General features: G+C 69.7%; 49 protein-coding genes (1 of these 49 running past the window's edge). 27 read left to right on the top strand and 22 right to left on the bottom strand.

Annotation, left to right across the window (positions count from 1 at the left end):
* Nucleotides 1–167, top strand: partial view of a hypothetical protein gene (locus tag ACWEVS_RS28045; RefSeq protein ID WP_452554022.1) — the 3' portion only. The gene continues 241 nt to the left of window position 1, outside the view; 167 of the gene's 408 nt are visible here — the last part of the coding sequence; its start codon lies beyond the left edge, outside the window; its stop codon occupies nt 165–167.
* A gap of 207 nt (nt 168–374) precedes the next feature.
* Here the strand turns inward: ACWEVS_RS28045 and ACWEVS_RS28040 are convergent, their stop codons facing one another.
* Both ACWEVS_RS28040 and ACWEVS_RS28035 read right to left on the bottom strand, forming a co-directional pair.
* Nucleotides 375–1,649, bottom strand: a complete 1,275-nt coding sequence (locus ACWEVS_RS28040) for a multicopper oxidase family protein (protein ID WP_452416040.1) — start codon at nt 1,647–1,649, stop codon at nt 375–377.
* Between the two features lie 824 nt (nt 1,650–2,473).
* Nucleotides 2,474–4,102: a protein kinase domain-containing protein gene (locus tag ACWEVS_RS28035; protein ID WP_452554021.1), complete on the bottom strand. Its 1,629-nt coding sequence runs from the start codon at nt 4,100–4,102 to the stop codon at nt 2,474–2,476.
* A 122-nt stretch (nt 4,103–4,224) separates the two neighbouring features.
* Here ACWEVS_RS28035 and ACWEVS_RS28030 point away from each other — a divergent pair, with 122 nt between their 5' ends.
* Nucleotides 4,225–4,407 carry a sigma factor-like helix-turn-helix DNA-binding protein gene (locus ACWEVS_RS28030; protein WP_452554020.1) on the top strand — a complete coding sequence of 61 codons (183 nt, stop codon included), beginning with the start codon at nt 4,225–4,227 and terminating at the stop codon, nt 4,405–4,407.
* A gap of 42 nt (nt 4,408–4,449) precedes the next feature.
* On the opposite strand, the gene ACWEVS_RS28025 is transcribed toward ACWEVS_RS28030, so the two are convergent.
* Nucleotides 4,450–4,794 (bottom strand): helix-turn-helix transcriptional regulator, encoded by a 345-nt coding sequence (locus ACWEVS_RS28025; RefSeq protein ID WP_452554019.1) that lies wholly within the window; start codon nt 4,792–4,794, stop codon nt 4,450–4,452.
* Between the two features lie 320 nt (nt 4,795–5,114).
* Here ACWEVS_RS28025 and ACWEVS_RS28020 point away from each other — a divergent pair, with 320 nt between their 5' ends.
* From ACWEVS_RS28020 to ACWEVS_RS28010, 3 genes are read left to right on the top strand one after another with little or no spacing between them, the layout of a single operon-like run.
* Nucleotides 5,115–5,750, top strand: a complete 636-nt coding sequence (locus tag ACWEVS_RS28020; RefSeq protein WP_452554018.1) for a hypothetical protein — start codon at nt 5,115–5,117, stop codon at nt 5,748–5,750.
* A gap of 55 nt (nt 5,751–5,805) precedes the next feature.
* A complete protein-coding gene (locus tag ACWEVS_RS28015; protein WP_452554017.1) occupies nt 5,806–7,182 on the top strand; it encodes a DDE-type integrase/transposase/recombinase in 1,377 nt (458 codons plus the stop codon).
* A 51-nt stretch (nt 7,183–7,233) separates the two neighbouring features.
* Nucleotides 7,234–8,247, top strand: coding sequence for an ExeA family protein (locus ACWEVS_RS28010; protein WP_452554016.1), 1,014 nt, complete (start codon nt 7,234–7,236; stop codon nt 8,245–8,247).
* 228 nt (nt 8,248–8,475) lie between these two features.
* On the opposite strand, the gene ACWEVS_RS28005 is transcribed toward ACWEVS_RS28010, so the two are convergent.
* Together ACWEVS_RS28005 and ACWEVS_RS28000 are read right to left on the bottom strand one after the other, a co-directional pair.
* Complete coding sequence (locus tag ACWEVS_RS28005) at nt 8,476–9,168, bottom strand: TetR/AcrR family transcriptional regulator (protein WP_452554015.1); 693 nt, start codon at nt 9,166–9,168, stop codon at nt 8,476–8,478.
* A gap of 165 nt (nt 9,169–9,333) precedes the next feature.
* Entirely contained in the window at nt 9,334–9,939 is a 606-nt protein-coding gene (locus ACWEVS_RS28000) for a helix-turn-helix domain-containing protein (protein ID WP_449923371.1), read from the bottom strand.
* A gap of 85 nt (nt 9,940–10,024) precedes the next feature.
* On the opposite strand from ACWEVS_RS28000, the gene ACWEVS_RS27995 reads away from it, so the two are divergent.
* Genes ACWEVS_RS27995 through ACWEVS_RS27985 form a run of 3 tightly spaced genes read left to right on the top strand, consistent with a single transcriptional unit; the run spans nt 10,025 to nt 12,256 of the window.
* A complete protein-coding gene (locus ACWEVS_RS27995) occupies nt 10,025–10,651 on the top strand; it encodes a class I SAM-dependent methyltransferase (RefSeq protein ID WP_452554014.1) in 627 nt (208 codons plus the stop codon).
* 50 nt (nt 10,652–10,701) lie between these two features.
* On the top strand, nt 10,702–11,202 hold the full coding sequence (locus ACWEVS_RS27990; protein ID WP_354908799.1) for a DinB family protein: 501 nt from the start codon (nt 10,702–10,704) through the stop codon (nt 11,200–11,202).
* Between the two features lie 25 nt (nt 11,203–11,227).
* The gene (locus tag ACWEVS_RS27985; RefSeq protein ID WP_452554013.1) at nt 11,228–12,256 is read left to right on the top strand and encodes an alpha/beta fold hydrolase; all 1,029 of its coding nucleotides are present in this window, start codon (nt 11,228–11,230) and stop codon (nt 12,254–12,256) included.
* Between the two features lie 739 nt (nt 12,257–12,995).
* On the opposite strand, the gene ACWEVS_RS27980 is transcribed toward ACWEVS_RS27985, so the two are convergent.
* Nucleotides 12,996–13,406, bottom strand: coding sequence for a hypothetical protein (locus ACWEVS_RS27980; RefSeq protein ID WP_449923358.1), 411 nt, complete (start codon nt 13,404–13,406; stop codon nt 12,996–12,998).
* Between the two features lie 65 nt (nt 13,407–13,471).
* On the opposite strand from ACWEVS_RS27980, the gene ACWEVS_RS27975 reads away from it, so the two are divergent.
* Nucleotides 13,472–14,086, top strand: a complete 615-nt coding sequence (locus tag ACWEVS_RS27975; RefSeq protein WP_452416034.1) for a TetR/AcrR family transcriptional regulator C-terminal domain-containing protein — start codon at nt 13,472–13,474, stop codon at nt 14,084–14,086.
* 54 nt (nt 14,087–14,140) lie between these two features.
* Here the strand turns inward: ACWEVS_RS27975 and ACWEVS_RS27970 are convergent, their stop codons facing one another.
* The 5 genes from ACWEVS_RS27970 to ACWEVS_RS27950 all read right to left on the bottom strand — a co-directional run bounded on the left by ACWEVS_RS27970 (nt 14,141) and on the right by ACWEVS_RS27950 (nt 18,294).
* A complete protein-coding gene (locus tag ACWEVS_RS27970; RefSeq protein WP_452554012.1) occupies nt 14,141–14,830 on the bottom strand; it encodes an SRPBCC family protein in 690 nt (229 codons plus the stop codon).
* Between the two features lie 47 nt (nt 14,831–14,877).
* Nucleotides 14,878–15,222, bottom strand: coding sequence for a hypothetical protein (locus ACWEVS_RS27965; protein ID WP_452554011.1), 345 nt, complete (start codon nt 15,220–15,222; stop codon nt 14,878–14,880).
* An 88-nt stretch (nt 15,223–15,310) separates the two neighbouring features.
* Nucleotides 15,311–16,465: an epoxide hydrolase family protein gene (locus ACWEVS_RS27960; RefSeq protein ID WP_452554010.1), complete on the bottom strand. Its 1,155-nt coding sequence runs from the start codon at nt 16,463–16,465 to the stop codon at nt 15,311–15,313.
* A 105-nt stretch (nt 16,466–16,570) separates the two neighbouring features.
* On the bottom strand, nt 16,571–17,311 hold the full coding sequence (locus tag ACWEVS_RS27955) for a helix-turn-helix domain-containing protein (RefSeq protein WP_452554009.1): 741 nt from the start codon (nt 17,309–17,311) through the stop codon (nt 16,571–16,573).
* Nucleotides 17,312–17,535: 224 nt separating this feature from the next.
* Nucleotides 17,536–18,294, bottom strand: coding sequence for a DeoR/GlpR family DNA-binding transcription regulator (locus ACWEVS_RS27950; RefSeq protein WP_449923341.1), 759 nt, complete (start codon nt 18,292–18,294; stop codon nt 17,536–17,538).
* Nucleotides 18,295–18,343: 49 nt separating this feature from the next.
* On the opposite strand from ACWEVS_RS27950, the gene ACWEVS_RS27945 reads away from it, so the two are divergent.
* The 3 genes from ACWEVS_RS27945 to ACWEVS_RS27935 all read left to right on the top strand — a co-directional run bounded on the left by ACWEVS_RS27945 (nt 18,344) and on the right by ACWEVS_RS27935 (nt 20,613).
* Nucleotides 18,344–18,562, top strand: coding sequence for a hypothetical protein (locus ACWEVS_RS27945; RefSeq protein WP_449923338.1), 219 nt, complete (start codon nt 18,344–18,346; stop codon nt 18,560–18,562).
* Nucleotides 18,559–19,236, top strand: a complete 678-nt coding sequence (locus tag ACWEVS_RS27940; RefSeq protein ID WP_452554008.1) for an NUDIX domain-containing protein — start codon at nt 18,559–18,561, stop codon at nt 19,234–19,236. Before ACWEVS_RS27945 ends, ACWEVS_RS27940 begins: the two co-directional genes overlap by 4 nt.
* A 264-nt stretch (nt 19,237–19,500) precedes the next feature.
* Nucleotides 19,501–20,613, top strand: coding sequence for an ABC transporter substrate-binding protein (locus tag ACWEVS_RS27935; protein WP_452554007.1), 1,113 nt, complete (start codon nt 19,501–19,503; stop codon nt 20,611–20,613).
* 30 nt (nt 20,614–20,643) lie between these two features.
* On the opposite strand, the gene ACWEVS_RS27930 is transcribed toward ACWEVS_RS27935, so the two are convergent.
* Entirely contained in the window at nt 20,644–21,099 is a 456-nt protein-coding gene (locus tag ACWEVS_RS27930) for a hypothetical protein (protein WP_452554006.1), read from the bottom strand.
* 8 nt (nt 21,100–21,107) lie between these two features.
* Between ACWEVS_RS27930 and ACWEVS_RS27925 the strand changes: the two genes are divergently transcribed.
* The 3 genes from ACWEVS_RS27925 (at nt 21,108) to ACWEVS_RS27915 (ending at nt 23,489) form a co-directional block, all read left to right on the top strand.
* On the top strand, nt 21,108–21,596 hold the full coding sequence (locus ACWEVS_RS27925; RefSeq protein WP_452554005.1) for a MarR family winged helix-turn-helix transcriptional regulator: 489 nt from the start codon (nt 21,108–21,110) through the stop codon (nt 21,594–21,596).
* A 496-nt stretch (nt 21,597–22,092) separates the two neighbouring features.
* A complete protein-coding gene (locus ACWEVS_RS27920; protein ID WP_452554004.1) occupies nt 22,093–22,461 on the top strand; it encodes a hypothetical protein in 369 nt (122 codons plus the stop codon).
* Nucleotides 22,458–23,489, top strand: a complete 1,032-nt coding sequence (locus tag ACWEVS_RS27915) for a hypothetical protein (RefSeq protein WP_452554003.1) — start codon at nt 22,458–22,460, stop codon at nt 23,487–23,489. The genes ACWEVS_RS27920 and ACWEVS_RS27915 overlap by 4 nt, the downstream gene beginning before the upstream one ends.
* A 166-nt stretch (nt 23,490–23,655) precedes the next feature.
* On the opposite strand, the gene ACWEVS_RS27910 is transcribed toward ACWEVS_RS27915, so the two are convergent.
* On the bottom strand, nt 23,656–24,360 hold the full coding sequence (locus ACWEVS_RS27910) for an alpha/beta fold hydrolase (RefSeq protein ID WP_452554002.1): 705 nt from the start codon (nt 24,358–24,360) through the stop codon (nt 23,656–23,658).
* A 319-nt stretch (nt 24,361–24,679) separates the two neighbouring features.
* Here ACWEVS_RS27910 and ACWEVS_RS27905 point away from each other — a divergent pair, with 319 nt between their 5' ends.
* Nucleotides 24,680–25,417 (top strand): VOC family protein, encoded by a 738-nt coding sequence (locus ACWEVS_RS27905; protein WP_452554001.1) that lies wholly within the window; start codon nt 24,680–24,682, stop codon nt 25,415–25,417.
* Nucleotides 25,418–25,771: 354 nt separating this feature from the next.
* Here ACWEVS_RS27905 and ACWEVS_RS27900 read toward each other — a convergent pair whose 3' ends face one another.
* Nucleotides 25,772–26,221 (bottom strand): hypothetical protein, encoded by a 450-nt coding sequence (locus ACWEVS_RS27900; protein ID WP_354908757.1) that lies wholly within the window; start codon nt 26,219–26,221, stop codon nt 25,772–25,774.
* A gap of 516 nt (nt 26,222–26,737) precedes the next feature.
* On the opposite strand from ACWEVS_RS27900, the gene ACWEVS_RS27895 reads away from it, so the two are divergent.
* Nucleotides 26,738–27,892 (top strand): S8 family serine peptidase, encoded by a 1,155-nt coding sequence (locus tag ACWEVS_RS27895; protein ID WP_452554000.1) that lies wholly within the window; start codon nt 26,738–26,740, stop codon nt 27,890–27,892.
* A gap of 61 nt (nt 27,893–27,953) precedes the next feature.
* Entirely contained in the window at nt 27,954–30,068 is a 2,115-nt protein-coding gene (locus ACWEVS_RS27890) for a serine/threonine protein kinase (protein WP_452553999.1), read from the top strand.
* An 87-nt stretch (nt 30,069–30,155) separates the two neighbouring features.
* Here ACWEVS_RS27890 and ACWEVS_RS27885 read toward each other — a convergent pair whose 3' ends face one another.
* The 3 genes from ACWEVS_RS27885 to eccCa are packed head-to-tail and all read right to left on the bottom strand — an operon-like array spanning nt 30,156 to nt 35,635.
* Nucleotides 30,156–31,370, bottom strand: a complete 1,215-nt coding sequence (locus ACWEVS_RS27885) for a transglycosylase SLT domain-containing protein (RefSeq protein WP_452553998.1) — start codon at nt 31,368–31,370, stop codon at nt 30,156–30,158.
* Nucleotides 31,367–31,681, bottom strand: a complete 315-nt coding sequence (locus ACWEVS_RS27880) for a hypothetical protein (RefSeq protein WP_449923305.1) — start codon at nt 31,679–31,681, stop codon at nt 31,367–31,369. The genes ACWEVS_RS27885 and ACWEVS_RS27880 overlap by 4 nt, the downstream gene beginning before the upstream one ends.
* 21 nt (nt 31,682–31,702) lie before the next feature.
* Complete coding sequence (eccCa, locus tag ACWEVS_RS27875) at nt 31,703–35,635, bottom strand: type VII secretion protein EccCa (protein ID WP_452553997.1); 3,933 nt, start codon at nt 35,633–35,635, stop codon at nt 31,703–31,705.
* 136 nt (nt 35,636–35,771) lie between these two features.
* Here eccCa and eccD point away from each other — a divergent pair, with 136 nt between their 5' ends.
* Nucleotides 35,772–37,271 (top strand): type VII secretion integral membrane protein EccD, encoded by a 1,500-nt coding sequence (gene eccD / locus ACWEVS_RS27870; RefSeq protein WP_452553996.1) that lies wholly within the window; start codon nt 35,772–35,774, stop codon nt 37,269–37,271.
* Nucleotides 37,272–37,339: 68 nt separating this feature from the next.
* On the opposite strand, the gene ACWEVS_RS27865 is transcribed toward eccD, so the two are convergent.
* A complete protein-coding gene (locus ACWEVS_RS27865; protein WP_452553995.1) occupies nt 37,340–37,759 on the bottom strand; it encodes a hypothetical protein in 420 nt (139 codons plus the stop codon).
* A gap of 205 nt (nt 37,760–37,964) precedes the next feature.
* Here ACWEVS_RS27865 and ACWEVS_RS27860 point away from each other — a divergent pair, with 205 nt between their 5' ends.
* From ACWEVS_RS27860 to ACWEVS_RS27835, 6 genes are all read left to right on the top strand, one after another.
* Nucleotides 37,965–38,429 (top strand): WXG100 family type VII secretion target, encoded by a 465-nt coding sequence (locus tag ACWEVS_RS27860; protein ID WP_449923916.1) that lies wholly within the window; start codon nt 37,965–37,967, stop codon nt 38,427–38,429.
* A 24-nt stretch (nt 38,430–38,453) separates the two neighbouring features.
* Nucleotides 38,454–38,759: a WXG100 family type VII secretion target gene (locus ACWEVS_RS27855; protein ID WP_354908732.1), complete on the top strand. Its 306-nt coding sequence runs from the start codon at nt 38,454–38,456 to the stop codon at nt 38,757–38,759.
* 62 nt (nt 38,760–38,821) lie between these two features.
* Nucleotides 38,822–39,202 carry a hypothetical protein gene (locus ACWEVS_RS27850; protein ID WP_449923293.1) on the top strand — a complete coding sequence of 127 codons (381 nt, stop codon included), beginning with the start codon at nt 38,822–38,824 and terminating at the stop codon, nt 39,200–39,202.
* Between the two features lie 2 nt (nt 39,203–39,204).
* Complete coding sequence (locus ACWEVS_RS27845; RefSeq protein WP_452553994.1) at nt 39,205–40,545, top strand: hypothetical protein; 1,341 nt, start codon at nt 39,205–39,207, stop codon at nt 40,543–40,545.
* A gap of 77 nt (nt 40,546–40,622) precedes the next feature.
* Nucleotides 40,623–41,657, top strand: coding sequence for a hypothetical protein (locus ACWEVS_RS27840; protein WP_452553993.1), 1,035 nt, complete (start codon nt 40,623–40,625; stop codon nt 41,655–41,657).
* Nucleotides 41,654–42,412: a WXG100 family type VII secretion target gene (locus ACWEVS_RS27835; protein ID WP_452416007.1), complete on the top strand. Its 759-nt coding sequence runs from the start codon at nt 41,654–41,656 to the stop codon at nt 42,410–42,412. The genes ACWEVS_RS27840 and ACWEVS_RS27835 overlap by 4 nt, the downstream gene beginning before the upstream one ends.
* Nucleotides 42,413–42,427: 15 nt before the next feature.
* Here the strand turns inward: ACWEVS_RS27835 and eccB are convergent, their stop codons facing one another.
* On the bottom strand, nt 42,428–43,861 hold the full coding sequence (gene eccB / locus ACWEVS_RS27830) for a type VII secretion protein EccB (RefSeq protein ID WP_452553992.1): 1,434 nt from the start codon (nt 43,859–43,861) through the stop codon (nt 42,428–42,430).
* Between the two features lie 113 nt (nt 43,862–43,974).
* Between eccB and ACWEVS_RS27825 the strand changes: the two genes are divergently transcribed.
* Complete coding sequence (locus ACWEVS_RS27825) at nt 43,975–44,391, top strand: hypothetical protein (protein ID WP_449923280.1); 417 nt, start codon at nt 43,975–43,977, stop codon at nt 44,389–44,391.
* Nucleotides 44,392–44,393: 2 nt separating this feature from the next.
* The gene (locus ACWEVS_RS27820; RefSeq protein ID WP_452553991.1) at nt 44,394–45,674 is read left to right on the top strand and encodes a hypothetical protein; all 1,281 of its coding nucleotides are present in this window, start codon (nt 44,394–44,396) and stop codon (nt 45,672–45,674) included.
* On the opposite strand, the gene ACWEVS_RS27815 is transcribed toward ACWEVS_RS27820, so the two are convergent.
* The 3 genes from ACWEVS_RS27815 to ACWEVS_RS27805 all read right to left on the bottom strand — a co-directional run bounded on the left by ACWEVS_RS27815 (nt 45,671) and on the right by ACWEVS_RS27805 (nt 57,307).
* Entirely contained in the window at nt 45,671–46,237 is a 567-nt protein-coding gene (locus ACWEVS_RS27815; protein WP_452553990.1) for a hypothetical protein, read from the bottom strand. The two genes, ACWEVS_RS27820 and ACWEVS_RS27815, sit on opposite strands and share 4 nt — an antisense overlap.
* Nucleotides 46,238–46,313: 76 nt before the next feature.
* Nucleotides 46,314–46,613 carry a hypothetical protein gene (locus ACWEVS_RS27810; RefSeq protein ID WP_452553989.1) on the bottom strand — a complete coding sequence of 100 codons (300 nt, stop codon included), beginning with the start codon at nt 46,611–46,613 and terminating at the stop codon, nt 46,314–46,316.
* Entirely contained in the window at nt 46,610–57,307 is a 10,698-nt protein-coding gene (locus tag ACWEVS_RS27805; protein WP_452553988.1) for a hypothetical protein, read from the bottom strand. Before ACWEVS_RS27805 ends, ACWEVS_RS27810 begins: the two co-directional genes overlap by 4 nt.
* Between the last annotated feature and the right edge of the window lie 58 nt (nt 57,308–57,365).

The following is a 57,365-nucleotide window of genomic DNA, read 5'->3' as shown; positions in this document are numbered from 1 at the left end:
CGGCCGCCATGAGCCTGCTCAAGAAGCAGGATCCGGCAGAGGCCGACAACTTCCGCAGCACCGTCCTGGTCGCCGTCGAAGCAGCCGCCCGCAACCACCAGGGCGAGCCCAGCCCCACCCTGGCCGAGATGACCCGCAAGATCACCGCAGCCCTCGACGCCGCTTGATTGCGATGTCCCGGGGCCTCCGGTCACCGGGACGCGGCGGCGTGCCGGGGCAGGGAGGGGGCGAGCCCTGCCAAGGCGGCCACGCCGGCTCGCTCGCCCCTTGCCGACGCCCGCCGGCATGGACGTTGCGGAGTCAGCTCGCCGTCCTGGAACACGGTGTCACCCGGCAGGGTGTCCGCTGCTGTGCGGGAATGCTGCCAGCCGCGCCTAACGGGTGATCTCCATCTGGGCCATCATCCCCATCTGGGAGTGTTCGAGCAGGTGGCAGTGGTAGAGGAAGCGCCCGGTGTAGTCGCCGAAGGTGGCCTGCACCCGAACCGACTCCCCGGGCCGGATGTGCACGGTGTCCTTGCGGCCCGTCTCGCCCGGTAGCGGCGGGTTGCCGTCGCGGTCCAGCACCCGGAACTGCACCAGGTGGGTGTGGAAGTTGTGCGGCACCTGGTACTCGACGTCGCCGTTGGTGATGCGCCAGATCTCGGTGGTGCCCAGCTTGATCTTCGCGTCGATGCGGTCCGGGTCGAACGGCCGGCCGTTGATCAGGCCCATCGGCACGTCGCCGACGAACCCGAATCCGAGCACGACCTCGCGGGTGGCGGTCGCCTCCGGCAGGGGAGGCAGCTCCCGCAACCGGTCGGGTACGCGGCTGTTGTCGCGGGCCCGCCGTACGACGTCGAAGCGGAGCACCGGCCCGGTCGTGTCGGCCAGCACCAGCTGGGTGCCCAAGGGATGGCGGGAGAAGTCGACCACGATCTCGACGCGCTCGCCGGGGCTGAGCAGCAGCGTGCTCCGCGGCACCGGGGCGGGCAGCAGGCCGCCGTCGGTGGCGATCTGCGTCATCTCGACTCCGCCCAGGCTGAGGGTGAAGTCGCGGTGGGTGGAGACGTTGAGCAGGCGCAGGCGGTACTTGCGCGCCGCGACCGGGAAGTACGGCGAGGGCTTGCCGTTGGCCAGGAGGGTGGTGCGGTACTCGGGCTCGGCGAAGACGAGGGCCCCGGACTCGTCGAAGGCGGCGTCGCGAAGCAGGATCGGGATGTCGTACTCGCCGCCGGGCAGCCCGAGATGCCGCTCGCTGTCATCTTCCAGCAGGTAGGCGCCGTGCAGGCCGCGGAAGACGTGCTCGGCCTCGGTGTGGTGGCTGTGATCGTGGTACCACAACGTCGCGCCCTGCTGCCGGTTGGGATAGTTGTAGAGCTTGGCACCCCCGGGCTGGATGAGGTCCATGGGGTGGCCGTCGCTGACGGCCGGCACGTGCCCACCGTGCAGGTGCACGTTGGAGGGCGCCTCCAGGCGGTTGCGGAAGGTGATCAGGGTACGGCGCGCACTCTTGGCGCGGATGGTCGGACCGACGAACTGGTTGCCGTAGGAGAGCACGGGAGTCCGGACACCGGGCAGGATCTCCGCCTCGATCTGGCGGATGGCCAGCTCATAGACATCGGCTTCGGGCAGCTGGGCGATCGGCCGCAGCACCTGCGGCACGGGCATGCGCGCAGAGAAGGGGGCGACCGGCGCCCGGGTGGAGACGACGGTTTTGGGGGAGGTCGAATGGTGCGTGTGGCCGGGGCCGGGCGGGGTTTCCCGGGTCACGGCCGATGATTCCAGCGCCTTGGGCAACAAGACCGCCGCCCCTGCGACTCCGCCGAGCGTGAATAACTTCCTGCGACTCAGCATTTCCACCCCAATCACTGCAGAAGCTGGAGAGCCATATCTTGCGCGCGGCGACCCCGCATTTCGGCGATCTCGCAAGACCTCTTGCAGCATTCGTGGGTGTGGCGGCGGCGGCAGACGGGGGGTTCCGGCCGGCCGTTCCCTGGTCGAGCCCGCCAGGTGTTCCACGCCACGCTGGATGTGGACGTAGTGGGGTTGTCGGTCGTTGATGGTGTTGATCAGTGACCGAGGGGTGGGTTGGGCATGTCCGGTTTCATGTGCGACGCCATCGTGAGCATGAGCGCCTGTGGCGCAACCGGGAGATCTTGCTTCTGGCCATCAGTCGGCCTGGCTGTGCCTCGGGGGTGAGGAACCGGCGGACAGCCGTTGGCGCTGAGAAGGATCAAGAAGGGGTGTGGCCGGAACACGGCAGAAGCGGGCCGGGCGTCATCTGAGAGCGCACGGCAGCATCAACACCAACAGCCCCGCCGAGCTCGCTCAGCGGGGCTTCTTCACGCCGTCTTCTTGCACATCGCGGATGGCAGCGTCCTGATCATTTTGAGTGGCAACCAACACCATGTGGGCCTGTAAGCACCACCACAGGAACGTCCCTAGAACCTTCGATTCGGGAGGCTCGACAGCCGACGGGCGGGGCTCGGTCGTCAGCTGTCGAGTCTGGCCGCTTGCATGGCGCGCAGCCGCCGCATGAACAGGACGGTGACGATCGCCGCCGGTAGGACCAGTGTGTGCACGACCGCGCTGGCCCAGGTCACCCACGTGATTTCGTACCTCCCGTATTCCTCTTCGAGGAGTGTCGTCCCATCGATCCAGTACAGGGGCCAGGTCAGGAGGCAAGTGACCAGGCAGAAGAACCACCATGTGTGCAGGAGACCGGCCGGGGCGGTCGTGCCATCGCGTCCCGGCGGGCTGGAGGCGTGCCAGACGTCGTCGGCGATCTGCTTGGGCAGCCACAGGTTGCCGATCGGGACGAGCCAGCCATACACGGCCATGGAGGGCCCGTAACGCAGCTGGCCGGGCGCGAGCCGTTCGGCGATGACGCGTACCCGGTGGAACCACAGCAGCCACGCCGCCACCAGTCCCAGGCCGAAGACGTTCTGAGCCACCCACATGATGGTGGTAGCCGGCTCGTAGTGATCCTCTACCACGTGGAAGCCCCACCCCATGTTGTAGAGGAGGTAGCCCTGGTGGACCACCGTGGTCACCGAGATCAGGGTGAACAGAGCGAGCAGCCCGTAGACGGTGAAGGCAGGCCATCGCGGTTCGCTGCCGTGGCGTCGGCGGCGTTCGTTGACCAGTAGCGGCTGGGGTGCGCGCGGCTGACCCGGTTGGGCGGACGGCGGCGCCATCGCCTGTGGGCCGCCGCTGCCGGTGGTGGCCGCGTCGTGCAAGGCGGTCAATGCCATGGTCCGGCGCTCAGTGATGACCTGAGTGAGCGGCTCCGGCAGCCACTGTCGCTGGCCGGGCGCGGCGAGCGTGGCGAGGCGATCCAGCACATGCGGCAAGCCCGGCCGGGCGGCGGGGTCCTTGGCCAGGCAGGCCGCCACCAGAGCGGCCAAGGAGGCGGGCACTCCCTGAAGATCGGGGTCGGCGTGCACCACGCGGAAGACGACCGCGTGGACGGGCCCCGTTCCGAAGGGGCTGCGGCCGGTCACGGTGAAGGCGAGCACGCAGCCGAGCGAGAACACGTCCGAGGGCGGCCCGACCTCCCGGGCCATGGCCTGTTCGGGGGACATAAACGCGGCGGTGCCCAGCACGGTGGAGGTCTGGGTGTGGCTGGTGGCGTCCAGGGCGCGGGCGATGCCGAAGTCGATCAGGCGAGGCCCGTCCTCAGCAAGGATGACGTTGCCGGGTTTGAGGTCGCGGTGCACCATCCCACAGGCGTGCACGGCGGCGAGTCCTTCGGCCAGCCCGGCTCCCAGCACTGCGGCCGACTCCACAGGAAGCGGCCCGTGCTCGTCGACGGCTTGGTGTAGGGAGGGGCCCGGGATGTACGCGGTGGCCAGCCACGGCTGGGCGGCGTCGGTGTCGGCGTCCACGACCTGGGCGGTAAAGAACCCGCCGACCTTGCGGGCAGCGTCCACCTCGGCAGCGAAGCGGCGCCGGAAGTCGGCGTTGTCGGCCAGTTCGGGGCGTACCACCTTGACGGCCACCAGGCGCCCGCCCGGGGAACGGCCCAGGAACACCTGTCCCATCCCGCCCCCGCCGAGCCGTGCGTGCAGCCGATAAGGGCCCATGTGGGGCGGGTCGCCGTCGCGCAGGGGGCTGGCCATGGCATCGCTTCCGTTTGGGTTCCTTGCCGGTTGGTATTGATGATCCCAAAAGGTGCGCTTCCTGGCGGAGTTTTAGCGCCTGAAACCGGGCAGCCCTCACCTCTACCGCTGGTTGAGAACGGGTGTTCCGTAAGGGGATCCCCCGCCGGAACACCCGCCAGTCGAGACTGCCCGAACCCGCCCGGCGTTCCATCCGCCGCCGGTACGCCGAGGGTGAGGTGTCCCTGGCCGACCTGGCCACCGAGTACAGCGTCGGACGCTCCACCATCCACCGGATCATCCACGGGCCAGAAGCCTCCAGGTAGGGCGATCACACGGCGAAACCGGACGTCACCCATCGTTCAAGATCATTCTCGCCGCCAACCACTGTTCCTGGGTTCCTCAACCCCGTGCCTGTCCCTGTCGGTGAAGATGGCAACCAGCAGGCCGACGGGTAGTCCGCCTTCGCGGGGATGGCGGAAGGGCTGGTCAAGGTGGAGGCGGTAGCGGTTGCGGCGGCCGTCGCGTTCACGGGTCAGGTAGCCGGTCTGGGCCAGGTCGTTGATGATGGTGTGCACGGCGCGTTCGGTGATGCCCAGCTTCGCGGCGATGTCACGCTGCCGTGCCTCGGGGTTGCGGGCGAGCTCCACCAGGACCCGGGCGTGGTGGGTGAGAAAGGTCCAGACCGCGCGACGGTCGTCGGATGAGGTCACGGCTCCCCGCCTTCTGCGCCGGCTCTCCTGCTTGTCGGAAGGGACAGCAGGGACTCTTTTCCTGAAGATTTTATGCTGAATCGCTGTTCCCGTATTGAGCTTCATGCATGCCTGAGCGAGGCGAACATGGCCAAGTGATCCCAGGTGAAGGCTGCGGGTTGGTGACGGTAGAAGATCGATCGGATCGCTCCGGTTGATCACCGGGAGGGCGCCCGTCACGGTGACCGTGTTCCGAGTGACGTGAGTCACATGGCAACGGCCCTCCCGGTATCGATTGGCGGCGAGCTCGGGAGGGCCGTGCGAGCGTGCCCGGAGGCACCTTGATCACGGTAGAGGTCGACGCGGCTGAGGTCGAGCGGCGATTACGAGCAGGACAGATCACGTGCCCGTCGTGCGCGGGCGTGCTGGCCGGATGGGGCTTCGGACGTCGACGCCGGCTGCGGGGCATGGGCCAGGCGCTGATCGAGGTCCGGCCGCGGCGGGCGCGATGCCGCTCGTGCGCGCGGACGCACATGTTGCTGCCGGTCACGGGGCTGCTGCGGCGGGCCGACGGGGTCGAGGTGGTCGGGGCCGCGTTGGAGGCGAAGGCCCGGGGAGCAGGGCATCGGCGGATCGCCGCCGGCCTGGGCCGTCCGCCGTCGACGGTTCGAGGCTGGCTGCGACGGTTCGCCGCGTCGGCAGGGCAGGTGCGGGCGGACTTCACCACGGTGCTGGTGCGGGTGGCGGGCAGCACGCAGCTGGTCCTGCCCGCGGCCGCAGAGAGCGAGTTCGCCGACGCGGTGGCCGCCGTCGTCGCCTTGTCCATGGCAGTCGGGCGCCGTTTCGCCGAGCGCTCCTTCGTCGACACGTTGTCCCCGTGGCTGGTGGCCTGCGCGGTGACCGGCGGCCGTCTGCTGGCGCCGCCCGGACGAGGCGAGTTGATCAACACCAGTGCGCTCTTGGGAGCAGTGATGTGAGCGCGGCACCATTCCCGGTGATCTTTGTCGTCGATCACGAGGGAGTGGTGCGAGGGTGTCGAAGGCCGATGAGGAGGCGCGTCGGCGAGCCGAGCGCGCCCAGAAAGTGGGGCTGTGGCGATATCAGCTCATCCGGGAGGCGGCTGATCCGGAGCTGACGACCCGGCAGCGGGGCCGGCTGGTGCGGGCGCTGGCCGAGAGCACGCGTGAGGGCCCGTTCGGGGAACCGATGCTGGTGTCACGGGGAACGATCGACCGGTGGATCCGCGACTGGCGAGAGGGCGGGTTCGAGGCGCTGGTCCCGCACCCGCGTAACGTGACGCCCCGGACGCCGGAGCAGGTGCTGACTCTGGCGGCGGCGCTGAAACGGGAGAAGCCGGAGCGGACCGCAGCGCAGATCGTGCGGATTCTGCGGTCCACCTCGGGCTGGTCGCCGTCTGCGCGGACGCTGATCCGGCACTTCGACCGGCTGGAGCTCAACACCCGCCCCGACGGTCAGGCGCCGCGCGCGTTCGGCCGGTTCGAGGCCGACCACCCCAATGACGTCTGGACCGGAGATGCTCTTCACGGCCCTAAAATCGCAGGTCGCAAGACGTTTCTCTTCGCGTTCATCGACGACCACAGCCGTCTGATCGTCGGGCATCGGTGGGGCTATTTCGAAGACACCGTCCGCCTGGCCGCCGCGTTGCGGCCGGCGCTCGCGGCGCGCGGCGTCCCGCAGATGATCTACTTCGACAACGGCAGCGCGATGGTCGACGCCGCGGTGAAACGAGCTGCGGCCCGCCTCGGCATCAAGATCGCGCATTCGGCGCCGGGCCGTCCGGAAGGCCGGGGGAAGATCGAGCGGTGGTTCGGCGAGGTCAGGCGCCAGTTCCTGGTCGAGATCGCCGGGGATGGGGAGACCTCAGGCACGAAGGTCACCAGCCTGACCGAGCTGAACAGGCTGTTCACCGCCTGGGTGGAGACCGCATATCACCGGCGCATCCACTCCGAGACCGGTCAGACACCCCTGGACCGATGGATGGCAGGCTGCGCGGACGCACCGTTCCCGACCCCGACCCCGGCGGCGCTGACCGAGGCGTTCAAGTGGAGCGAACGCCGGCAGGTTCGCAAGACCAGCACGGTCCAGCTGTTCTCCAACTTCTATCAGGTCGACGCGTCCTTGATCGGCCGCACCGTCGAGCTGGTCTTCGACCCGTTCGACCTGAACATGGTCGAGGTCCGCTGGAACGGCAGGCCGCAGGGGATGGCGGTCCCGCAGGCCATCACCCGCAACGCCCACCCCAAGGCCAAACCAGAGGTGCCGGCGGCGCCCGAGCCGGCCTCGACCGGCATCGACTACCTGCGGCTGCTGGAGACCAGCCACGACCAGCATGTGGCCACCGGCATCAACTACGCCGCCCTGATCGACCCCCGTCGGCAAGCCCTCTGACCAGGGCAGCGGTCACGATGTTGACGAAGAACAGCCCGGCGATGATGCGACATGACCGGCCAGGACGACACCCAGCCCGGCCCCGACCCCGACCCCGACCCCGCTCCGGCAGTCGACACCGGCCCACCCCAGCCCCTCGACCGGCCTGTCTTGCAGGCCGAACCGGGTCTGACGCCCCCCGTTCCTGAACCCTCCAACGCCCGCAGCACCGCCCGGTCCCGGCAGCGAGAAAGTGACGACGACTCTCCCATGATGGACAAGCTCCAGGGCTACTTCGGCTTGTCGAAGACCCCGTTCGGGCGGGGCCTGGCCCCCGCCATGCTGCACCGCCACGCCGCCCACTCCGAAGCCATCGCCCGCATCGCCTGGTGCGTCGCCGAACGAGCGCTGGGCGTGGTCACCGGCGAAGTCGGCGTCGGCAAGACCGCCGCGACCAGGGCCGCGATCTTCGGCCTCGACCCGGCCCGGCACATCGCCATCTATCTCGGCAACCCCGACGTCGGAGTACGCGGTATCCACACCGCCATCGTCACCGCCCTGGGCGGGGTCCCCAAGAACCAGAAGGCCACCCTGATTCCCCAGGCCAGCGACATGCTGGCGACCGAACAAGCGGAGCGGGGCCGCACCCCCGTGCTCGTGATCGACGAGGCGCACATGCTGGCCCACGACCAGCTCGAATCGGTGCGCATGCTGACCAACTTCGACATGGACAGCTCCTCTCCGTTCGCCACATTGCTGATCGGCCAGCCCACGCTCAAGCGCAAGATCAAGCTCGGCGTGCTGGCCGCCCTCGATCAGCGCATCTCCGTCCGCTACCACATGACCGGGATGACGACCGAGGAGACCGCCGACTACATCCGGCACCACATGACCCTCGCTGGCCGCTCCGACCCGCTCTTCAGCGACGACGCCATCGCCCTCATCCACGAGACCGCCCGCGGCTATCCCCGCTCGGTCAACAACCTCGGACGGCTGTCCCTGCTGGCCACCTACGCCGCCGGCAAGACCATCGTCGACGAGTCCGCCGCCCGCACCGCTGTCAACGAATCCGCCGCGCCAGAGTGAGCATCACCGCGCCAGCCTGGACACCACGACCCCGCCTGAGCACCCTCGGCGGGGTCGTTCCACATATGGCCATGCTCAACGTCGGTGTCACCTTCATCAACATCTTGAGTGACCGCTCACACCAGGCCGGGAGTGACACGTTGCATGGGCTGCACCCGCCCGGCCGGGCGCCAACCTGCCCGCCGAGGGGATCGGTCAACACCTGGCGGGCCAGGTCGCAGGCGAGGCTCAGGCCGGTGAGGCGGACGGGCCCCCGGGCGCCCCCAGCAGCGGCAGCCACACCTCGTCCACGATCTCGACGATCGACTCCTCCGACACCGAGCGCATGGTCATGAACATGTCGTGGCGCAACAGGTCCAGCGGCAGGTTCACCACACGGGACGAACGCGGCATGTCCGGCAGTTCGCCCCGCTCGACCGCGCGGGCGACGATCATCTCGAAGGCGGTCGGCCGGCCCGGCGGCAGGAGGGTGTCGCGAAGCTCGCCGAGGCTGGTGCCGGTGTCGCGGAAGTAGTCCGCCAGCTGCACGCTCATCAACGTGATCATGCCTGCGCGGTCAGCGTCGGCGTTGCGCAGGAAGCCGATCGCGTCATCGCGGAGGCTGCCGGTGTCGGGCACCGTGATCGGCTGCCAGAACTTGGCGAGAGTGGCCAGCAGCAGGTCGTCGCGCTGCGGCCAGCGCCGGTAGAGCACAGGACGACTCGTGCCGGCGCGGGCGGCGACCGCTTCGTAGGTGAAGCCGTGATATCCGTGCTCGACCAGCACGTCCCACGCGGCGTCGAGGATCGCGTCCTGGAGTTTGGGGCCGCGTCGACGGGACGCGCCGCCGTCGCGGGTCGTGCCGGCGTCGGCACGACGTTCCGCCGTCTGCGCGCTGATCGCCTCATGCTCAGCCGCGGTCCGCTCCCGCTTACGGTCCACTTGCGCATCTTATCGCGGAGACTTACGGAGCCCGCCATTAGATGCAATTGTGTACTCTAAGGTGCTGGACAACCGTGGCCTCGTCGAGCGCCGCGAGGGCCGAGGAGCACCGGCGCCCGCTCCCGGTTCTTCACTGCCACGCCATCCCCGACGGTTGCGCCGAGTTCACCGCCGGCTCTCGCCGTGAGACGACCGATGAGGGGCGGCGCGTACGTGCAGACGCACCCCTTGCAGGCCGAACAGGATGAGAAGCTCGACCGCGCCGCCGTCGGCGCTGCCCAGCCAGTGCGGCAAGGACGTGTCGAATTCGGCTGCCTCACCGGGCGGCAACGTCAGGTCGCGCTCACCGAGGACGAGCCGCAAGCGACCGCTGAGCACGTACAGCCATTCGAAGCCTTCATGGGTCTGCGGGGTCGGTTCGAGCGGTTTCGGCTGGGCAGGGATGATCATCTTGAACGCATGCACTCCGCCCGGCCGCCGGGACAGGGGCACGAAGGTCATCCCGAACCGTTTGATCGGCTTGAGGTGCATCCGGGGGTCGCCGGTGCGCGGGGCGCCGACGAGATCGTCCAGCGGAACGTCGTAGGTACGAGCCAGCGGCAGCAGCAGCTCCAGGGTTGCCCGACGTTGCCCGCTCTCCAGCCGGGACAGGGTGCTCTCCGACACGCCGGTCGTCGCCGCGAGGGCAGCGAGGGTGATGCCGCGGTCACGACGCAGTGCACGAAGTCGCGGCCCCACCGCGTCAAGGACGTCGTCCGTTTCGCGATCCATGAGGCCATCTTGCCGGAACCGCAAGTTTCTGTGCCAGATCGGGCCCGCCTGGCAAGACTGAGCGCTCCCGACAGAAGGAGCCTTGATGAGCACCACCGATGCGGTCACGTTCTGGGACGACCTGCACGCGGCCCGACCGGCAGCCATTGACCCGCAGCCGAATGCGCGCCTCACCGAGACGATCACGTGCCTGCCGCCCGGCGACGCGTTGGACCTCGGATGCGGCGACGGCGGCGACGCGCTGTGGCTCGCCGGCCAGGGGTGGCACGTCACCGCCGCCGACATCTCGGCCGTGGCGGTCGAGCGGCTCGCCGTCCTCGCCCGCTCACGCGGCCTGGGCGACCGTGTCATCACCGTGCGCCACGACTTGCACAAGTCGTTCCCGCAGGGTGGATTCGACCTGATCTGTGCCCACTACCTGCACACCCCCTTCGACCTGGACAGGGCAACCGTCCTGCGCTCAGCCGCGCGCGCACTGCGCCTGGGCGGGCGGCTGCTGGTCGTCGACCACGGCTCGGCCGCGCCATGGTCGTGGAACCAGGATCCCGACGTCCGGTACCCGAGCCCGCGGGAGGTCGCCGCGGGAATCGATCTGGACCCGGCGACATGGACGGTCGAGCGGGCCGACACACCCCGCCGGATCGCGACCGGACCGGGCGGGCGCACCGCCGAGATCACCGACCACGTCCTACTCATCCGACGTACCGCCTGACACGGCACCAGACCCGCCCCCGGCGAAAGAGCGAAAGAAAGGAAGCCACTGTGCCCAGCACCACGCGCCGCGACCGCCGCGGCGACACCCCGCCGCCCCGGACCGGAAGCAGCGAGACCGAGATCCTGCGCGAATTCCTCGACTACCTCCGGACCTCGATCGCCGCGAAAGTCGAGGGTGCCCCCGAACCTCAGGCGCGAACAGCCGTGGTGCCGTCCGGCACGAACCTGCTCGGCCTGCTCAACCACCTGACTTTCGTCGAACGCTCGATGTTCCTCGGGGACGACGTCACCGACTGGCAGGCGACGTTCCAGGCTGCGCCGGCGGACAGCGTGGCCGACGTCGTCGCCCGCTACCGAGAAACGGTCAGGCGCGCGAACGAACTGCTCGACGGGTGCACCGATCTCGGCGCGCCGATTCCTCGACCGCGACCGGAACGCCCCGCTCCCAGCATCCGGTGGGCCCTCACCCACATGATCGAGGAGACCGGCCGTCACGCGGGCCACGCGGACATCCTCCGCGAACTGATCGACGGCGCGACCGGGCGCTGATCCACCTTCTCCAGAACAGGACCACATGATCACCGCAACACGACTGTTGTCGCGCCGCTTCTTCCGATCCGCGCGCACGGTGGCGACCGTCACGCTCACCCTCCTGCTCACGATCGGCACCGCGGCCTGTTCCACGCCGACAGCCGGCGACGTTCCCCCCTACGCCGTCGCAACCCAGGACGACCCCCAGTTCAAGAACACCTTCCGACACGAGTTCTCCGACGTCGACGGCGTCCGTATGCACTACGTGACCGGCGGCAGCGGCACGCCGGTAGTGCTGATACACGGTTGGCCGCAGACCTGGTACGGCTGGTGGCCGATCATGCCGGCGCTCGCCAAGAACCACACCGTCTACGCTGTCGATCTTCCCGGACTGGGCGACAGCACCGGCTCACCGACCGGCTACGACAAGGCCACTCTGGCGCGGTACGTCCACACGCTGATCGCCGACCGGCTCGGGATACGTGACGCCCGCGTCGTCGGGCACGATTTCGGCGCCGCAGTAGCCTTCCAGTACGCCAGCCAATTCCCCGATGACACCGCCCGCCTCGGCTACTTCGACCTGCCACTACCCGGGCCCAGGATCGATGCGTCCACGTACCGCTCACTGAGCTGGCACATCGCCTTTCACTCCCAGCGACGGGTCCCCGAGGCGGTCGTACGCGACGACGTCCGCGAGTACCTGGCGCTGTTCTATCCCCAGGTCTCGTTCGGCGGCACGGCGTTCGGCGGCACATCTGATCGGTCCCCGTTCTCCGACACCGAGATCAACGAGTACGCACGGACCTACAGCCGGCCAGAGGTCCTGTCGGGCGGCTTCGAGCTCTACCGCGCCCTCGACAAAGACGTTCGCGACACCGCGGCAGCAGCACCGGTACGTGTCCCGACCCTGCTCATGACCGCCCAGGGGCAGCTCGACGCGATCCGAGCCACAGTGGCCCCGCGCATGACCAAGATCGTGCGCGCGGTGGACGTGCCGCACGCGGGACACTGGCTCGTCGAGGAGAACCCCCAGTTCGTCACTGCGGAGCTGGTGCGCTTCCTGGACGGATGAGCCCGTTCTTGTTTGTGGTCGGCGGTCCTTACTGTAATCACCGACGCGAGGGATGCCCGTGCGGAGCGAGTGGGAGCAGGATGAGCACGCCACCACCGCCGCCTGGTACGCGACGACGAAGCAAAGGCGGGTAACCCCACCCCGCTCGGGAGTGCGATCGCCGCCTACGGCCGCGTCTTCAAGACCACGCACATCCTCACCTACGCCATGGGGTAGCCCTGTAGGCGTGACCTCAAGGTCATCCGTAACCTGCAGGAGTCCCGCACGCCCTCACCGGGAAGATCTTCCACCTACGTGGACCAGGCGTCGGCGCGGCTACGGGCTCCGTGCCCGTGTACAAACTGATCCCCGGGCCCGCTGCGTGGCCGATAAATGGGCGAAATGGCGACGTAGCACAAAGAAACTGCCTGCTCACGTGTGGCCTGCCGCTATGGCCACGGAGCGCGGCGCCCGGCCTGGACGCGCTGCTACACCACCGACATGACCGACGCCGAACGGCAGGCCATCGAGCCGCTCATGCCTCAACCGGCCTGGTTGCACGGCAACGGCGGACGCCCCGAGAAGTGTGGAGGGGACGCTGTCGTGGATCTCCCGGCGCAGGCGCTGCGTCCAGGACTACGAGCACTTATCCGAGCACCACGAAGCCATAGTGCTGTGGTCGATGATCATCTGATGGGGCGTCGAGTCGTCCGCGCTGCCGGCCGACCGCCTCCCACAAGGGGCGCGCCCTCCGATACCGCTATGCGTCCTTCGCGGACTGCACCATCTTCAGCAGGTAGCTGATGTCCTTGTCGAAGGTGATCTCGCGCAGGATGGTGGTCGGCTGTCCCTCGTCCATCCGCCAGATGAAGGTATACAGTGCCGGCACATCGTTTTCGACCCGGCGCATGATGATCGCCGCGTGGTCGCCGAAGTCGGTAGTGGCCGGGAAGGTGATGTCGTCTATGGACTCACCCACCGACTGGCCTTGTTCGCGCAGCGCGCGGAAGCGCGCCATGAACTGGGCCTTGGTCAGGGTGATCGTCTGGCCGGACTCATCCGCCCGCACGTTTTCGAATTCCGGGTCATACAGCTGATCCAGTTGGTCCACGTCCATGGCCAGTCCGGCCTGGAGGTAGGTCCGCATGCTGTCCACGAGTGCCTGGTTCAAGATCTACACCTCGCTCTATAACGACGTTATAGAAGCCAATGTAACACAGTTATACAATGGATGCCGTGGATGCAGAGACGATCGTGAAGCAAGCCCTGACGCTGCTGAAACAGGAAGGTCTGACCGGGGTGACCTTCCGCAGGCTCACCACCAGCCTGCAGGTCAAGGCCCCCGCCATCTACTGGCGCTTCAACGACAAGCAGGAGCTCCTGGACGCGATGGCCGAAGCCATCTTGCAAGAACAATTCGCCGAGCTCGCGCCACTGCCTTCAGACCAGTCCTGGCGGCCATGGCTGGCCGCCATCTTCCACCGCCTGCGCCAGGCAATGCTGGCCTACCCCGACGGCGCCCGAGTCGTGGCCGGCGCCCGACCACCCGGCACACCCACCCTCGCCCGCATCGCCGAACACGCACTCCGCACACTCGAAGACCGCGACCTGCCCCTGGCTGAGGCGGCGAACATCGTCTTCACCGGCACCCACTACACCCTCGGCCACGTCATCGAAGAGCAGGACTCCGCAGGCGCCCACACCATGGACACCCGGACCGCCGAACAGTTCGCGCAGACATTCCCCACCATCGCCCGTGCCCTGGCGGAAGGCCGCCACGCCGGACTCACCCCCGACGACATCTTCAACGCCGGCGTATCCCTGATCATCGGAGACCGCGACATGCGGTAGCCCAGGATGTGTCCACCGTCCCTCGGTCCATGGCCAGAAGTTCGGAACAGGCACTTAAGCGCTCGTGCGCGCTTCGGCGGTGTTCTTGAGGTCTTTCAGCCAGGCCTCAAGACCTTTTTCGAGGAAGTCGGTGGCGAGTGGCACGTTGGTTTCGATCTGGTCGCCCGCATGGGTCTCCTCGGTGCGTACGAGGACGCCGCCCTTGACCTTGGTGAAGGTCCAGACGTGAACGCCCCGGTCGATGCGCAGTCCTTCGCCGATCGCCGGCCCGGTCCAGCGGATGCACGCATGGTGCCGAAGCTGGCGGACGGTGGAGGTGATGACCAGCGTGGTGGGCGCGCTGACGGGAGTGGCGGGCACCGGGGTGGTCCACCGGAAGCGCGAGTTCTTGCGGAGCGGGCCAGGGTCCAGGCGCTTCATGCTGGTCACGGGCCTCTGCCAGGTGGGCCAGCCTTCCACATCGGTCTGCAGTTTCCAGATGGTGCTCAGCGGCGCCTTGATCAAGGCCTCGGTCCGGTACCGGATCTTCGCGGTGGGGTCGACACCTTTCCCGCGGCACTGGAGTCCACCACCGTGGTGAGCGGCGGCGTGGTGGATGGCCGGGGGCTGCGCGGTGACGGCCTGCGCGGCGGAGATGTCGCCTGCGAATACGCCGGTCGCGGCGAGCGAGATCGTGAGCGCGGTGATGCGCGCGCGGGTCGGGAATCGCTGCCCGGAGGAGTTCGACAGGTTGTTGCTGGACATGGTCATTGAGCTTCCTGATGAGTACTGAGGAAAGTGGGCACGCTGCTTCAGCGCCGGGCTCGACGGATGGCCACGATGAGTGCGGCAGAGGCTGCGACGATCAAAGCGACGAACGCGGGGTGAATGTCCTTGGACAGGCTCGGCGCGCCGTCGAGCCGCGTCCGCCAGACGACGAGCGGGATCGCGTACGTGACGGCGAGGAGCGTGGCCGCCCGGCGAACCGTCCGATCGCGGACGTGGCGGAGAGCGCCGACCAGCGCGATCGTGACCGGGACGCCCGCCAGCAGGGCGAACTGGCCGAGGACCATCACGGGGACCGCCCAGGAGGAGATGGTCACCGCCGGCGGGGTGCGCCGGTCGGTGCGGGCGGGTGGCGTGGACACGGTCGTCATGATGTTTCCCTTCGGACGGGAAGGTGGCGGGTCATCGCGGGGACGGAGGCGAACCCGGCCGCCGGTGGAAGGCAGGAGTGAGGAACGTTCACCGTGTGAGATCGCCGGCACGGTGACGTAGGTGATGGAATGCGGTCCTGATTTCGGAGATCAGAAGGTCTGGCTGTTCCAGGCCGGGGAAGTGGCCGCCGCGGTCCAGCTCGTGCCATGACCGGAGGTCGTGGTAGCGCCGCTCGGCCCAGCGCCGGGCGGTCGGCCACGGCTCGGCGGGGAAGAGCGAACAGGCGGTGGGCACCGTCACCGGTTGTTCGTTCTCTTCTTCGGCGCTGCGTGGTACCCACCGCATGGCCTCCCAGTACCAGCGAGCGCTGGAGGCGCCGGTCCCGGTCAGCCAGTACAGGGCGATGTTGTCCACTTGTTGCGACGCGCTCACCCCGCCGCCGGCCTCCGGTCGGGTGTCGGAGTAGGCGGCGAACTTCTCACCGAGCCACGCCGCCAGGCCGGCAGGCGAGTCGAGCAGGGAGTAGCCGAGCGTCTGCGGGCGTGTGCTCATGATCATCCCGAAGCCGTATCCATCCGCGAGATGAGTGTCGCGCCGCTCCAGCATGCGTTGTTCCGCCGGGTCCGGCGAGATCCTGTCGTCCGGCAGGGGAGAGGCGATCGGCATCGTCAGGTGCAGGCCGGCGACTCGCTCGGGCACCAGACGCGCCAGTTCGGTGCTGACGAACGCGCCCCAGTCTCCGCCGTGCGCGCCGAACCGCTCGTAGCCGAGCACGGTCATCAGTTCGGCCCACGCCCGCGCCGTGCGTGCGGGGTGCCAGCCGCGCTCGCGTGGACGATCGCTGAACCCGAACCCTGGCAGGGCCGGGACGACGACGTGGAAGGCGTCACTCGCGGAACCGCCATGGGCGACCGGATCGCTGAGCGGTCCGAGGACATTCTCGAATTCGAGGACGGAGCCCGGCCAGCCGTGGGTCAGCAACAAGGGGAGCGCTGTGGGCTCGGGCGAGCGTACGTGCCAGAACGCGATCCGCAGGCCGTCGAGGCGCACGCGGTAATGCGGAATCGTGTTCCACTGCTCTTCCCTGGCCCGCCAGTCGTGCTGTCGCCAGGTGTCCAGCAGCGTGCTCAGCCGGTCCAACCCGATACCCTGCGTGGCGTCCGGCACCGTTTCGGGCTCGGGAAGCCGAACCCCGTCAAGACGAGCCCGCAGGTCCGCCAGGTCGCGGTCAGGAATGCGCATGGGGTAAGGCTCGGTCTCCGGCGTTGTCGCCGCGTTTTCAGACATGGACGAAACCCTAGAAACCGGCCACCCCCGGGTCCATGCGTGAGATTGCCGGGAGTGCGGTCAGGAATTGCGATATGTCGAGGGACGGGTGCCGGTGTGCCGCAGGAAGGCCGTCGACAGAGCACCGGGACTGGCGAAACCGCAGAGCGGCGCGATCTGGGCGACCGTGAGGTCGGTATCCCGCAGCAGGCGTTGCGCCTTCTCGATCCGCAAGCGGATGAGGAACCGGTGGGGCGTTTCTCCTGTTGCTCGGTTGAACACGCGAACAAGGTGATAGACGCTGAGATACACCTCGTCCGCGATGTCCGCCAGGGTGAGCGGTTCGGCCAGCCGGTCACGCATGACGGCGATCGCCGCGCGGACGCGTGCGTCCTCCCGCCCCGGCGTCCGTTGACCAGGTGACCGGGAATGGCGGGTGAGCAGGTGCACGGCCAGGAAGGCGGCCGCGGACTCGGCGTACAGGTCGCCGGTCTCCTCCGCGAAGCCGGCGGCGCGGACAGCCTCCTCGATCAGCGGATCGCCGGCGGCCACGGACGCCGCCATGCTCGCGTAGTCCACCGCGCGGCCACCCAGCTGCTCGGCGGTCCGTTCGACGGTGCCGCGCGGGATGTGGACCTGCACGCTGCGCAACGGGCCGTCCGCGCGATAGCGGCGGACGGCGGGCCGGTCCGGGATGCCCAGTTCGAGCCGCCCCGGTACCCAGGTGTGGCGGCTCCATCGACCATCGATCCGCGTCTCCATCACGGTCCGGCCCCCTACGGGCAGTATCAGGTGCACGTCCGCCGCGGCCGGCAACTCCATGTCCTCGACGAGCGGGACGTGGTCGAACCGTTGCGCAAGCAAGGACTGTCAGCCGAGGTCCTCCCAGCTGCAGTGCGTCCGCCGAACGTATCGATCCATGTCGAAACCGGCATAGGACTGGAGATCGAAATGAACGGAGTCGAACACCATACGGCCGAGGCTAGTCATTTCCTGTGGCCGGCTGAACCGCTACCTCCTGCGCTCCCGTGTTCGGCGCGTGGCTTTCAGCCGGCTGCCAGAACCTCCACGCCGCGTGCCGTGAGCTGCTCGACGACCGCGTGGCCGGGATCGGCGTCCGTGATCAGTCCACTGATCTCCTCCCAGGGCAGGACGCGGAACCGTGAAGCCGTGCCGATCTTCTCCGACGAGGCGAGGATGTAGGTGTCGGCGGCCCGTGCGGCCAGGGCGCGCTTCATCGCGGCCTCCTCGGCGTCGCCGGTGGTCAGTCCCGCCTCGGGATGGACGCCGGTGACGCCGAGCAGGCAGAGGTCAGCCGAGACGTTCTGGGCCGCCTCCACCGCGGCGGCACCGCAGGCGACCGCCGAGTGTTTGAAGATGCGGCCGCCGAGCAGGAAGACCTCGGCCCGCGGATGCTCCAGCAGCGCGGCGGCGATGGTCGGGCTGTGGGTGATCACGGTGCAGGCCAGGTCCGGCGAGAGCGTGTGGGCGACGGCCAGGGCGGTGGTGCCGCCGTCCAGGATCACGGCGCTGCCCGGCCGTACCAGCGCCGCGGCCGCCGCAGCGACCTTCCGTTTGCCGTCGGGGGTGACGGTCTTGCGGGCGGTGTAGTCCGCCACGGCAGGGGAGACGGGTAGCGCTCCGCCGTAGACGCGGTGGCAGAGGCCCTCGGCGGCCAGGTCGCGGAGGTCGCGCCGCACGCTGTCCTCGGAGATGCCCAGGTCCGCGGCGACGTCCTTGGCGACGATCTTGCCTTCGCGGGCGAGCAGGCCCAGCAGATGGTCACGCCGTTCAGCAGCCAGCATGCACGTTCTCTCCAGTTCTTGCACGTTTCTGCATGTATCGTAGCGCGTCATGACCGACAAGCCGATGCTGATCCTGATCGCCGGGCCCTACCGCTCCGGCACCGACGGCGACCCGCAGGCCATGGCCGCCAACCTCGCCCGCCTCGAAGCGGCGGCGTGGCCGGTCTTCGCCGCCGGACACGTCCCGATGATCGGGGAGTGGGTCGCGCTGCCCGTCTACCATGACGTGAACGAGATCCCGCGCCGCACTCCGCAGGAGACCGCGTGAACACCCGCCCCGGCATCGACGTCCCCGACCACCGCGGCCGCACCGGCCTCGACCGCGTCGGGCGTGATCTGGACCGCAACTCCGACGTCGTGGTCCGCGACGTGGAGCTCACCTCCCAGGGCTGGCACGTCCTGCGCCGCACCACCTTCGACTACCGGCGCCGCGACGGACGCTGGGTCACCCAGCAGCGCGAGACCTATGACCGCGGCAACGGCGCGGTCATCCTGCCCTATGACACCGACCGCGGGCGCGTGCTGCTCACCCGCCAGTTCCGCTACCCGGCCTACGTCAACGACCACCCCGACGGCATGCTCATCGAAGCCGCGGCCGGACTGCTCGACGGCGACGACCCGGTCGCCGCCATCCGGCGCGAGGCCGCCGAGGAGCTCGGCATCACGCTCGGCCCGCTCACCCACGTCCTCGACGCCTACATGAGCCCAGGCTCGGTCACCGAGCGCCTGCACTTCTACGCCGCCCCCTACACACCGGCCGACCGCACCGCACACGGCGGCGGGCTGGAGGAGGACGGCGAGGACATCGAAGTGCTCGAACTGCCCTTCACCGACGCCCTCGCCATGGTCCGCGACGCACGCATCACCGACGGCAAAACCATCCTGCTGCTGCAATGGGCCGCCCTGGACGGCCCCTTCGCCCCCGCCGTGAGCACCGGCTGACACCCCCTGCCCAACTCTGCTCCAGAAAGAGGATCAAGAGGCGGATGAGGGGGTGCCGCAGGCCCGCCCGGATCGATCTGCTGGTCCAGCCCCTCCGGGTGTGAGTGGTTGAGGAACAGGCGAGGTGATGGGGCGGCCGGGATCGGGCAACAGGTCGCGGGGTGCGCCCGCCACGGCGAGATGAGATGAACGCGTACTATCTGGCCTTGCCACTCTGTGATCAGGGCAGACTGCGACCGAACCGTCACACGGGAGACGCCACGCATGAACACGCCACCATCACCGCCTGCAGTGGAGCGGACTGACGGATCATCCGTCCAGATCGGCGCTCTCGTTCCGTTGACTCGGCCTGGCTGGGTCGAGGCAGGCCAACATTTGCTCGCCGGACTCGAGCTGGCCGTTCGCGACGTCAATGACGCCGGTGGGATCGTCGGAAGACCGCTCGAACTGGTGGTCCGGGATACCGCGGCTGATCCGCAGCGGGCCGCGGCGGCTGTGGATGAATTGGCTCGCCTGGGCGTGGCCGCCTTGGCGGGGGAGTATCACAGCGTGGTCGCTCGCACCGCTGCGGCCAGGGCCGACGCCCTCGGCCTGCCGTACCTCTGCTCTTCAGCGGTTCTCGACACGCTCACCGAACAGCCGACGGAATGGGTCGCGCGCGTCGCCCCGGCGCAGTCCCACGGCTGGCAGATCTACGCGGACTTCCTCCTCAGTGCGGGTCACAGGCGGATCGCCGTAGCTGCCCAGCCGAGTGTCTACTGGGCATCCGGGGCCCGCATTCTGCGGGACTACCTCGCTCCACACGGCGGCACCGTCATCGAGCTCGACATGGGCGCGCTCGCCCCCACGGCCGTGTGCGACGAACTCGTCGGCAATCGCGCGACGGCCCTCCTTCTTCTGGTCGGCCACCCGGAGCCGGCCGTGTCGATCGTCAAGTCTGTCCGCCGCGACCCGCGCCTGGCCGAGATCATGATTGGTGCTCCGGCCGGGCAGCCGGAGTTCGCCGAATGGGCGAGGTTGCTGGGCGACGACGGCGCCGCGATCCCGTTCTTGCGCTACCGGCCCGAGAGCCTCAGCGCACTCGGGGCACGAGTCGAGAAGGTCCTGTGCGAACGGCTGGCCGCGGCGCCCTCCTTCGTCGCCTTCGAGGGCTACGACACGGTCACCGTCCTCGCTGATGTGCTGCGGTCTGGCGGCGTGGACCGGGCGAGCACTGCCGAAGCCTGGCCGCGCGTTGCAGTCGAAGGCACCCGCGGGAAGATCCAGTTCTCCCGCACGCCGGGCATCAGCGTTTGGCAGTGGGCTTGGGCGCCGGTCCAGGTCGTCGACCGAGATCCGGCGGCACCCGATCGCTTGCGGATCCTTCACGCCGGCTGAGAGAGCACAGCCGTCCGACTGCCCAGAAAGTCAATGCGGGGCGTGTCGACCGCCTCTGACGCTGACCGAGGTGCTCCAGACGATGTAGACCGACAGCACGACGATGCAGGTCAGATCGACCACCGTGCTGAAGGGCGCGAGGTCGGCACGCAGGTCGGGGTTCGGCAGGATCAGCAGGAGGAAGGTCGACTTGCCCGCCACCGCGGCGATCGCGGCAGCCCGCCGCGCCGGCGGGAAGAAGGCCGCCCAGATCAGGGCCGCGCCCAGCAGCAGTTGGAGCATGCCCCGGTGCTGAAGCAGTGCCAGCGTCATCGGTTCGGGGGCGATCACCCCGTAGGTCCATTCCAGCGCGTACGAGGTGACCAGTGCGAGGGCGGGGAGGGTGGTGACCAGCCCCATCGCCACGAGGGCGACGCTAAGCGCGGTCTCACGAGTGGCAACTGAGCTCATGGCACGCTCCGATTCATCAGCGATGCTGACGATCATAGTAACTGATGATCGGTGCCATGACGTATGTTGCCCTCATGAGAGAACCGACCCCGGCCGCGCAGCTGGTCACTTCGGCGACCAGCCACATGATGCTCCGTCTCGGCGACGCCGCCCGCGCAGTGATCGGTAACGCGCTGGACAGCTGGTCTCTCACCGGTCGTGACCTGCGCGTCTTGAGCGTCGCCCACGGTGAGGGGCTGTCCCAGCGCGAACTGGGCCGGCTCACCGGCATGGACCGGACGACCATGGTGGCGGTCGTGGACAAGCTGGAGCGGCTGGGTTACGCGCACCGTGAACGCGACCTCGCTGATCGAAGGAAGTACGTGGTCAGGCTGACCGATGCCGGCACGAAGGTGGTGGACGAGGCGCTCGATCAGCTGTCCAAGGCGGAGGCCGAGTTCCTGTCGCCGCTCAACGCAGCCGAACAACGGCAGCTCAATCGTCTGCTCGCCCGGCTCTATGAGAAACACGATCCCGCCTGCGATCCGTTGTGAGCGGCGGTGGGCCGAGACGCTGACCGCGATTGCTGACGAACCTCGGTCCCACGACCCGCCGTCGATCCCGTGAGATCAGCGCCGATCGCGCGTTCGCTGGCCCGCTGCGGGCTGTCGCCGGTCCGGGGGCCGGCTCAGCGCTCGCTCATCCTCGTGCTGCCTGGGATCCGGTCAGCCGAGGGCATCGAGCCGAGTCGGCCAAGATCTGCCGGTGCGCTCTCCGCCGTGGTGCCTCCATTGATCCCAAGATTGCGGCGACGAACACGTCACGATCTGGGGGACGAAGCGGCCGATGGGCCATCGAGGAGGTTGGGTGCGGAAATCAGTGGTAGCGACCTGTGGCTTCTGCGGCTGCCAGTGGTCTGTGACGAGGATCTTCCGCTCGGCCCGGTACCGCGTTGACCGCGGTAGAGCCCCTGTATCCCCCTCCTGAGTAGGGGCTACTCATGTGCCGGGGATCTTGGGTGGCCACACTCGGTGGGAACGGAGGTGGCTCATGCGGTATCGGCTTGACCCGGCGGCCGAGGCCGAGGCGGCGCGCGGCAACCTGCTCGGCGGCCTCTACACCGGCGGCATAGCCTCGCTCGTCTTCGCCTACATGAGCGGCCGGGTTCCTGCGGTGACCGTCGGTGTGCGGATCCCCCGCGACTTCGAGCTCTTCCCCTGGCTGGCCGGCGGCACCGGCCTGGCCTCCGCACTGTTCACCGTCGCGCTGGTCGTGCGCGTGGTCCGCTGGCAAATCGCGCTGTCGCAGCAACGGCGGGCGCGCGATCCGGCCAAGCGCTGCTGCTGCCGCCCTCGGCCGAGCACGGCGCCGCCCTGCGGCAGTCGCGGCCCGGCCGTACCACGCTGGGCAACGTCTTGATGCTGGCCGTGCCGTGGGTGGCCTTTCCGTTGGCGATCGTGGCGCTGGGCACCGTGCTCACGCCCGAGCGGATGGGCTCGCGCGCCGAGGAGGCGATGCTGGTCGCCGCCCTGGCCGGCGGGGTGGGGCTGGTAGTGCTGCTTGTGGTCGCCGTCGACGTCACGCGCCGGCACCTGCTGGCCAGGCAGGTGCGCAAGCTCTCGCAGGACCCGGCCTTCGCCGAGCTGATGCCGCCCGCCACCGCCGCCCTGTCCCGCTACCGAGCGCCGGTCATCCCCGAGCTGAAGATCACCTTCTACGCGCCGCCCCGGACCGTCGTCTTCGGCCAGCCCAAAGTCAGCGCCGCACGCAACGTCTTCGGCCAGCCGCCGCTGAGCATCGTCTACTTCCGGCTGTTCGAGAACGAGCTACGGGTGCGCGACTTCGTCAAAGGGGCCTTTCGCCGCTGCGGGTACGTGCACCTGCTGCGCAGCGCCGCCTCCGTGCGCCACTCCGAGCTGGCGCGGATGCGGCGCGCCGGGACGCTCGGAGAGCTGTTCATCGCCTCCGACCGACGCATGCTGCGCGAGCTCGACGCGCGGCCCTTCGAGCCGCTGCCCAGCGGGTTTCGCACCATCAGGGGCACCGGCGGCAAAGGCGTGCGCGTCTGGGACCGCAAAGGCAGCTACCCCATGTCCGCGTACCTGTGCCACGGTGCCTACTGGAAACGCGCCGTCGACACCTTGCTGGGTCTCGCCGACCTCGTCGTCATCGACCTGTCGGGCTTCCAGAAGGAGAACATCGGCACCGGCTACGAACTTCAGCGCGTCATCGACCGCTACCCCGTCCACCGCGTCGTCGTTCTCGCCGACACCGGCAGCGACACCCGCTATCTGGCCACGCACATCAGGCACGCCTGGTCGAGGATGGCGCCCGACTCGCCCAACGCCGGCGACGGCACCAGAAGCCTCCTGGTCAGCCAGATCGCCGTCGGCGGCCAGGCGGCCACCCACCACTTACTGGCCCACGCGCACAAACGACTGAGGTGATCGACGGTGCCCGCCCCGCGTGCCGAACTGTCCACGCCGCCCGCCGGTCCAGGAGTTCGTTCTCGGCCGCGCCGGAACAGCGTCCCCCCAGGTGCAAGCCGCTGTCGACCGAGTCGGCGACGAGACCATCCGGGCAGCCCTCGCCAAAGCGGCCGCGGCGCCGGACCTACCCGCCTGCCACCGTGTCGAGCAGGATCCGCACGAGCTCGCGTGGCTGGGAGAACATCGGCCAGTGGCCGGTGTCCATCTCGACCAGCCGCCAGTGCTCGCTGGTCAGCAGCTCGACCACGTCGTCGCTCGGCTTGTCGCCGTCGAGCAGGCATTTGACGTACGTCGCAGGAAGCCGGCCGAGCGGGCCTGCCAGTACGGCCGGCTCGGTCAGCGTGGCCCCCGGGTGTGGTGTCGAGCCGCGCACGATCCGGGCGATCTGCTCTCCGGTGAGGCCCTGACCGTCGTAGTCGGCCGCGACCAGCGGCGACCAGAAGCCCCCGTTCTCGGCGATCGAGGCCTCCACCATCGTCCGGCCGTGAACCGACCAGCGGGACACGAACGACTCGCCGTCGGCGGGAACGTTGGAGTCGACGAAGACCACGCGGGCCAGCCGGTCACCGATCCGCTCGGCGGCCTGACCGACCGGGATGCCCGAGTAACTGTGCCCGACCAGGATGACGTCGCGCAGATCGTGGCGTCCGACTTCGTCGACGATGTCCTGGACGTGGGTCTGCTGCCCAGCTGGCAGGCCACGCCTGTCGGCGAGGCCGGACAGCGTCAACGGGTGGGCGCCGTGGCCGGCCGCACGCAGCTCCGGCACCACCTCGTCCCACGCCCACGATCCGAGCCACGCGCCCGCGACCAGTACGAATTCCGCCATGGTGGAAAGGTAGCGGAACGGTCCGACAACCTCGCTGCCGATCACTGCGCCGGAACGCCACGGAGAAGGCGACGCTCATCTGCAGCGCCATCCGCGTGCTCGGCAGGAGGCCGGAGCTCGCCAGAGGCTCCGCCGCCGCACGCCTGCGTCCGAGCAGGCCATCGGGCACCTGGACGACGGCGGTGAGGCGGGCCAGGCGGTCACAGCCGACGTCCCCACGCGCCTCAGCTCTACTACGCGGCCTTGGACGCGGTCCTCAGCTTCTCGGCCCTCGATGCCCCAGCTGGGTCCTCATCGACGCGTGCATAGGATCGGCGGCATGGCGACACGGCTCGTTCACGTTGCGATGGATGCTCGTGATGACTCCGCACTCGGCCGGTTCTGGGCGGAGGCGCTCGGCTGGAGCATCTCCGGCGACGAAGCCGGCGAGACCAACGTCGAGCCCGAGGGCTTCGCCTATCCCGACCCCATCGCTCTCTGCATCGACTTCCTTCGCGTCCCGGAATCCAAAACGGTGAAGAACCGCGTGCACATCGACCTCGCCACCACCTCTGCGGCCCATCAGGCGGATCTGGTCGCGCGCCTCCAGGATCTCGGCGCGACGCCCGTCGACGTGGGCCAGGGTGACGTCCCGTGGACGGTCCTCGCTGACCCGGAGGGCAACGAGTTCTGCGTGTTGGAGCCTCGATCGGTCTACCGGGACACCGGGCCGATGGCCGCGGTGGTGGTCGACTGCGCGGACCCCCGGGCCATGGCCCGGTTCTGGGGCGAGGCGATGGACTGGACCCTGCACGAGGTGACCGACGATCATGCGGTGCTGCGCTCCGCCAAGGGTGTCGGGCCGTATCTCGAGTTCCTCCGCACGCCTGATGTGAAGACCGTGAAGAACCGCATCCATCTCGACCTCCGGCCCTACCCCGGCGACGATCAAGCGGCGGAGGTGGCCCGGCTGCGGGCTCTCGGCGCCACCGACCTCGACGTGGGCCAGGGTGACGTGTCGTGGACGGTCCTCGCCGACCCGGAGGGCAACGAGTTCTGCGTCCTCACCCCGCGCTGACGCGGAGCCTCTTCACCTGCGGGTCGTACAACGGCTCCTCGGCGACGTCGTCGCCACCGCCGTCGAAGGAGGTTCGCCCGCAAGCGTCCGTGGACGGCCAGGCCGTCGCCGAGAGGCGGGACGGCACCACCGAACACGGCTACCAGTGGGCCGACGACCGGAGCGACATCGACCGCCGGCACCGTTTTCCGTGGGTTCGGGTGGTCTGCCGGCCCGGCGCGCGGAAGCTCACGGACCTGAAGAAGGTCGCGATCTCCCTGGGGACCCTCACGGGCAGCGTGGAGGCCTCGAAGATCGCCGGACGTGAGGTGCCCACAAAGTCGGCGACGGGGTCTCGGTCTGCAAGAAGGTGTCTCAAGGCCCCTCCGCTGCTCTGGCCGTCGCGGCGGCGTGCTCATCGGCGGTCATGCCGCGGTCGGGGAAGCGCTGGTTGAGGTCGTACTGATCGTCAGCCCACTGCTGGTAGTCCCGCCGGACGGCGAGCTCGTCGGAGTCGGCGATGCGGGCGATATCGGCCCAGGTCACCCCAGCCAGCAGCGCGTGGTGGACGTTCGACGGATGGCGCACGGTGCGCGCGATGCTCTCCGCCAATGCCAGCAATTCGATGTGTTCGGCCACGGTGAGCGGAGGCCGGTCATCGGCTCCATGCCGGGCGGGGTCATAGATCCCTCGTTCCACCAGCTCAATCCGGGCACGAGCCGATGCGTTCCTGGCGGCCAGCTCGTTGTAGCGCTCCAGTTGCCGACTGACGGGCATGTCGTAGCGAGCGTCGTGCCAGGTCGTGCTGTGCTCAGGCATGGTCATTGACGACTTCTCCAGGTTGGCTTCAAGGGGGGTCCCGGTAGGTGGTCCGGCCGGGACTCGAGAGCGCTGTGTGAAGATCACGAGAGGGTACCGGAGCGCGTTGACGGGCCCACTGGTCGGCCCCGGCGGGGTCGCCTGGCCGGGGCCGGATGATCTGCGCTCTCCGCCAAGATATCTTGCGCTCTCCGCTAACGACACGGGATAACCGGCGTCGCAGGATTGCCTCTCGAACGAATGCGACTTGATCGGGGCAGGTGCGCGGGGGCGCGGATGCCGGGGCCAGGACGCCCGCGTTGCTCGTTGCCCTGCTGGTCGTGTTGATCGCCGGATCCGGCGGTCAGACGCGGTTCGACCTGGATGGCTGAGATGACCCTGGTAGAGCGGTGGAGCGGTCGGCGTCGCACGAGCGCGAGCCGCGCCTCCGTGCCGGCGGGAAGCCGTGATGGTCCTGCGCAGTCGGGGCGGATCGCTCGGATATATCTGGACAAAGTGGGGCGTTCGGCTGTGCTCGGTCGAGTGCTTCTGGCTGCCGTGTCCGCTCTCGGCCTCGTCGTCGCTCCAGCGGTCGCGACCCCGGCGACCGCCACGTCGGCGCGTGAGGAGTGCAACCCCGAAGCGGGCGTGGTGAAGCTGCCCGGCGGAGAGCCCTGGGCGCAGAAGCGGCTGGACATCAAGACGGCGTGGCGGCTGAGCACCGGCGCCGGCGTACGGGTGGCGGTCATCGACAGCGGCCTCGACGTCAAGCATCCGCAACTGCCCTGGCTCTCCACCTTCGTCGACTTCACCGGAACCGGCTACACCGACTGCGTCGGTCACGGCACCGCCGTCACCGGAATCATCGCCGGCCGCGTCTATCCAGGCGTCGCCTTCCACGGCGTGGCTCCGCGGGCGACCGTCATAGAGCTCAAACAGAGCAATCAGGCCGAGGGCCACGTCGCCAACCTGGCGGCGGCCATCGACAAGGCGGTCCAGCTCAAGGCCGACGTCATCAACATCTCGATCAAGGCGGCCGACAATCCCACGCTCAAGGCGGCCGTCCAGAACGCCCTGGCCAGAGATGTCGTGATCGTCGCCGCCGCGGGCAACATCACCGACAAGAAGGAGGACGTGCCCGCCTACCCGGGCTCCTATGAGGGAGTGCTGGCCGTCGGCTCGGCCACTACCGACGGGCGGCGCGCCGACTCCTCCAACACGGCCACACCCGTCGGCGTCCTGGGGCCGGGCGTCGGCATCATCGCCCCGTGGCCGCACGGCACGTACAAGCTGGATCTCGAGGGCTCCAGCTTCGGCGCCGCCTACGTGTCAGGGACCGCCGCGCTGGTGCGCGCCCGGTTCCCGCATCTCAACCAGGAGCAGGTACGGCGGCGCATCATCGCCACGGCCGACGGCTCCGTCGGCAAGGGCACCGGGGCGGGCATGGTCAATCCGGTGCAGGCGGTCAGCGCCGTCCTGCCCTTCGAGCCCGCGGGCCGGCCGCTGGTGGCCGCGCCTCCGCCCGCTCCCATCGCGGCGGACGCGATCGCCAAACTCCCACCGGAGGACGCCGGGGCCAGGAACATCTCGCTGGCCGTGACCGCGGGGGCGCTGATCCTCACCGCCGCGGCCGGCGCGCTCGCCCGGGTGCTGCCGCTCGGCAGAAGCCGTGGATGGCGGGCGGGCCCACCGACCTGATGACCCATGTGACTGCTGATGCAGGCGCTGCGCCGCAGCGCTTGATGAAGGGAAACCTACGATGGACCCATTACAGCCGGACGATCCGATGAGGCTGGGCGACCACGACCTGTTGGAACGCCTGCCGGAGGGGCCGCGCGGGACGGCCTTCCTGGGCCGGGAGTCGGAGGACGCGCCTCTCCGGGTGATCAAGTTGTTCACCGGCAAGCCGGACCCGGAAGGCGTCGCGCGTTTCGCCAGGGTCCGGCGCCTTTCCAGCTCGTCCATCGCGCGAACGGTGGACGTCGGTCTGCACGAGGGCCACCTCTACGTCGTGCGCGAACACGTCGAGGGGCGCAGCCTCGCCGAGCTTGTCGCAGCCGATGGGCCGCTCGACGCCGAGGCCGTGGAGCGGGTGGCCGTCGGCACGCTGACCGCGCTGACCGCCGCGCACCTGGCGGGCATCACCCACCGGGGACTGACCCCCAGCAACGTCATCATGGGCGCCGACGGCCTCCGGGTGACCGACCTGGACCTCGGCGAGCCCGCCGGTGAGATCGGCTACCGTTCGCCCGAGCAGCTGAGAGGCGAGCCGTACGGTTCCTCCGCGGACCTGTTCGCCTGGGCGGCCACGGTGGTCTTCGCGGCCACCGGCAAGGCGCCGTTCGGTCAGGACGCCGACGCGGTGCTGACCGGGGTGCCCGCGCTGGGCACGCTGGCGGAGCCGCTGCTGGGCGTGGTGTCCGCGGCGCTGGCGAAGGACGCCGGGCAGCGGCCGACCACGTACGCGGCGCTGTTGCGCCTGCTCGGCGGCCCGGCGGCGGAGCCGGAGGTCGCGGCTGAGCCGCCGCCGGCGGAGGCGGTGACCCGGCCTCCGGCGTTCGGTCTCCCCGCCCTGCCGCCGGCGGCGGACGGCGCGCCGCTCGAAGGTGTGCCGGTCCAGCCCCCGCAGCAGGTGTGGGAGCAGCCCAAGCCGCAACAGGCGTGGGAGCCGCCCAAGCCACAGCAGGCGTGGGAAAGGCCCAAGCCGCAGCAGCCCATGTGGGAGTCGCCGCAGCGGCCCCAGGTGTTGCAGGCGTCGGTCGTGGAACCGTCTTCGCCGCGCCGGAGGTTCCCGGTCGGCCTGGCCGCCTCGGTGGCCGCGCTCATGGTGCTGTCAGGCGTGGGCATCTGGGGAGCCAGTCGTTACACGGACACCCAGCGGATCAACTCGATCGGCGTCTCGGCCGACGGCAAGGTCACCGGCGGAGCCACCGGATCGGCCGACGCGGGAGGGAAGGGAACGGCCGACTCCGGTGACGGGGCGGTCGCGCAGCCGGGCGAGCCGGGCGCCGACCAGCCGCAGCCCGAGGTGACCGTGCCGTGGGCCACGGCGTCCGAGGCCGACCCGTACGGCGTGGGCCCGCTCGTCCTGCCCACCGAGGAGCCGTCGGGCGTCCCGACCGCGCCCGCGTACAGCATGGTGCCGACGCCCTCGCCGCCGCCGACCCAGCCGGTTCCCACGGCTCAGCCGACGACCCCGCCGCCGACCAAGCAGCCGACCGCGCAGCCGACGACCCCGCAGGCGACGCCTGCACAGCCGAAGAGCCCGCGGGTGACCAAGACGGTCACGGCGACGCCGACGCCCAAGGACACGACGCCCAGGAACACCAGGACGCCGGAGCAGTCCCAGGAGCCGACCCCGACTTCCGAGAAGACGACCGAGCCCCCGACCCCGACGCCCAAGAAGAGCACCGAGCCTCCGTCCCCGACGCCGACTCCTGTCAAGAGCACGCAACAGGCGCCGGCTCCGCCGCCTGCGACGGAGGCCCCCGCGCCCCCGCCGGAGACGAATAGCGCGGCCCCGCCGCCCGCGCAGCCGCAGCCGGAGCCGAAGAACCCCTACACGCCGGTCCAGGTGTGCGGGTCCGGCTTCTACGTGCAGCGCTCGCAGGCGTTCAACGGTGGTGAGACCTTCCAGCTGTACAACAGCGGCACCAAGCAGAACTGCGTGGTGACGATGAAGTACGCGGGCGTGGGCAGGGAGAGCCCGGTCAGCGCGACGCTCGACGTCCAGGGCGGGAGCAGCGCGACCGACAGCGGCAACTACAAGTACTACGCCGGGCCGGTCAAGCTGGTCGCCCCGGGCAGGTGCGTGAAGTTCTCCGGCAGCGTCGATGCGGGAAGCACCGCCGCGGGCTGGGCGAACTGCGGCTGATCCAGCACCGACGGCCCCACCCCGAGCTTTCCGGGTGGGGCCGTCGTCGTCGCCCGAGATCCGGACGAGCGGCGGCCGCCGCGGCCGTCAGTAGGGCTTGTAGCCGCCGCCTCGTTCGAGGGACTGGATGCCGGGGTGGCCGCCGAGGTTGCCGTAGCGGCTGTAGGTGTACAGGACTCCCGCGATGATGTTGTCGACCGGATCCAGGATCCTGCCGTGGCCGGGCAGGGCGTGCGCGTTGAACGTCGGCGGGATGGTCTGCATCAGGCCCTGGGACGGAACGCCGTTCTTGGCGTTGATGTCCCAGGTGTTGACGGCGCCGGGGTTGCCGCCGGACTCGTGGTAGATGATCGTCCAGATGCGCTGGACGTCCTGGGGGTCGTTCGGGTCCAGGTCATTGACGTCGATGCCGCGTTCGCGCATGACGTCCGCCATCTCGGGTGACTTGATGACGGTGAGCGCCTGCTTGATCCACTCGACGACCTCGGCCTTGGGCGCGGGCGTGGTGCCCGCCGGCGAGACCCCGCCGCCCGACCCGGAGCCGCCACCGGCTCCCGCGCCGCCGCCGGACTTCGAGCCGTCACCGCCCGACAGCCGCGTGTCCCCCTGAGAGGATGTCGTCCGCTTCCAGATGACCTTCTTGTCGCCCGGGTCGAAGTCCGCCCCTCCGGGATACGGGATGTCGGAGAAGAAGCCGAACCGCGAGTTCTCCCCGGTCCCGCTCGCCTGGACGCGGCCGGCCAGCGTGTTCTTGGCGGCCGTGACGGCCTCCTCGGCGGCCTTGACATGTCCCTTGGCCAGCTCGATCTTGGTGTTCACCAGAGTGGTGAAGTCCCGGTCCTCGGGCAGCGCGCGCATGGCGTCGACCTGATCCTTGTCGCGGTGGTTGACAAGATAATTCCCGATGAAAACTTGCGCACCGCCGACCGTTTCATCGCAAAGCTTGCGGATTTCCGCGGAAGCCTTCTCCAGTGCCGTGGCGGTTTGGTCGAGCGCTGTCGCGCAGGCGGTGACGGCGGTGTTGAATTCGCCGCCCGCTTTGGGATAGAGACGCATGTGGCGGTCGAAGGCGTCCGCGGAATCGCCTTCCCACTTCAGGTCGACCTCGTTGATGTTCCTGATGAGCGCGGAGGTGACGTCCGCGGCCTGGTGGGAGCATGATCGCCAGGTCGAGGCGAGGGCCCTGATTCCCTGAGGATTGCCCGTCACCTTGTCGAGCATGGCCTGTAACTCCGCCCCGCGGGGGACCTCGGTGATGTCCGGCGCGGTTACGGTGATGATGATGGTGCTGTCGGTGCTCATGCGCCCGAGTCCTTCTCCGCCTTGCGGAGGTTGGCCTCCACATCGTTGAGCGCCCGCTCGACGCTCTCCAGCTTGAGCTGCGCGCTGTCGAGTTCGACGCGGATTCCGGACCAGGCGGCGTCCATCTTGGCGGCCAGCTCCTGCGCGCCGTCCAGCTTGCCGAACAGCTTGGCGTCCGTCAGCTCGGCGGGAGGCTTCGACTTGGTCTTCTTGAAGATTTCGTCGAGATCGAACCCCTTGGCCGCGATGTTGATCCGCGTCCTGCACTCGTCGAATGCCTTGTAGGAAACATCAACGAAGCCTGCGCTCATGAAAGTCGAGCATAGTGGAGATCATTGAGGTTGGTGAGTCCCGTTTTCCTCCACTTCCAAGGAAGCTGTCTGGATCAGCCGGTCTCCGAACCTTCTGTCCACATAAAAGGCCCGGCCGGGCGGGAGGGGCTGCGGTCGCACCTTGCCGAACAGCACACCTTCCTCCCGGTTGCCCGACATGATCAGCGCCGGGCTGGCCATCTCCTTGAGCCGCTGCACCGCCTGGTCGTACATGGCACGGTTGGCGCCGCCCATCTGACGGGCGAGGATCAGGTGCAGTCCGATGTCCCGCGCCTGCGGCAGCAGCTCCGCCAGCGGTTGCAGGGGATTGTTCGAGGTGGCCACCAGGTCGTAGTCGTCCACCACGACGTAGAGGTCCGAACCCTTCCACCAGCTGCGCTCGCGAAGCTGGTCGGGCGTCAGGTCGGCGGGCGGCAGGCGCTTGAGCAGGGCGAAGCGCACCTCCTGCACCAGCTCCGCCGCCGCCGCGCTGGAGACCGCGTAACCGATGCGGTGCTCGGTGGCCGCGGTGTCGAGGAGCGACCGGCGGTAGTCGATCACGACCAGCCTGGCTTCCTTGGGCGTCTTGCGCGCGACCAGACCTTCCATGATCAGCTTCAGCACGTTCGACTTGCCGCACCCGGTGTCGCCGAAGACGACGACGTGCGGATCGGCCTCGAAGTCGAGGGCGACCGGCGAGAGCGTCGCCTCGTCGATGCCGATCGCGATGCGGTTCTTGCCGGTCTCCTCGGAGCCCGGCAAGGCGGTCGCGGGGAGCAGGGACGGCAGCAGCCGCACGGGACGCGCGGCCGGGCCCTCCCACGAGTCTTTGACGATCTCCACGAGGGCGCGCAGCCCGTCGGCGAGGTCGTCGGCGCCGCGCAGCCCGTCGATGCGGGGAAGAGCGGCCAGGAAGTGCATGCCGTCCTTGGTGAGCCCGCGTCCCGGCGCGCCTTCGGGCACCGCCAGCGCCGCGCTGCGGCTGACCTCCGACTCGTAGGCGTCGCCGAGCTTGAGCTCGATCCTGGTGCCGAACAGGTCGCGGATGCCCGGCCGGAACTCCGACCACTTGTTGGTGGTCACCATGACGTGGATGCCGTAGCCGAGCCCGCGCGCGGCGAGGTCGGTGATCACCTGCTCCAGGCTCTCGTACTCCTGCCGGATCGTCAGCCAGCCGTCCACGACCAGGAACACGTCGCCCCAGCCGTCGCCCTCGATGCTGCCGTCGGCCAGCCGCTTGCGGTACGTGGCGATCGAATCGATGCCGTGCTCGGTGAAGTCCCGCTCCCGCTGCTGGAGGACGGTCGAGATCTCGGCGACCGTACGGCGGACCCTGTCGGCGTTCTGCCGGTTGGCCACGCCGCCCACGTGCGGGAGGCCCTCCAGCGCCGACAACGTGCCGCCGCCGAAGTCCAGGCAGTAGAACTGCACCTCCTGAGGCGTGTGCGTGAGCGCCATGCTGGCGATCAGCGCGCGCAGCACGGTGCTCTTGCCGCTCTGCGTGCCGCCCGCGACGCCGACGTGCCCGGCCGCGCCGGACAGGTTCAGCCAGTACGGGTCGCGACGCTGGTCGAAGGGCCGGTCGATGATGCCGATGACGGCGTGCAGGCGTCCCCTGCCGTCCCATCCCGGCGTGGACAGCCCGAGCTCCGGAGTCACCGACAACGAGGGGAGCAGGTGGGCCAGGGTCGGCGGCTCGGCCAGCGGCGGAAGCCAGATGCGGTGCGCCGCGGGGCCACGTCCCGCCAGCCGGCCGACCACGATGTCGAGCAGGCTCGACTGGGAGCCGCCCTCCTCCGCCTCCGCCGGTGCCTCCTTCGGCGGGGTCTCGACGACGGGCAGCGGCGCGAAGGCGCGGCCGTACTCGATGACCTCGCGGGCCGCGGGCTGCCCGCTGTCCGTCACGTGCCTGGGGTCGGGCTGGTAGGCGGCGGAGACGTAGGCGGCCTTGAACCTGGTCATGCCGGTGGTCTCGAACTTGAGGTAGCCGTTGCCCGGCGCCGAGGGCAGCTCGTACGCGTCGGCCACGCCCAGCACGGCCCGGCTCTCCATGGCGGAGAACGTGCGCAGACCGATCCGGTACGACAGGTGCGTGTCGAGCCCCCGTAGCCTGCCCTCGTCCAGGCGCTGGGAGGCCAGCAGCAGATGCACGCCGAGCGAGCGGCCGAGCCGGCCGATCATCACGAACAGGTCGATGAACTCGGGCTTCGTGGACAGCAGCTCGCTGAACTCGTCGAGCACGACGAACAGCGTGGGCAGCGGCAACAGGTCGGCGCCCTGCTCGCGGGCCCGCTCGTAGTCGCGGAGCGAGGCGTAGTTGCCGGTCGCCCGCAGGAGCTCCTGCCTGCGCACCATCTCGCCGTGCAGGGCGTCGTGCATGCGGTCGACCAGCGGGAGCTCGTCCTCCAGGTTGGTGATGACGGCTGAGACGTGCGGGAGGGAGTCGAGGCCGAGGAAGGTCGCGCCGCCCTTGAAGTCGACCAGGACGAAGTTGAGGATCTCCGAGGAGTGCGTGACCGCGAGCCCGAGCACCAGCGTGCGCAGCAGCTCCGACTTGCCGGAGCCGGTGGCTCCGATCAGCAGGCCGTGCGGGCCCATGCCGCCCTGCGCCGACTCCTTGATGTCGAGCTCCACCATGCGGCCGTCGGCGCCGAGCCCGATCGGCACGCGCAGCCTGTTACGGCCGGCCCGTGGCCGCCAGGTGACCGCCGGGTCCAGCGTGCGCGGGTCGCTGATCCCCAGCAGGTCGGTGAGCGTCGTGTTGACCGACAACATGTCCTCGCCGTCGCCGCCGCTCCTCGACGAGGCCCGAAGCGGGGAAAGCTGCCTGGCCAGCCCTTCCATCCACACGAAGGAGAGCTTGTCCGGCGCGCCCAGCCGCGTCTTGCGTTCCTTGCCCGCGTGGTCGAGCTTCACCATGTGCAGGTTGTCCGGCTGGACTTCCATCCGCAGCGTGTTGCCCTCCTCGACGGCGCCGGTGGAGCCGGTCAGGTCGATGACGGTCACGCCCAGGATGGCGTCGCTGCCGAGCTGGGAGTCGTGCGGCACGTGCCCGCCGTCCACGATCACCACGTGGTACGGCAGCTCGTCGGCGGGTGCGCCCGGCTGGAACCTGGGCCGCTCCTTGAGGTCGCCGCCGACGAGCCGATCCAGCTCGCCGATGTTCTCGGCCATCAGACGGACCGGCCCGGACGCGTCGACCACGTCGGGGTGGAGGGCGTGCGGGAGCCACTTGACCCACTCCCAGTGGGGCATGCGCTCCTGGTCGGCGCAGACCATGATCCGGATGTCGTCGGGGGAGTGGAAGACGACGATCTGGCCGATCACGGCGCGTACGAGATCCCGCATCGCCGCGAGGTCGCCGGTGAGCCGGATCCGGGCGAAGGAGGCGAGGGCGACGGCCACGGGCAGCCGGGAGAGCGTGGAGTGCGCGCGCATGAATCTCCGCAGCGCGCCGGACGAGAGCGCGTCCAGGTCCTCCACGGGTTTGGAGTCCGGCGGGAAGAGCTGGATGGCCAGTTTCTGCACGCCGGTGCCGAGGCGGATCGTGCCGAAGTCCTCGTCGCGGGGACGGCGCTCCCATAAGCGGGGTCCCATCGCGATCCACCACAACGAGTCAGGCTCGGGCCCGCTCCACTCCAGGGCCTCGCGCTGCTGCTTGGCGGCGCGCCTGGCCTTCCTGCGGATCTGGCCGAGGTAGCGGAAGTAGTCGCGGCGGGCGCCGTTCAGCCGGTGCTTGCGCTCGCCCGCCTGGCGCCCCATCTGGCCGATGGTCATGCCGACCATGGAGACCGCGAACAGGCCGCTGGCCACGTACATGATCGGGTTGGAGTTGCCGCCCGCGGTGAACATCAGGGCCATCGCCGCGGCGCCCGCCACCATGGGCAGGTAGGCGAGCACCAGCATGAACCCCTGGCCCTGGACCTCGGGGATCTCCGGCGGGGACTCCAGCATGACTTCCCCGCGAGGTGGCTTGGGGCCGGGGCGGCGCTCAGGGCGCCGGACAACCACTTTGCTCACGCGACGTTCTTACCAGAAGCGACCCGCTATGTTCTGTGCTGTCCGTGATGCTTCTGGGACGGAGTGCACCGTGGGATCGAAGGTTCAGAAGCCGCCGCCGCCGGAGTCTCAGCCTCCTGCGGAGGGAGCCGACAGCTCCACGCCGACGCAGTCGGGGCCGATCCAGCAGGGTGCCCTCGCGCAACTGCCGTTGCCGCTGCCGGTGTTGTGCAACGTCACGATCGTGGGTCCGAACCGCAAGGCCGACCTGACGCTGCCCGCCGACATCCCGCTGCCGCACGTGCTGCCGGGGCTGCTGCGCATGCTCGGCGAGGTGGGCGGTGACGCCACGTCGTCGCCGGGATGGACGTTGCAGCGGCTCGGCGGCGCTCCGCTCGACCTGGAGCAGAGCCTCGGCACGCTCGGCGTGCTCGACGCCGAGGTCCTCTACCTCCGCCCGCGCGAGTCGATCCTGCCTGCCGCGATCTTCGATGACGTGGCCGACGTCGTCGCCACCGGCGTGCGCAACGGACCGGGCACGTGGACGGCGGCGCACAGCAGGGCCCTCGGCGCGGCCGGCGCCACGGGACTGCTGGTCCTCGGCGCCGTCGGCCTGGCCCTGGCGGGCCTGCCGCCGCTGGTCGGCACGGTCGTCTTCGGAGTGCTCGCGCTGCTGCTGATCGCCGCGGGGACCGTGCTGTCGCGGGCCATGGGCGACTCCACGGCCGGCGCGCTGATCGGCCACGCGGCGCTGCCGTACGGCTTCCTGGCCGGGCTGTTCACCCCCGCGGGAAGCGGGAGCATGGCCGAGGTCGGCGCTCCCCATGTACTCGCCGCGTTCGCCTGTACGGCGCTCGCCGCCGCCGTCGCCGGGATGACGATCTCGCACGGCATACCCGGCTTCCTCGGCACGGCCGTCGCCGCGACGTGCGGTGCGGTCTGCGCGGCGGTGGTCATGGTGTCGGGGGCCGCCCCCGCGGGAGTGGCGGCCGTGGCCATCGCCGTGTTGCTGGCGCTGAGCCCGCTGGTGCCGACGCTCTCGTTCCGGCTGGCCCGGGTGCCGCTGCCGGCCATGCCCACCACGGCAGAAGAGCTGCGCGCCGACAACCAGCGGCTCGACGCGGCGGCGATCCAGGAGCGCACCGTGATCGCCCAGCACTACGCCACGGGGCTGATCACCGCTGTCGGGCTGGCCGCGCTGGTCGCCGAGGCGCTGCTGGTACTGCACGACGGGTTGGTCGCCGACATCATGGCGGTCGCGCTCTCCCTGACGCTCATCATGCGGGCCCGCGTGTTCTCCGGCGTCGGCCAGCGGATCTGGCTGGTCGGCTCCGGCCTGGCGGGGCTGGCCATGGTGGCCTTCGCGCTCAGCTCCAAGGGAGGGGTCATCGGCGCGCTGGCCGTGGCGGTCTGCGTCTTGTGGGTGGCCCTGCTGGCGGTGGGCATCGGGAGGACCCTGTCGTCGGGGAAGCCCTCGCCGTTCTGGGGGCGGGCCGGGGACATCCTGGACGTGTTGCTCGTCGTCGAGCTCTTCCCGCTCGCGGCCGGCGTGCTCGAGATCTACACCTGGGTACGCGGATTGTCGGGCTGACACTCTGCTGCGAGCCAAGCGGCGGAGCGAGGGGGTCCCAGGGCGCCCGGCGCCCGGGGACGAGGTCGTCAGCTGATGCGCTCGTATCCGCCACCGGAGTCGGTGGTCTTGGTGCCGCCGGAGAACTTCACCCAGGAGCCGGTCGGCGCGGCGTGGTAGACGGGCACGGTGTGCAGAGGGGTGATCTCCTCGTTCTTCACCACGCCCGCTCCCTTCACGTCCACCGCGCACCAGACGAAGGTGCGCGTGCCCACGTCCTTGGTCTTGAACGTCACCGCGCAGGCGTTCTGCTTGCCGGCGTTGTAGAGCAGGTAGGCGACGCCGCCGGTGAACGTGGCCTGGCGCTCGACCGAGTAGCCGGGGCCGCAGACCGTGGCGGGCGTCTCGGTCGTCCGGCCGGAGGCCGAGGCGGTGGTGGCGGTGAAGACCGCCGTCGTGCCGAGCGCGGCCACGATGACCGCGCCGATCGTCCTCTTCTTCAACCTCAAGATCTTCATCTCCATATCGCGGGGTTTGACCGTCGGGCCGGCTGATCCGCTCGACGGTGGCGGTTCTGCGAGCGTTCAGGCCCCATCCGGGCCGCGCCGCATTCGCCGAGGGGCAATCTTGCGACGCCGCATTCTTCGCGTCGTTAGCGCAGAGCGCAGAAAGTGTTGGCGCTAAGCGCAGAGTTTTTCCCGTTTGCGCGACTTTGTGATCAGTGTGGCAAGTGGTGGTTACCATGCGAATCGATGTTGTTTCGCGGAGGTTGTCCGCCCTATTCGCGTCGACCAACCGCCGTGCGAGACAAGGAAATGTCCACTTGGAGGTCCAGTGGCACTGTACGGAGCAAGTCCGACGCAGTTGACCAATGCTGCCGGGTACTGCCAGGACACCGCGCAGTACATCGAAGGCATGCGTCAGCGGGTTCAGACGATCAAGGGCGACTTGACCACCCAGGGTTGGCGGGGTGGCGCGGCCCAGAAGTTCAGCCACGCGCTCGACGAGTGGGACGTCGAGTTCAAGGCTGTGATCAAGATCCTCGAGGACATCCACGACCGGCTCAACATCGGCGCCGGCGTCTACCGGAACGCCGCCGACCAGAACATGGAGCTGTCCGGGTCGCTGACCAGGGACGGCTTCATGGGCCGGATCGACAACGTCGTCAACGACAACTAGCCGACCGAGGCAACGGAGATCCCAGTGACCGTCCCCGATGATCACACATTCGTCAAGTTCGGCAGCATGGAGCAGGCGTACGAGGAGCTCAAGAAGATCGTGACCGAGCTCGACAAGGCCACGGACGATCTGTTCTCCGACATCAAGAAGGAGCTCGCAGCCAGCTGGGAAGGCGAGGCCGAGCAGTTCTTCAACACCAAGAAGGACCAGTGGAACGCCCACGAGCAGGCGATGGCCAAGCAACTGTTCCAGGCGGCCGGCGCCGTCAACATCGCCAAGGGCAACTACGAGAGCGCCGAGCGGCGCAACATCGCCATCTGGACGGACTGACGCGCCTCCTCGGTCACCGTGGCGACGCGGTGACCGAGATCTCGCATCTGCAGGGGTAAGCGATGGGCAAGCAGGAACCCGAACCGCCAACCGATCCGCTCAGCGTCGAGCCGCACACGGCCGAGAAGTTCCAGGGCGACGGGAGGGTGCACGAGCCCTCCATGATGCGCTCGATCGCCGAGGCTCTGTCGAAGAACCTCGCGACCCTGGAGAGGCCGGGCATCAGCGGGAGGGCTCTGATCGACGTCCAGCCCGGCGCCACCCAGTTCGGGGAATGGGCGGACGCCAAGACCTTCGGCGCGACCGCGGGCAAGGACAGCGCGGGACAGAAGCTCGGCCAGGTCCACGCCGAGTTCATCAAGGCGTACAAGAACGTCATCGCGGCCATCGAGGCGAGCGCGGGAAACCACGCCGAGGCGGACACGCGGAACGAGAGCACCTGACCATGGCCGACAGCGGTTCGAAGCGCGAGACGCTCGTCATCTGGGGGGACAGGGTGCCCACCGGCGAGGGCGAGCCCCATCCGAAGGCGGAGATCCTGCGCCTGCTGGGGACGTGCCAGCCGGATCAGGTCAAAGGGGCCGGATCCACCTACATCAGCGCGGCCGAGGCGGTCATCAACGCGGTCGTCGGGATCGAGGACCACGCCGGCAGGATCCTCACCATCTGGAAGGGGCCGGACGCCGACAGGGCCCGCACCGCGCTCGAGCTCATGTACGCCACAGGGCAGGAACTGGCGAGGAAGCTCGCGGAGATGGGCCGGAGCCTGGAGGCCTACGCGGGGTACATCCCCGCGGCCATCGCCGAGGTCCAGGGCATCAAGGTGGACAAGACCGACCCGCAGGTCCAGGAGATGGTCCGGGTCCAGAAGTTGTTGCTCAAGGTCGACCTGGAGGGCGACGACGAGACCAACGCCATCGCCGCGGTCGAGGACCTCAGGGCGCAGGAGGCCCTGAAGAGGCTCAACGAGAAGATCCGCGACCTGCACCTCACCTCGGTCCCCTACAACATCACCTACGAACTGCCCGCCGTGACGATCCCGGCCGGGCCCGGTGGTGACCTGACGAGCGTCCAATACGGGGGGACGAGCGGGAGCCAGGGGCCCACGTTCGGCGACGGCGATCCCGGCGCCGACGGTGCGGGCGTCAGCGGCTCGGGTGGCACGGGCGAGACCGCCACGCGGGTCGCGGCGGACGGCCACCAGGACGACGTCCGGCCAGGTGGCGAGGACGGCGCCGTCCCGGGGACGCAACCCGCTGAGCAACCCGGCCAGGAGCAGCCCGGCGACGGGCAGCGACCAGGCGGTGGGGACGGATCCGGGCAACAGTCCGGCGGCCAGAGCACAAGCGCGGGTTCGGAGGACGGCACCGCCCCTCCGGTGATCGGCGCCCAGGACAGGACCGACCTCGACGACGCCACTCCCGAGGCCGACCCCGCCCGGACCGAGACCTCGGCCTACCAGCCCCCGACCACCACGCCGACCACGATCGGCAACCATCCTCCGAGAACGGCGATCCCCGCCACGACCCCGACGCCGACCGGCACGACCCCGGGCGTCCCGTCGGTGATCGGTTCACCGAACAGCGCGTACACACCCGGCGGGCGCCTCGGGGCGATGCGCGGCGGCAGCCCGGCGGGCCTGTCAGGCACGCCGTTCCTGCCCATGATGGGGACCGGAGGCCCGATGGGTGACGAGGGCGGCGACCTGGAGCGCGCCACCTACCTGTCGGAGGACAGATCGGCCTGGACCAGCAGCCACGACGTGACGGACCCGGTGATCGGATGAGCGACCAGCAACCAAGCGGCACGGGGCAGCAGCCAAGCGGCACGGGCCGGCAACCGACCGGTCAACAGCAGGGCGGTATGGGTCAGCAGCCCTACGGTGGCTACGGTGCCTTCCCGACGAGCATCCAGGTGCCGCAGCGCTCGTCGGGCATCTCCTTCAAGGTAGGAGAACTCGACGCGGCCAGCGGCAAGATCAACGGCCAGGCGGCACTCATCGACGTGCTGCGGGCCAAGTCCAGCCACATGGGTGTCCCGTTTCCCAGCTTCGGGACGATCGGCATCGGGATCACCAGAGCCCACGACAAGGCGATCGCGGCCCAGTCCGCCGCCCTGGAGAGAGGCAAGAAGGCGCTGCAGAGCTGGCAGGCCGCGCTGAAGAAGGCCGACGCCAACTACCACGAGGCCGAGACGTCGGACTACGGCATGTGGCGCAACGAGGAGGAGATCGACTCGGGCGCCGGAGGTGTCCCGACCCCGAAGATGCCCACCGTGCCGGACGCGAACCTGCCGGGCGGCGACGTGCCCGGCGGCGACCTGCCGGACACGGATCTCCCCGGTACGGACCTGCCCGGCACGGACCGTCCGGGCGGCGACCTGCCGGGCGGCGACCTGCCGAATGGCGACCTGCCGGGCACCGACCGGCCCACGACCGACGTGCCGGGCGCCGATCTGCCCGGGGTCGACCGGCCGGATTCCGACCTGCCCGGCGGCAACGACCCGAACATGAAGGTTCCCGACATCGACTCGGCGCTCAACGAGCCGCAGGACAAGACCGGCCTGTCCTCGTTCGATCCCAGGACGCAGCAGCTCAACGGGGTACCGAACCCGAACCTGACCGATCTGAGCACGCGCCAGGGAACCGCATTCGGCTCGCCGACCGGCAGCGGCGCGGGCTCCGACGGTGGCGCCGGCGCCGGTCTGCGGGGGCAGGGAGGCTTGGGCACGCCCGGCGGCCTGGGCAGCGGCATGCCGATGGCGCCCATGATGCCGATGAGCGGCGCGAGCAGCGACGAGCGCGACAGGGAGCAGGGCTCGCTGTTGTCGGAGGACGAAGGCGTGTGGGGTGACGACGAGGACATCGCCCCCGAGATCATCGGCAAGGAGAAGCAGTGAGCTACGGGGAGGGCAAGGGCCTCTACTACGCAGCGGCCGCCACCGCATCGGGCGCGGCACTCCTGATCAGGCGTCCCTGGGCCTACTACGTGGTTCTGATGATCGGCCTCATGGTCTCCGACCCGGGACGGATGTCCTCGTCGGCCAAGAACTGGCGCACCACCGACCACGGCGGGCTGACCTCCGAACTGACCGCGCTCGAAGGGCAGCTCAAGGAGTTGCAGGCCGCGCTCAGCGGCCCGGGAGTCAAGTGGGAGGGCGCGGCCCGCGAGCAGTTCGACCAGGCGTACAACGACTTCACCCAGTCCCTCGCCACGCTCAAGTCAACGCGGAACGCCACTGGTGAAGCCGTCGACCAGAGCGCGAAGTTGTACTACTACGGGGCGATCACCTTCATGGGCATCGCCAGCTTCATGATGATGTACGCCCTGGCGATGATCGCGATCCAGCGCTACGTGCCTTTCGCCTATGCGCTCGATCTCAAGGTCGGCAAGGTCGCCGTCGAAGCGGGGAAGAAGGTGCTGCTCAAGCACGGCATCGCGGTCGGCCTCCTCACCACCCTGCTCTACCAGGCCGTCCAGCAGTCCGAGGCCAGCGGGAAGGCCTTCCCCACGATGAAGGGCATCCCGAACCAGCTCACCAACCTGAAGTCCGGCGCCATGCCGGAGTTCAGCAGTTCCGCACTCGACTACGACGTGGCGGGCGGCACGCTGACCCCCAAACTGGACACGAAGGGCGGCCTCGGCGGCCTCTGAGCCGGGCCGACAGGCTCAGGAGCGGCCGGCGAGCCGCCCGGCCGACGTCTCCGCGACGGGTTCGCGCGCTGCGGCGCGGTCCAGGAGCGGCCCCTCGGGAATGAGCCGGAGCAGATGCGCGGGCACCGGCGTCACCTGGGCGGCGTCGTAGCCCAGCGTGCCCACGAGGTCGGCGGAGGCCAGCCGGAACCGCTTGCCCTCGTCGGTGATGAGGGAGTACTCGTGGATCGCGCCCGCCTGTCCCTCTCCGGAGAGCCGACCGGCCAGTGCGGCACCGCCGGGAGGCAGCAGCACCTGGTCGACGCGGTCGGGGTTGCCGCTGCTCGGCGGCTTGGGGATGGTCAGCGTCGCGCCGGTCGTCAGCTGCGCCCGGACCGAGCCTCGGGCCGTATCGGGGTACACCGCGCACAAGGGCGCGGAGGCCGTCGGTGTACGGAAGCGGGGCATGGTGACCGGCAGCCCGTCGCCCATGACGCGCCGTGCCGAGATCTTGGCGGCGTTGACCGTGGCGGCGTCGACGGCGATCGGGCGTACCCGGCCCCTGCCGTAGGCGATCTTGGTGTCCGGGTCCTGGAGCAGGAGCGTCGCCTGCGTGTGGCTGACGGGGGCGAGGCCGTCGGCGAGCAGCACGTACCAGCGCTCCTGGACGCCCGGAACGGCGGCCAGGGTGAAGATCTGCCCCACTCGCGCGGGCGAGCCGCCGGGGCCCGTCACCCGCCTGCCGCGCTCCGGGATCTGGAGCGCGACGAAGTCAGGACCGGCGGGAATGGCGTTCACCCAGGTGATCGGCACTCTGCGCGGCGCCTGGTCGGTGAGCCGGCGCGGGTTCTCGACGAGCATGCGGTAGTTGTTCCACAACACCCAGTTCTGCTGCCCGTCGGTGACGAGCAGCGCGTCGGCGCCCACCGGGGTGCCGCCGACGTCGATGCCGCCCAGCAGCGTGACGTACGGACGGCGCACTCCTGTCGCGTCCGGCTGCTCGACCACGCAGACCGTCCACGGTGATGTGACCATCCTCTCGGGCTTGGGCAGCGAGTCGGGCGCGCCCGAGATGCCGATCTTGCGCCCCCTGGCGAAGCCGGCCAGCGACTCGGCCGACACCGTACGGACCTTGATCTCCTGGCTGTCCAGCAGGAGCCTGGCGGAGACGTAGTTGTCCACCGGCTGGAGCTTGCCTTCGCTCTGGTTGTAGACGAAGGAGGCGCCGGTCTCCTCCTCGATGAGCAGCTGGCCCGCCTCCTTGAGCTTGGTGGCTCCTCCGGGGCTGAGCATGCCCCAGATCCCGAATCCGGCCGTGATCAGCACGAGGAGGAGAATGCCGGCGAACGTCGCCACGTTGTATCGCCGCATGGGCGACTCGGGCAGATCGGGCTCACCCTGAAGTAGTGCCAATCCCAGGCGCTGGGTCATCAGTTTGTGCGCCTGGTAGAGATCCTTTCGGGTCTGCATGACGGACAATATTACGCAGGTCGCGAAAGTTGTTTAATGAGGATGGATATCACACTTTTATAAGGCATGGCGGGCGAGTAGGCTTCTTGATCAACCGCATGCGGGAGGCTTTCATGGCATCAACCGACAATGGTTGGTATTTGGAGCAGAGCTGGCCGGGTCTGGTGGCCGACAGGGACGGCGTCGAATACAGTCCCATGGAGCTCGAAAAGGTCGCCAACGCTCTGTGGGCGAAGCTGCCTGAGGTCTACGGCAGCGATCCGACGGGGCAGCAGGCCGCCACGACCAGCGGTCCGGGCTCCTACCCTGACGTGGAGCAGCACGGACCGGCGCTGGACTTCTTCGCCGATCACCTTGAGGGTGTGAAGAACTGGGAGGGCGGCAGGAGCTTCGCCACGGCGCTGCGGCAGAGCCACGAGGAGTTGGCCAAGGTCTACAAGGAGGTCAACGAGAAGCTCGCGATCGCGTTCGCGCTCATCGACGTCGGCGCCGGCAACTACAAGCGCGCGAACGCGGCGAACGGGGGCTAGAGATGGCTGAGAACGTGACGGCGGACCACACGATCCGCTTCAACGGGAGCGTGCCCTTCTCCGTCAACGACGACGGCCGCAGCGTGGCGGGGATCAAGAACCTCATCATGATGCTCGACCCGGCGACCATCCAGCGTACGGCGGCGTCCTACCTGGCGGCCGCCGACAGGCTCACCTCGATGAACGAGGCCCTGGTGTCGGGGGCGACCGCGATGGCCAAGGTCTGGGAGGGGCCCTCGTCAGTGGAGTCGCAGCAGTCGCTGCGCACCCTGCACGCCACTATCCGCGAGCTGGCGGCGAAGTTCAAGGCGGTGGGCCTGCCGCTGGAGGCGCTCGGCAGGCGGCTGCTGGAGCACAAGGAGTTCGTGGAGAACAAGTCCGAGGCGTGGAGCGACAACGACCACACCTGGGACGACAGCATCCCCGGCTGGTACCACACGATGAACTCGTCGGGGTACGAGTGGGGCTCGTCGGACGAGCTGGCCGGCCAGCATCTGCGGCTGCTCAACAACGACCTGCGCAAGGTCTACGAGGAGTGGCCGTTCAACGTCCACAAGGTCGTGCCCGACCTCAAGCCTCCCACGATTCCCGGCCCCCCGGTGGACACGACCGAGGACCCCGGGGACCATCACGTCGATACGAGCTCCTTCACCCCTCCGGGCGGCGACCTCGAGGGCCCCGGCCCCGACGGCATCGACGAGACCTCGGCCGGCGACACGGCCGTGCCCGGCCTTCCCGGCGACACCCTCAGCGGCGACGGGGGCTACCCGGGCTCCGGCACAGACTGGGACGGCTCCGGCACTGACGGCCGCTACCCGGACAGGACCGGCCTCGACGCCGGCGACTCGGGCGGCAAGGGGCCGAACGGCGCCGACCGGAGCGGCGCGAACACCAACGGCGCCGGCCCGGACGCCGGCGCCGGGACGCCGGACACCGGCGGCCTGCCGAACACCCGCGGGACGAACACCACCCTGGAGGACTTCCAGCGCCCGGCCGGCTGGGCTCCGGACCCCTCCACCTCCTTCCCGAACGGCCCCACTCCCTACCCCTCCACGGGCAACGGCCCCGGCGTCGGTGTCGGCGGCAACGTGCTGACCGGCCCGGGCGGTCTCCCTCTCAACGCCAGGTCCGCCTCCGCGACCGGCGGCGGCATGCCGTTCATGCCGATGGCCGGGGCGGGGGCCAACGAGTCGGAGGACAAGGAGAACAGCACCTGGCTCCACGAGGACGACGACGTCTGGGGCGACGACACGGACGGCGCCGTCTCCGGCAGGATCGGTTAGCCGGAAGAGGACCGGCGCAGCTCCCGCAGCGTCCGTTCGGCGGTGGCCTGGTCCACCGCCGGGCACCGGAAGCCCTGCGCGACGATGTGCGCGCAGAGCTCCTCATCCGGCCGGATGCCGTGCTCCTCCAGGTAGTAGGTGACCGTGTCCGTCCAGACCCAGGTGCCGTCGGTCCGGAAGCTGAGCGGCACCACCGCGCCGCGCGCCGGGTCGAGCCGATCGAGGTCGAGACTTGTCGTCGAGAGGATGGCGGCGCCGGCCTTCAGGTAGTCGGCCAGCCGCGGGTCCTGTTCCCGTGGGTGATCGGGCAGGAAGTACGGCACGCCGTCCCTGACCCCGTCGAAGACCCTGGCCACCGAGATCGTCGGCACGATCTCCACGTAGCCGTTGCTCCAGCCGCGCAGCAGGTCGAAGGCCTCGGCCAGGGTCCACTTCCGCGAAGCGGCCATCGTCTCGATCATGGACTGGACGTCTGCCGAGCTGAACTCGAGCCGGTCACGCGCCCGCGTCATCGTGCCGAGGATCCGGTCCGAGCTGATCTCGACCACCTTGAGGGTGCTCATGAGGCGCTCACCTGCATGAAGCCCGTGCATCCGGCGCACGGCCCCCCGGTCGCCGAAGTGTTCCTGACGCGTACGCTCATCTCGCTCGCCACCGTTCGTCGTCCGAGGTCGGGTGCCACTGGGTGATGGCGACAGGGCCTTCACCATGGCGTACTCCACGAGCGCGGCGAGGAGCTCGACGCGTGCCCGGGGCGCCGACGTGGATGTGCCCGCCGGTGTCCGTGGTGATCTCGCCGTCGTAGGACCGGATGATCTCGGTGTCCCGCAGAATGCCGGCGCTGAACTCACCGGCGACGAGACGGGCGCCGTAGTGCGGGAACACCACCGCGCCGGCGGCGGGCCCTGACCGGTGGAGCTCGCGGGTCATCACGATCACGTCGCTCCGTCGGCGCCGAAGTGGTGCTGGACCCGGGTGGGCGCGGGCGCCGGCAAGGCGATCAGCGAGACCTCGCCCTTGGCGTGCATTCCGATGTGGTACAGACGGTCCAACGCCACGTTGTAGGCGGCGCGGAAGCCGTACTGCTGATAGTCGGAACGCAGCGACACGACGATTTCGGTGAGGAACTCGACGTCCTGAGGGCTCAGCGGGTTGTCGACCCACGTCACCCGGCCGCCGGGGGCCCGCTCGACGAAGTTGCCGAGGAGATGAATGGGATCAGGCACGGCCGCCCCGCCGTCGAGCTCGAAGGCACGTCCGTGGTCGAAGCCTGCCACCCCGTCGTCGGTGAGCATGAGATTGCCCGGGTGCCGGTCATTGTTGATGATCAACAGGTCGAGAAGTTCGATCAGCAGGGCGCCACGTCGGACGTTCGCGTCGGTTCCCCTGGGCACCTTCCGACCGGCGACGTACTCCATGAGGATGCTCCGGTCGGTCGGATGCGCGACGACGACAGGAACGTTGGCGCCGAGACGCTGTCCCACGATCGATCCGAGGATCTCGGCCTTGCGCCCGCGCATCGTCGTCTTCCGGGCGATGGCGGCGCCGTCCGCCAGGACGAGCAGGTCCACGGTGCCGTCCGCACCCGAGCCCAGGCGCTGCCAACTCGCCGGATCCGCCGCCACGGCGGCTTCGACGAGGTCAGGGGGCAGGCCGCGCCGATGAGTGGTCTCCCGCGGCCGAACATGGGCCGGCCTGGGAGGTGCCGTCGTCGGCGCCGCCGGGTGAGCCTCGAGCCACTCGCCGTTGTCGTGCCGAGGGAAGATCGGTCGTCCGTCCGGGCTGTACCGCTGGGCGGCCGCGGTGTGCGGACTCCTGTCGGCGCCGATGTAGACGAGCTTGTTGCCGGCGAGCACCGAGCGGCCGGTGAGGTCGGCGAGTTCCTGCAGCAACGCCGGGTTGCGTGCCGTCTCGCAGCCCAGGATGCGCAGCCTCGCGGTGGGGTGGCCGATCACGCGCGGGTCGTGGGCGAGCATGGTCGCCAGGTCGGCCGCGCTGAGGCGTTCGGAGCCGATGAGGAAGCCGATGTCGTCGCCGGCGATCGCGACGTCGATGACGCCGGGTGTGAGCCGGAGCAGGCGTGGATCGGCCGTGGGCATCACCAACGTGTTCTCGTCGCGGTACCAGATGCCCGCGACGACCTCGTGGCGATGTTCCAGGATCAGGGTTCGATGCCGGCTGCTCAGCGGTGGCGCGGAAACCGGGGCGGCACTTTCATCGGGCGCCCTGGAGGGCCTGGCCGCCACGGGGGGCGGGGTGTGGCGCAGTAGCCGCCGGCGGAGGGTGGAGAGCACGGTGCGCGGATTGTCGGGCCTGGACACCGAAGCGGGGGCGAGCCAGGTCTCGAGCAGTTCAGCGACCGCGGCCGATGTGTCGCCAGGCAGGAAGATGTGGAATTGCCCCGAAGAGGAATATCCGTTGCCGACGCGCAGGTTGCCCAGCGACGTCGTCTCCACAGGGCCGTCGGCCGCTATCACGACCCGGCCCGTGAACTGGGCGAGGCTCTGCGCGAAGGTTGTCGCTCCGCCGTCCGGATCGGCCAGCAGGATCGCCTGGTCCGACTGGAGGCCGGGGCTGTTCAGCAGCAGCGCCGCGATCTCCGCGGCCTCGATGAGCCGGCCGTCGATCCGCGTTCCACGCTCGGAGAAACGGCCTTGCACGATGCAGACGCCCGGGACGACGCCGGGCGAGGGGTACATGGCCTCATGTCCATCGCCGTGGATGCGCACGCCTGACGTCGTTACGCTCACCGCTGTGCGGGCCTGGTCCGCGAGGGCATGGGCTCGTGCCGGGGTGAGTGCGAAGGCGGGCGTGACCACCGGTCCTGTCCGGTCCGCGGTGGGCTGCTGGGTGAGGAAATAGTGCGACTCGCCGTCGTCGGTGGTCAGCACGGCTGTCACGGCGAAGCGGGCACCGGCTCTGAAGAGGACGCGATGTGGATCGGCCGATAGGTCGCCGACCGGCACATAGTCGGACGCGAGGATGGTCACTCGCACGCCGTGTGGACTTTCGCCCAGCCGGTCGGCGTTGTCCACGCCGTCGAGCAGGGTGTTCACGGTGAACTCGGCGCCGGGCTGGATATCCCCGGGGATCACGCCGCCGGGCACCCGGGCGAAGACGTGCCCCTGGGCGTTGGGGCGTTCCGCCAGCTCAGAGTCGGCCCGGGAGATCACGTCGGTCTGGTTCCGCGCGTTCACCCGCCACAGATGGTCGCCCTGCATCAGATCGGCCAGGACGGGAGCCGGCTCCGGTGCAGGCTGCCATGCCGGCGCGCGGTGCTCAGCGGTGGCCGGGCCCTCGGAGAACGTCAGCGAGATCACCGTGGCTTCGTCGGATCCGATGAACGTGCGCAGAGCGCTCAGTATCCGCTGATGCCGGTCACCGAGGCCGAGCCTGTCGAAGTCGCCGTGGAGCGCCTCCAACCTGGTGGCAAGCTCGGTGACGTCACGGGCTGACAACACCGGCGCGCCCGCGCGAAAGTCCCAGTCGTAGGCCTGGCCGAACCGCACCAGGATCGGGTTGGCGTCCAGTAGCCGGCGCAGCGTCCGGTGGCTCATCGGCTTGCTCATGCTCAGGAAGGTGCAGAGCGCCCGGGTGGCGAGACGGGCCTCCGCGGCGGCGGTGCGCTCCGGGGGAGGGACGATCTCTTCGAAGACCGTGAAGGGGTCGGCCCGGTGAGAGCGGGGCAGGCCGTCCGTGACGTCGGATGTCTCCTCCAGCCTGGCCTCGTACTCGTCTGCCGCCGCCTGGGTGGGGAACTCGCGGCGCAGCGCGCGAGTCCCGTCACTGAGGACCACGGTGGTCGGGCCACCGGGCGACGGGGACGCGTCGATCACTTGCTGGATGCCCGTGGCCACACTCGCCCGCAACCGGTCGCTGCCGAAGGTGCGGTAGACGTTCCCGAGCCGGTCGAGGTGCACCGCTGGGCCGGGGAGGCCGAGAGCCCGCCGGACGAGGGCGAAGACGAGGACGTCCGTGGCCTCGACGCGGGGAATCTCCAGAGCCTGCGACCCGTCGGCGAACGTGACCACGGACCCCAGCGCCGATACTCGCCGCGACACTATGCCATGCCGGAGGTTGTTCTTCAGACGGCCCAGGCCCTCGTCCATTGCCCTGAGCCGTTCGATGTCCGCCATGACCAGGCTCTGGCCCGGCGCGGCGGTCACCACGTCTTCTCTACCTGCCGCGTTCGAGGCCAAGAGGCGATGCCTGTCCATGATGCGCTCGAAATCGGGCAGCATGTCCAGCTGGGCGAAGTCGGTGCGCGAGGACTCCAGCAGGGTCCTGAGCGCCCGTACGTCCGGCCAGGTCAGCGGGTTGCTTCCCCAGGTGCGCTCGCCGGAGGCGTCCTCGCGAAGGAACAGTTCGAGAAGTGGCGTGCCGCTCGCCGGCACATGGAGAGCGGGTTCGGCGACGAGCGGCGTCATGTCGGCCACGGCGACGAGGTATCCGGCCAGCACCGCTTCGCGGGTGCCGAGGAAGCCGGGCGAGACGTCCGCGGGCGTAAAGTCGATCAGGATGTGCCGGTCACCGGCCGCCTGGGCGCTACCGACCAGCCCCAGGCGGTTGGCGAGCCGGGTCACCAGCAGTTGCAGGTCCCGCTCCTGGCGGGTGGAGTGCTCGAGAAGCAGCGCGGAAGAGCCGTCGGTGAGCGTCACTCTGGAGACGTTCGCGCCGACGGGCTCCGGTTCGCCCACGACGCCGGGGACCACCGGTTCCCCGGGTTCCGTCCAATTGATCACGTCATCGATGGAACGCGATGGGCGAGTGCGTGCGGCGAGATCGCGTTCCACCGCAGTGATCTCGCCCGCCAGCTTGTCCGCGGCCGCCGCGTCGCCTGCCGCCAGGGCCGCGCGCTGCTTACGTTCCAGGAAGCGGAGCTCGTTTCGGCGGGCGGTGACGCACTCGTCGCGCGTGGTTCCTCCCGGCGTGTGCCTGTGCCCGCCTTCGATTCGGTGCTGGAGCACGTCGCTGATCTCGTGCAGGACGAGCCTGGCGACCTGGTCGCGGGCGACCCGGGGCGCCAGCGTCATGATGTGGGGGTCTTCAGAGGTGCCGGTGACCCCTCGTACCGTGGTCTCGCCGAGGTAGCCGCCCTCGACCGGACCCACCGTCACCGTGAAGTGCAGCTCACCCAGTATCGCGTGCCGGACGATCAGTTGCCCGCCCGGCTCCCACATGATCTCGGTGATGGCCTCGCCGAAGTCCTCGGGCGTCACTTCCCCGAGGAAGGACTGCCTGGCTTCCCGGGGTGTGAGGTCCTCGTCGTTCGGGTCAGTCCGGCCGTCCGGGATGAATCCGGAGTCGGGGTCGGGCGAGCCGTGGGTGGAGCCGCTGTGGTCCGTGTCGTCGGGTGCGGCCTTGATCGGCCAGGCCGGCGCCGGTGCCGCGGGCTGGGGCAGGGCACGCCTGGTCAGTTCGCGCCGCAACTGCTCGGCGAGGCTCGTGTCACCGTCCGCGCTGGTCCGCTCGTGCAGCGCGTGCAGGTCGATCCCGTGCTGCTCGGCCACCGCGATCAGAGCGGACGGCATGCCGGAGAAGCGCCGCCCGAATCCTCCGTCGATCTCTTGCGCCGCCAGCCGGCCGTCGGGGGTGGCGAGGTAGGTCCTGGGCGGGCCGCCCGGGAGGTGAACGGTGACCCTGACCTCCGCGTTCAGCTCTCGGGCGGCCAGTTGCGCCTGCCTGAGCTGCCCGTACGGGGGAGCGGCCAGGTCGGCGTCGAGATGGACGGGGCCCGGCCGCCTGGCGAGCTCGGCGGCCAGCCTGTGATGGTCGTCGACGCCCAGGTCGGCGAGGGACACGGGCGGGCCGGGCACGTCCCGCGCCGGTCGATCCGCGGGAGGGACGGCCGCCCGCGGGTTCTCCGCCTGCGCCGCGAGCGCCCGCAACACGTGGTCGTGGACGACCGTGTCGACGTCGCCCGTCGCGATGCGCTGCTCCACGATGGTCCGCGACGGCCGCTGGTCGGTGGCCGGATTCGACCAGACCTCGAAGCGCACGTCGTAGTCGACCCGGAACCGGACCGAGCTGCTGCGGGCCTTCTCGAAGACGCTGGTCTCGTCCCGGTTGCCGCCGCTGACCGACGAGCCGTCACCGGCCTGGTCCCGGTAGCCGGCGCTCATGCCGATGTCGGGATCGCCGGGAACCCAGGTGTTCTGGTCGTTGCTGCCGACGGTGATCCCGAGCGGGAGCGGCCGGGCTCGGTTCGAGCTCGCCGAGGTGCTCCACTGCCTGCGGTCGACCTGGCCGATTTCCTGGTTCACGTGACCTCGGGCCATCACCACGGGGTCGGACAACACCGCTCCGACGCGGACGCGCACCATCCGGCCACCCGGCATCGGCAGTTCGAGCACCATGAACCCGTCCTTGGCCGTCATGCGCTCGAAAAGGGCGTTCCTGCCGTTGCCGGACAGGAGCCGGGCGAGCGCCTTGGAGCCCTCGCGGGTGAGCTCCAGGCCCAGCGCGGCCTTCAGGCGCTGCTCGACGGCCTGGGCGAGTCCTGGCGCCCGCGTGCTCTCGACGGCGAAGTTCTCCGGCACGGGGAAGGGCCGGGGATCGGCCACGGCGGGTGCCGGCGCGGTGGCCGCGCCCGCGTGCGTGACCATGCCGGGCGGGATGATCCGGTCGATGGTGCCGGACAACTGTCTGCGGGCGGCCCGGCGCGGGGCTTCGCCCTTGCCCACCCGCCGCACCTCGACGACGAGCCTGATGCCCTGGCGCACCTCCGCCCTCGTGCCATCGGACGCCGCCACCCGCTGGATCCGGGTCTGCTGCATGTTGCTCGCGCCCGTGTTGCCGTGCCCGAGGTCGGTGCCCGCGGCGCCCGCCTCGGTGCTCTCCGACCCCTTGAAGCCGGCGCTGCCGGTCAACGCCGCCGACTCGGAGGCGTTGTCCTCCAGCATGGTGTAGAGCTGGAGGATCTGCCCGTAGTCGGAGACCTCACCCCGATACCGCGCGTCCTCACCGAGCTCGGCCCGTACGGTGATCTCGAGCGCCTCCGCGTCCCTGCCGACCCTGACGGTGTAGTCGGCGGGGGGCGAGTCCGGGTCGAGCATGCTGTCGATCTTCCCGAGCCAGGTGTTGCCGGAGAAGTCGTTCGTCAGCGCGCGCCACAGGGCGGTGTCCTGGTCGAGCGCGCCCGGAGCCACCTCCTCGACCGCCGCCACGATCTCTTCCAGCAGCTCCACCTCGCTGCCGGGCCTGTTCGCCGGATGGAGGCTTACCCCCTTGACGGTGCTCATGCCGATGGCGTCCTGGTAGGTCGGCGCGAGCGCGGCGGCCACCTCGCCGTTCTCCAGCCGCAGGGCGGCGGCTCGCAGGTTGTCCAGAACGTGAGGATGGAACTCCGTCCGGCGCAGCATGCGCTCGATGGTCTCGGAGTCCGTTTCGCCGGGCCGTCCAGGCGGCACCCCGGGCGGCATCAGGTCGACCAGCCTGTCGGTGGGGAACATGCCGAGGAGCGCGGCGAGCGCCCTGCCCACGCTGTGCTCCGAGGTGAGCGGGACACCGGGCACGGCGGTGAGGCCCGGCGACTCGGCCCTGGCCTGCGCCAGGTCCTGCAGGTACCGGTCCATGAACCTGACCGCGACCCGGCGGCTGAGCTTCAGGTTGCCGTTCATCAGCCGTTCGGCCGCGTCGGCGACCTGGTGCAGGGGCAGCCGCACCTCGCCGCTCGCGTACAGGTCGAGCGCGTCACGTTCGGCGAGCAGGTAGACGACGGTGCCCTTGTCCGGTTGTGTCGTCCTCGCGTCGGCGCCGGAGCCCACGGTCAGCTCGGGGGTGACGTCCATCACGAAGGCGTACTGCTTGCCCGTGTCGATGCCCAGCCGCTCGGGACCGGCGATGATCTTCTGCTCGAGTGCGGTCGTCCGTCCCCATGAGACCCCCGCGCCCTCGTCGGTGCCCCCCTTCGTGGTGACCGGCACGTTCAGGCCGCCCCCTGCGCTGCGGGGCCTGGACTGCCGGCCGGAGCTGCTGTGGGAGCCGAGCGTGAGGTTGATGTCGCCGACCAGCACGTCCGTGGCGGACAGGAATCGGGACTCGCCCCGCCTCAGGTGGAGGGAGACCGGCTGGTGCCGGGCCGCCCCGGCCGCCGTCCGGGTGTCCACCCCGGTCCGGTGACCGGTGGAGAACACCTCGCGGTGGCTGATCAGCCCGCGTACGTTGAAGAACGCCGCGAGGTGCTGGAACTCGGGGGAGTCGCGGCCGAGCGACTTGGCGAGCTTGTTCGCGGCGGCCGTCGCGATGTCGCCGACGTCGAGGTGGGCGACCGTGGCCAGCCGGAACGCCCGCTCCGAGGTGGGATGACGCGGGCTCTCCGGCCTGGGGTGCCCGTCCGCGGACGGCGCGAGAGGGAGCAGATCGGCGGGAAGCAGGACCCGCGCGTCGCCGGTCTGTCCCTCCGCCACGGTCTGCATGAGGTTCGGGCCGGTCAGCCGATCGACGCGGACGGTGTGCGGGACGCGGAAGACCGCGGTCTGCCCGAGGCCCTCCATGAGCTTCACCTGGTTGACGGTGCTGCCCGTGGTGTGCTCCCCGAAGCTGCCCCGGCCGGCGTCGAGGCCGCCGCTGTATCCTCCGACTCCGCCGGGCGCGTTCTTCAGCCCGGCTTCGCCGTGGATCCCGAGCCCGGCCGACGTGCCCTGGTTCCGGGCCGAGGTGTAGGTGTCCGAGCCGATGTCCAGCGTCACCACGCGCTCGGCGGTCGACACCCCCTCGTAGACGGCGTTGTCGAAGTCCTGCTCCAGCTTGATGCGCAGGGTGTAGTGCTCGGCCGTGAGGCCGGTCCTGTGGTGCACCAGGTTGATGAGCAGGCCCTCCTGGGCGGCCTGGTCATAATCGGTCTCCAGGCGTTCCGCGGAGAACTGCTCGGCGACGAGCTGCTCGTTGGCCATCTGACTCGCCCTGAGCCACGGGTCCATGGAGTAGTCGGGGACGCCGTTCTTGAGCTTGGGCAACACGCCCTTGTCACGCAGATAGTCCTCGACCTGGGCCCGGACCTGGTTCATGCCGGTGACCTGCTGAACCAGTGCCGGGCCCGCGCCGCGGGTCTGTCCCGGATCGCTGCCGAGCCAGGTGGGCAGCACGCCGGTTCTCCCGGGCGGGGCGACCTTGACGGGGTCGCCGCGGAGCACGATGGATCCGTCCGCGTTCCGCCCGATCTCCGCCTTGGTGTCGACCGGCAGTCCGTAGCGGTAGGCATCCGGTTCGGTCATGCGGAACAGTCCGGTGCTCGGGTCGGAGACGAGAGTGATCGGTGGCTGCCCGTCCACCTGGATCGTCACCGTGTGGACCATGTTCAGCAGATAGCTCTGGGTTTGGCCATCCCATGCCTGCACGCCCGGATGGAGGGACGCCGCGGTCTCGCTGGTGCTCGTGGAACCCGCTCGGTCCAGGTTGCCGCCGAAGGTGCCCTTCACGACGAGCTCGGGGGTCGCTTGCTGCTCGTGCGACTTCGTGGTGGCGCCCACGTCCGCTCCGAGGCCCTTGTCGTGGCTGTTGGAACGGCTCTGGCCCGCGATGGAGGATCCGGTCCGATGCCGCTCCTGGCGTTGCCTCACGGTGCCGCCGACGAGGGTGCCCCCGGGAAGCACGGCGGTGCGTACGGTCACCGTGGCCCTGGCCCGGCCGTGCACGGTGATGGTCCGGCGGAGCCCCGACGGATTGTTGACGGCCTCGCCGAGGTAACTGGGCAGATCCTCGGTGAACGTCGTGAGGACCTGGCTCCGGGCGACAGGACTGAGCCTGAGCCCGGCCTCCTCGATCAGCCGGACCGCGTCGTCGGCCAGCGTGATCAGGCCGGTCATGCCGGTGACGACGTGTTCGGGCAAGGGAGTCTGCTGCCGTTCCTCCTTCGGGAGCTGGAGGACGGGCTTCGGAGGGTCGGTGAGGTAGGCGTGCGCGATCCACACGTTCTGCCGCGCGGACTCGCTGTCGGCGGGCAGCTCACGCGTCACCGAGTGGCCGGACGCCGTGCGCAGCTCCACCTCCCAGCTCGCCCTGGCGCTGAACATGGCGGCCATGCCGCGGTTGTCCTCGACGTTGCCGCCCACCCAGTTGTTCTGGGCCGAGGTGGTGACGGAGCGACCGTCGTCCCAGCCGAGCCTGAGCCTCAGTACGCCGTGCTCCGCGATCTGACGGGCGGTCTCGAACGGCAGGAACCGCAGCATCCCCCTGACGGTATCCATCAGGTCCCGGTCGAAGTCGAGCCCGCGGGGCATCCGACCGGTCACGGACGATCTGCCGCCGCCCTGCCTCAGCCGGCCGTACATGGTCTCGGAGTGCGTGCCGCCGGGCCTGGCCACCTCCATGAGGTCGTCCAGCGTCAGTTTGATCCGCAGCTCCGTGCCGGTGGCCACGTTCAGGCGCAGGAGCAGGCCGTCCTCCGAGACCACGCCGCGGAAGGCCTGGCGGATCGCGTACCTCAGCTCCTCCTGGGTGAGCTGTGTGGCCACCCCCTCCTGCCTGAGCATGTCGTTGACCAGCTCGGTCAGCACGGGCAGGTTGGCGATCGGCCCCGCCGCGTAGCTCGCCAGCAGAGCGTGCGCCGACGGCAGCACCGCCCGGCTCGCCGATTCGTAGGCGTCCCTCCGGCTCCTCAGCTCGTGCATGGCGGACTCGACCTGCAGCGTCTTGGGCTTGTCCGGCCTGTTCACCCTGTTCAGGGCGGCGAGCGTGGCATAAGCGGCTTCGAGCGCGTGGTCGGCGGCCGCGGCGGCGGCCTCGTACCGCTCGGCCATGCGGGTGTGGTGCTGGGCGATCGACAACGCGGTCATGGCGTCCAGCTCAGCCCGGCGAGTGCGTTCGGGCGCGCTGTCGTCCAGGTTCCGGCCGTGAAGGGCCGCCTGGTGCAACGCCTCGAAAACCTTCTCCCGCGCGATCCAGGCGTTGTGCCGGTGCTCGAGGCCGAGCTCGAGGTTGTGCTGGCGGGCGACCTCCAGCGCCCTCTCCTCCTCGTGGATCTCCCTCCTGAGCTGCGCCAGCGGGCTGAACGGCGGCTGTGACAGCCGGGGGAGAGCGGGCGGTGTCGCGGGCGGCAGCGCGGCGACGGCCTCCTGATACGTCCTCAGGGCCGCGGTGGCCGCGTCCGCGTGGGCCGCCAGCGTGACGTGGTCGACGGGAACTCCCGTGATCACGTCGTCCAGCAGGCCGTCGAGCTCCCGGAGAACGTTGCGCGCGGCGATCGCCAGCCGCTCGGCCCCCTCGTGCAGCTCGCCGATCCGGCCGAGATCCGCCGCGGTGGCCTGCCACGTCCGCGCGCCGTCCAGGTCGCTCCTGGCCAGGGCGTCCGCCGCGAGGGCGTACGCCCCGCCCGCCGACTCGTTGTAGGCACGTACCGTCGCGCGCTGAGCGGCGACGACCCCGCCGAGCGCCTCGACGGTGGCGCGCAGCGTCAGGGCGGTGGCCTGGCGGGCGGTCAGATGTCCGCGGAGGTCGGCGTACAGCGCGAGGATGTCCTGGGCGCCGCGGGCGCCGGCCGACTGCTCCTGCGCCGCGACCCGGCGGTAGTGCTGCTCGTAGGTGGCGCCCAGGCGGCGCAACTGCGCGGCGAGCACCTCCGGCGGGCCGATCGCGATGCGACGCGCCCGAACCGTCTCGTCGAGGAGCAACCCGTAGACCTCGGCGGCGTGCACCGCCGAGGCCGCCGCGGCCTGCCGCTCGGCCGCCGTGCCCGGCGACCGCGACGCCGGG

The sequence above is a fragment of the Nonomuraea sp. NPDC003754 genome, from assembly GCF_053605785.1.
This window is presented reverse-complemented; position numbering and strand designations above follow the sequence as displayed.

Bases quoted from the DNA above. Each gene is read 5' to 3' on its own strand.
- ACWEVS_RS27945 (WP_449923338.1), top strand. From the start codon at position 18,344: ATGACCGACAAGCCGATGCTGATCCTGATCGCCGGGCCCTACCGCTCC.
- ACWEVS_RS27840 (WP_452553993.1), top strand. From the start codon at position 40,623: ATGGGTCAGCAGCCCTACGGTGGCTACGGTGCCTTCCCGACGAGCATC.
- ACWEVS_RS27890 (WP_452553999.1), top strand. From the start codon at position 27,954: ATGGACCCATTACAGCCGGACGATCCGATGAGGCTGGGCGACCACGAC.
- ACWEVS_RS27910 (WP_452554002.1), bottom strand. From the start codon at position 24,360: ATGGCGGAATTCGTACTGGTCGCGGGCGCGTGGCTCGGATCGTGGGCG.
- ACWEVS_RS27880 (WP_449923305.1), bottom strand. From the start codon at position 31,681: ATGAGCGCAGGCTTCGTTGATGTTTCCTACAAGGCATTCGACGAGTGC.
- ACWEVS_RS27885 (WP_452553998.1), bottom strand. From the start codon at position 31,370: ATGAGCACCGACAGCACCATCATCATCACCGTAACCGCGCCGGACATC.
- ACWEVS_RS28035 (WP_452554021.1), bottom strand. From the start codon at position 4,102: ATGGCCAGCCCCCTGCGCGACGGCGACCCGCCCCACATGGGCCCTTAT.
- ACWEVS_RS27950 (WP_449923341.1), bottom strand. From the start codon at position 18,294: ATGCTGGCTGCTGAACGGCGTGACCATCTGCTGGGCCTGCTCGCCCGC.
- ACWEVS_RS27900 (WP_354908757.1), bottom strand. From the start codon at position 26,221: ATGACCATGCCTGAGCACAGCACGACCTGGCACGACGCTCGCTACGAC.
- ACWEVS_RS27960 (WP_452554010.1), bottom strand. From the start codon at position 16,465: ATGCGCATTCCTGACCGCGACCTGGCGGACCTGCGGGCTCGTCTTGAC.
- ACWEVS_RS27825 (WP_449923280.1), top strand. From the start codon at position 43,975: ATGGCATCAACCGACAATGGTTGGTATTTGGAGCAGAGCTGGCCGGGT.
- ACWEVS_RS27850 (WP_449923293.1), top strand. From the start codon at position 38,822: ATGGGCAAGCAGGAACCCGAACCGCCAACCGATCCGCTCAGCGTCGAG.
- ACWEVS_RS27905 (WP_452554001.1), top strand. From the start codon at position 24,680: ATGGCGACACGGCTCGTTCACGTTGCGATGGATGCTCGTGATGACTCC.
- ACWEVS_RS28010 (WP_452554016.1), top strand. From the start codon at position 7,234: ATGACCGGCCAGGACGACACCCAGCCCGGCCCCGACCCCGACCCCGAC.
- ACWEVS_RS27930 (WP_452554006.1), bottom strand. From the start codon at position 21,099: ATGATCGTCAGCATCGCTGATGAATCGGAGCGTGCCATGAGCTCAGTT.
- ACWEVS_RS28040 (WP_452416040.1), bottom strand. From the start codon at position 1,649: ATGCCCGTGCCGCAGGTGCTGCGGCCGATCGCCCAGCTGCCCGAAGCC.
- ACWEVS_RS27970 (WP_452554012.1), bottom strand. From the start codon at position 14,830: ATGTCCAGCAACAACCTGTCGAACTCCTCCGGGCAGCGATTCCCGACC.
- ACWEVS_RS27935 (WP_452554007.1), top strand. From the start codon at position 19,501: ATGAACACGCCACCATCACCGCCTGCAGTGGAGCGGACTGACGGATCA.
- ACWEVS_RS27815 (WP_452553990.1), bottom strand. From the start codon at position 46,237: ATGAGCACCCTCAAGGTGGTCGAGATCAGCTCGGACCGGATCCTCGGC.
- ACWEVS_RS27925 (WP_452554005.1), top strand. From the start codon at position 21,108: ATGATCGGTGCCATGACGTATGTTGCCCTCATGAGAGAACCGACCCCG.
- ACWEVS_RS27955 (WP_452554009.1), bottom strand. From the start codon at position 17,311: ATGGAGTTGCCGGCCGCGGCGGACGTGCACCTGATACTGCCCGTAGGG.
- ACWEVS_RS28000 (WP_449923371.1), bottom strand. From the start codon at position 9,939: ATGGATCGCGAAACGGACGACGTCCTTGACGCGGTGGGGCCGCGACTT.
- ACWEVS_RS27820 (WP_452553991.1), top strand. From the start codon at position 44,394: ATGGCTGAGAACGTGACGGCGGACCACACGATCCGCTTCAACGGGAGC.
- ACWEVS_RS27985 (WP_452554013.1), top strand. From the start codon at position 11,228: ATGATCACCGCAACACGACTGTTGTCGCGCCGCTTCTTCCGATCCGCG.
- ACWEVS_RS27965 (WP_452554011.1), bottom strand. From the start codon at position 15,222: ATGACGACCGTGTCCACGCCACCCGCCCGCACCGACCGGCGCACCCCG.
- eccB (WP_452553992.1), bottom strand. From the start codon at position 43,861: ATGCAGACCCGAAAGGATCTCTACCAGGCGCACAAACTGATGACCCAG.
- ACWEVS_RS27995 (WP_452554014.1), top strand. From the start codon at position 10,025: ATGAGCACCACCGATGCGGTCACGTTCTGGGACGACCTGCACGCGGCC.
- ACWEVS_RS27845 (WP_452553994.1), top strand. From the start codon at position 39,205: ATGGCCGACAGCGGTTCGAAGCGCGAGACGCTCGTCATCTGGGGGGAC.
- ACWEVS_RS27920 (WP_452554004.1), top strand. From the start codon at position 22,093: ATGCGGTATCGGCTTGACCCGGCGGCCGAGGCCGAGGCGGCGCGCGGC.
- eccCa (WP_452553997.1), bottom strand. From the start codon at position 35,635: ATGCTGGAGTCCCCGCCGGAGATCCCCGAGGTCCAGGGCCAGGGGTTC.